This is a genomic window from Burkholderia sp. Bp9143, assembly GCF_003853645.1.
Lineage (GTDB): Bacteria > Pseudomonadota > Gammaproteobacteria > Burkholderiales > Burkholderiaceae > Burkholderia.
The window spans coordinates 171,677-228,746 of sequence record NZ_QTPO01000004.1 but is presented as its reverse complement, the minus strand read 5'-3'; the positions used below and the strand labels follow the sequence as shown (position 1 = coordinate 228,746).

The window sequence follows — 57,070 nt, the reverse complement described above, 5'->3', positions numbered from 1 at the left end:
CCATCGTGATTGGCGCGCGTGGCTCGATCATGCGGGCGAGCGCACCGTTGACGCGGAGCGGGGGCCCACCTTCGACACGCTCGATCTCGCGACGAACGCGGCGATGCAGGGCTTCGGCGTCGCGATCGGCGACGTGACGCTCGTCGACGACGACGTCAGCGCGCGCCGGCTCGAACGGCCGTTCGACATCGTGCTCGAGACCGGCGCCCGCTATTTCTTCGTCTATCCCGAGAACATCGGCAGCCAGCAGAAGATCCGCGCGTTCAGCGACTGGATCGCCAGCCATCGCGACTGACGCGCGAGGCCGGCGGCGGGCCTTACTGATACGTCACGACGGCGATCATCGGTGCACGTGCGTTGCCCGGACGGTCAGGTAAAACGATTGCGCGCGAGGCCTGCGTAAAGGTCGTGGTCTTGAGCGTGCGCAGGCTGGCCGCGTCGACGAACGCGACTTGCCCGTTCGCCGGGCGCGGGCAGTCGGGGCGCACGCGCGCATGTGCGGCGTCGGCCGTGTCGAGCGCGAACGAGCACGGCGGCTCGACGATCATGCCGGTGAAGTGGATGATGCCGGACGTGCCGGCGGCAAAGGAAGAGGACGAGGCCAGAAGCGAGGCAGCCAGGGCAAACGAGGTGGCAAACAGGCGATGCTTCATGACAGGCTCCAGGGAGGAAGCGCATCGCAGCGAGGCCGCTCGAATGGCAGTCCGTCAACGCTGCGGTGCTGTATGCGTAAACGGCAAATCCATCGAATCCCTTGAATGGAAAATCGTAAATATTGGATATAAGAAAATAACGCGGCCTTTCCAGAATCAATTTAGGCTGGATTTGCGAGATAGCAAGTCAGGGTAATGCCGGTGTGGTAGGTCCAACGGACATGCAGTCGTCGGGCACCGGTCGTTCGGAATGTCGTTGTGAAGTCAACGAATTGACGAGTCGATGATGCGGTGCGCAGGTGAAAGGCCGTGCACAAAAGAAAACGGCCGCTCGGTGTGACGAGCGGCCGTTTGCCGTGGAGCGGTGTGGCGGCGGATCAACCCGCGCGCTTGCGCACCGCGCCGACGATCACGAGCAGCACGATCGCGCCGATGATCGACGCGATCCAGCCCGCGCCCTGGCCCGGTGCATACCAGCCGGCCGCGCGGCCGACGTAGCCTGCGACGAGCGAGCCGACGACGCCGAGTACGACGGTCATCAGGATGCCCATCTTGTCGTCGCCGGGCTTCAATGCGCGGGCGAGGAGGCCGACGATGAGCCCGACGACCAGGGTTTCGATGAATTGCAGCATGAACGCCTCCCTATTGCTGTTGAGCTGTTGACGAAAGGAAATGGACTCGCGCGGTGCGCCAGGGTTCCCCTTGGCGGCGAACCGGCGTGCGGCGCGCCGAGTATCGCACGCCGCCGCGTCGCGCTGATGTCAGGTTGCTGCAGGGGGGCGCGCCGTCTTCATTCATTGATAGTCGAGCAGGACCTGCGCCGCGGCATGAACCGAGCCGCCGCCGACTTTCGCGCCCGTTTGCAGGTAGGACGCGCGGAGCCGAATCGACGACGATCCGCCGGTGGCCCGGTTGTAGCCCGTCACGGTGTGCGATTTTCCGAGTGGCAGCGGCTGGCCGGTCGCGGCGTCGGCGATCTGGATGCCGACGCCGGTGGCCGTGGCATCCGGGCGCAACTGCATCCCGCCGGGCGTGCCGGCGACCACGTCGTCCAGCGGGGCCAACTGGTAGCCGATCCGGTTATAGCCGGCCGGGCAGTTGTTCAACTGCACCTGGAAATCCGTCGCGCCGGCGGTCGAACCCACGCCGTTGAACACGTGGTGCTGCACGGGCGGCAGCGTGACGGTCTGGTCGGGAATCGAGCACGTTCCGTTGATGAAGCTGACCTTTGCATTGAGGTAGACCGACGTCGAGTCGCCGAGGATGCCCGATTTGTAATTGACGATGTAATACGCGTTGAAGGCGCCCGCATTGAGCGACCCGTCCCGCGGCTGACGGCTGTCGCGAAACAACTGCACCTCGAGTGTATTGCGCAATGTTTCCTTCGTCGTCGAGACGGCCACCTTGCCGTCGATCACCACCCGAGTCGACAGGCCGGATACGTTGGTCTCGATGTCGGGGCCGTCTGTGCCACCCCAAACGCTTCCCTTTGCGTACATCAGAATGCGCGTAATCTGGCACGTGCTCGCGCCGCAAACGTCCTGCGGTGTGAAGTAATGACGCGCGACGACCGTGCCCGGCGCGGCGTTTCCGGGGCTGGAAACGGTTGCCTGCCCGAATGCATAGAGGGCGGCGGCGGCCGCCGCGTCGGTCGCGAATGCCGCGCATGCAAGGAGAAGCGTCGCGGCGGCCGCGACCATGCGGGATGCGCGTCGGGCAATGCCGGCGCGCGCGTCGCGCGTGCGCACCATGCCTGCCGGGATCGTGGCTCGGGTCAACGCGGACGCTTGGCGAAAGTGGGACATAGGGATTCCTTACTGAGTGTCGGCGGTCGTCGAATCGGGCTGGCAAATACTCTTCACGGTCTGGATGCCCGACGCTTGCCGGCGCTGTTCCGCGACGGGCAGGTCATAGGCGATGCGGCAGATCGAGCGGGAGTCGTCGCCCCACCGCACGATCAGCGAGCCGTTGTCGTTGAGCCCGCGCGCGAAGATCTTGCTCGCCTGGCCGACGACGCCGACTTCCTTGTCGTTCTCGTCATGCACGGCGGCGCCGAACGGCAGTGGCGTGCCGTCGGCCTGGCGTGCCTGGACCAGTGCCGCGCGGCCGGTGTCGGTCGCGAACCGGATCAGCGGCACGGCACCGGCGCGCGGCGCGATCTGCCGGCTGGTTTCCTTCAGTTCGACGTCCATCGAGATGCCCTTCGGATCGAGCGCGATCGTATTGAGGCTGTATGGCGTCAGGTACGGCACGACCGCATAGCCGTTGCCGTCGACCTTGGCGCCGGCCGCGTTCGTGATGCGCGCGCCGGCCGCGCCCGGCGCCTCGACGATCGCGAACGTCTCGGATACCGGCTGCGAGAACGTGATGCCGCCGCGGTGCGCGACCAGCGCGCCGCGCACGCCGAGCGAGCCCTGCTGGAAGTCCGCGCTCGCACCCGCGCTGGCGCTGACTTCCGCCAGGCGCGTGCGGTACATGACGTTGGCGCTGCCGTCCGTGGACGAATTCGGTCCGGACGCGTGGTTCGCGCTGACGCTGTACGACAGCGCGTGGTCTTCGCCGAGCGATCCGGACAGCGTCGACTGCACGCGGGTGCGGCCGAGCGTATCGCGCGACACGTTGCTCGAGACGGTCATCGGGCGCTCGCGGCCGAACGGGATCGTGACGCTGGCGTAATAGAGCGTGCTCATGTCGCCGCCGGCATTGCGCTGCCGCGTGGCCGTCAGGCTGTATGACACGTTGCGGAACTGGTTCGTGTAGCCGACCGAGTAGTTGACGTCCGAGCCAGGGCGGTTCCAGTAGTTGACGGCGGATGCCGTGGCATTGATGCGCCCGCCGGTCGCGCCGAGGCGCTGCGTCAGCGCCAGCGACGCGCGATGCCGCTGCCGCCAGAGCGCATGGGTCGAGCGGCCGTCGCGCGCGGCATCGCGCGCCTGCATCGCGTCGTCGAGGCCGAAATAGCCGTCCGTCGAATAACGATACGCGGCGAGCGCGATGTCGGTGCCGGTCGCTTCGACCGCCTTCGCATAGCTGACGCGCACGCTCGAACCGCTGTAGCGCTTTGCGCCCGGGATCGTGGTCAGCGCATGCGTGACGTCCGCGCCGAACGCGCCGAACGACGTATTGAACGCGCCGCCCAGCATCGCCGACACGTAGCCGCCGGCGAGCGTGACACCGCCATAGCCCGTCAGCAGGTTGGTCAGGCCGCGCTGGTAGGTGGCCTGCGTGAACAGCGGCTGGCTCGAGCCATGGGGATTGCGCAGCGTGCCCGCGACGAAGCTGTAGCGGCCGATGCCCGGCCGCAGCGACATCGGCACGGCGGCGTAGGGCACCGAGAACGTGTGCACGGCGCCGTCGGCCTCTTCGACCGACACCTGCAGGTCGCCGCCATATCCGGTCGGGTACAGGTCGTCGATTTCGAAATTGCCGGGCGCGACCGTCGTCTCGTAGATCGTGACGTCGTTCTGGCGGACCGTAACCTTCGCGTTGCTGTTCGCGATGCCGCGCACCACCGGCGCATAGCCGCGCAGCGAGTCGGGCAGCATCCGGTCGTCGGTCGACAGGCGCACGCCGCGGAATTGCGTCGAATCGAACAATTCGCCCGACGTGTAGCTTTCGCCGATCACGAGCTGCGACGACAGCGACGGCAGGTCGCGCTGCAGATAGGTCGCGAGGCCCTGGTACCGGCTCTGGCCTCGCGACGACCATGAATAGGAGCCTTCGTGGCGAAAGCGCCAGTTGCCGACGTTCACGCCGCCGTTCAGGCCGAGATAGCCTTGCGTTTGCGCGGTGTGGCCGCTGGCCTTCGACGTATAGAGGTTGAAGTTGTACCCGAGCAGGCCGACGGTCTCGCCGGAAGTCCATTGATCGGGGCTCACGTAGCCGCGTGCCTTGCGCGCGAGCGACGCCTGCGGGATCGACAGCCTCAGCGTCTGTCGCGTGAAGTCGAATGCCGCAATGGCGCCCGGCACGACTTCGTCGAGCCGCAGGCATGCGTCGTCGCCGTCCAGTCGCGCGACGACGTCCGGCGCGAGCTTGCCGAAATCGACGCCGACGCGCTCGAGCAGCGTGCGGTCGAAGCACGGACGTGCGTCGCCCGAATCCGGCGCGGCCACGAAGCGCACGTCGTAGCGGCCGATCCAGTCGGGACCGACATGCACGTCGGTGGTATACACCCCGGGGGCCGTCACGTTGCGCCGGGCGAAGCGCGACACGTCGAAATCCCTGCCCAGGCGATTCTGCATGAACGCGCCGTCGAACTCGACTTGCGCGAGCGCGCCTTCGGCGGCAGCCGGTGTCGTCGCGCGGCCATCGGCGGACCACGCGGCGACGCAGGCCACCACCAGCAGGCGGATCGGCTTGACGCGCGGCACGTCGGCCGCGCCGCGTTGCGGCAGTCGAGTCGGGGTCATGCGCAATACTCCAGAAAGTTTCGGGGCGAGCGGGCGCGTTGCGCCGGCGCAGGCGTGCGGACGCGCTGCGCTGCGGCGGTGAGTGGCACATCCAAGGGTGTCCGTGCCGGCCGGTCGGGACGGCCGACGTGGCGTAGGACGAAAGAGGGGGCGCGCTCGGCGCGCGCCGTGGAGGCGTGCTGCGGGCGTCGGTCGCGTTACGGTTCGACGCTGACCGGACGTTCGATGTCGGTCGCACGCCCCCAGTCGTTGATGCTGCCGAATTCGACGGTTGCACCCGCGGCGGGCGCGCCGGCGAGATCCTTGATCGGGAACCGTTGCGTGCTTCGAGGCAGCACGTAACCCATGCCGGCGTCATGCTTGCGGCCGACCGACTTCAGCAGCACGTTGCCGAAATTGACGACGAATGGCGTCGGATTGCTGGCCTCGAGCGCGTAGCCGCCGTCGACGCGAACCACGCGCCAGTCGAGCTGCGTGGGCGCGTCGTCGACATTGCCGGCCAGCCCGGCGGGGCGATACATGATCTTGATGCGCGAACGGAACGCCAGCTGGATGCGGTTGCGGTCTTCTGCCGCGGACGCCTTCGGCGGTACTTCGAGGACGTTCAGCCAGAACAGCGATTCGCGGTCGGCAGGAAGCGGCTCGCCGGTATGCACGAGACGCAGCGTCTGGCCGTTGCCGGCTTCCATCCGGAAGATCGACGGCGTCAGCGTGAACGGCACGTCGATGTTCTCGGGCAGCGCGCGGACATCGCCATCGTCGAGCCAGGCCTGCACCAGCGCCGGACGCTTGCTGTCGTTCGTGAGCTGGATCGTGACTTCGCGCTCGCTGGACGGGAAGATCACGCGCGTGCCGGCGATCACGACACTCGCGTCGGCCTGCGACGCGAATGCGGCGACGGCGAGGGTCAGCGTACGGAAGAGCTTCAACAGTTTCATGGGCGTTCGGACTCGGATCGTTGGGGCAGGGAGCGGGCGGATACGGCGGTTTCCGCGCCGCGCGGCGTGACGCGTGGAGATCGCCGGGGCGGCGACCTCCATGTCTCGTCCTTACTGGTAGATCAGCGAGTACTCGACACGCGAGTGGACGTCGCCGGCCTTCACGGCGCCCGAGGCGTAGTATTCGGCGAAGTAGTTCAGCTTCGCCTTGCCTTCGTCATCGATGGCGACCAGCTCGGTGCTCGCGCCGGTTTGCGCGCCGACCGGAATCAGGTTCTGCTGCGAATCCAGCACGTTGATCTGGACGCCTTCGGCGGCCTTGGCGCCCGAGTCGATCGTCAAGCGCCCGCTCGACTGATCGACGTTCGTGCCGTTCTCGAACATGACGCCGACCTTCACCGGATTGCCATCGCCGACCGTGCAGCCCGTGAGCGCCAGCGAGAACGCGCTGCGACCGGCGACGGAGCCGACATCGGTGAGCGCGGTGGTGCTGACCGGCGGCAGCGGGACGCTGAGATCCGATCCGCCGTCGACGCTGCACGTCGACGCGATGACGTTGCCATAGAAGTCGATGGAGCCGTCCGCCGCGTAGGCCGCGGACGAAACGGCTGCGCTCGCGGCGACGAGCAGGAAGGGAATTGCGCTGCGCTTGATGATGTTCATATTTAAATCTCCAGATAAACGTCGGTTTTAGAAAGCGCGAATTGAGTTTAAATATTCGAATGGCGCGTTTCGGTTGAAATTATGGATGTCGCGTAATGAATTTGTAATGCGATGAGTACGAAGTGGTATTTGTTTCTAATAGGACAAGTACTAAATCGGTTCTTTGCCGGGATCGGCATTCAGGCGGGCAGCGGCGAGGAGGGCGGCGGATGAACGGTGTGCGCTCCGGCCCCATTATCGAAAATCGATCGGGGGCGGGCGGTATCGGTCGCGCTATTCGAAGCGGACTGGAATTGAAATGACGGGCGGGTGGCGGGCGAGGACGTGCGGTGCGCCGTGCCGCGCAATCACGTCATGCCGGGAAGGCTCGCGCGAGCGCGCGGCCTCGATATCGTTGCGCGCCGCGCGTCAGGCCGCGGGCGCGTCGATTGCCGGATCGAGTCGGCGATAGCCTTCGGTTGCGCGCAGCAGCGTGCGCGTGTAGTCGCGTGCGACCTGTCCGGCGCGCACGTCCTCGATCCGCAGCTGCTCGACGATCTCGCCATGCTGCATCACCGCGATGCGCTGGCACAGGAAGCCGATCACCGCGAGGTTGTGGCTCACGAGGATCATCGTCAGGTTGCGCTCGCGATGCAGGCGGCGCAGCAGGTTCAGGATCTCGGCCTGCACCGACACGTCGAGCGCGGAGGTTGGCTCGTCGAGCAGCAGCACGCGCGGCTCGACGATCAGCGCGCGCGCGATCGCGACACGCTGGCGCTGGCCGCCGGACAGCTGGTGCGGGTAGCGGAAGCGGAATGCCGGGCCGAGCCCGACTTCGGACAGTGCGCGGGCGATGCGCGCGTCGGCGTCGTCGATCCTGTGGATCGCCAGCGGCTCGCGCAGCGTCTGGTCGACCGTGAAGCGCGGATGCAACGACGCGTACGGATCCTGGAACACCATCTGTACCTGGCGGCGGAATGCGCGATCAGGCGTGCCGCCGACTGGCCGGCCGTCGATCGACAGGCTGCCGCCCGCAAGCGGCACGAGGCCGGTCAGTGCACGCAGCAGCGTCGACTTGCCAGAGCCAGATTCGCCGACGAGCCCGAAGACTTCGCCGTCGCGCACCGCGAAGCTCGCATCGCGCACGGCGTCGACATGACCCGTGCGGGTCGGAAAACGGATCGAGGCGTGATCGACGTCGATCATCGTGCGGACTCCTGTTGTTCCATCGGTGCGCCTGTCGGCGATACGGCGTCGAGCCACGCCGGATCGCGCCGCAGCACCGGCAGTTCGTCGGGCGGGTTCGCGAGCGGCGGATTCGCCGCGAGCAGCCCGCGCGTGTACGGATGCGTGGCATTGCGCAGGTCGCGCGCGGCGCAGGTTTCGACGACGCGGCCCGCATACATCACCGCGACGCGATCGCAGAACGACATCACGAGCGGCAGGTCGTGGCTGATGAACATCAGCCCCGTGCCGTGCCGCGCGATCATCGCGTCGAGCACCGCGAGCACCTGCATCGATACCGCGACGTCGAGCGCGGAGGTCGGCTCGTCGGCGATCAGCAGGCGCGGGCCGGTCGACACCATCATCGCGATCATCACGCGCTGGCCCATGCCGCCCGACAGCTCGTGCGGATACGCATCGGCGACGCGCGCCGGATCGCGGATCTGCACGGCCGCGAGCGCATCGACGATCCGCTCGCGCAGCGCGCGGCCGCGCAGCCCCGGCTCGTGCAGCCGGAATGCCTCGCCCATCTGCTTCGCGACGGTCATCACCGGGTTCAGCGAATATTTCGGATCCTGCAGGATCATCCCCATCTGGCTGCCGCACAGGCGCCGGCGTTCGCGCGCCGACATCGCGAGCAGGTCGTGGCCCGCGAAGCGCATCGTGCGGGCCGACCAGCGTGCGGCCTCCGGCAGCAGGCCGAGCAGCGCGCGGCCCGTCAGCGATTTGCCGGAGCCCGATTCGCCGACGATGCCGAGCCGTTCGCCGGGCGCGAGCGTCAGCGACAGGTCGCGCACCGCGTCGGACACGACGCCGTCGTGGCCGCGAAACCCGATCTTCAGGCCGTCGATCTCGCAGAGCGGCGTGGGGGCGTTGACGGAATTCAGTGACATGTCACGCTCCATGACGCGGATCGAAGACGTCGCGCAGCCCGTCGCCGAGCAGGTTGAACGCGAGGCTGACGAGCAGGATCGCCGCGCCGGGCAGCGTCGCGACCCACCACGCGTCGAGCAGCACGTTGCGACCCGACGCGACCATGAAGCCCCATTCGGGGCTCGGCGGCTGCGCGCCGAGGCCGAGGAAGCCGAGGCCCGCGACGGTCAGGATGATGCCGGCCATGTCGAGCGTCGCGCGCACGATCACCGACGACATGCACAGCGGCACGATGTAGCGCAGCAGGATCCGCGGGCCCGATGCGCCTTGCAGCCGCGCCGCATGGATGTAGTCGGCCTGCGCGATGCGGATCGTCTCCGCGCGCGCGAGCCGTGCATAGGCGGGCCACGCGGTGATCGAGATCGCGACGACCGCGTTGATCACGCCGGGCCCGAGCGCGGCCGCGAACGCGAGCGCGAGCACGATCTTCGGGAACGCGAGCGCGATGTCGGTGATGCGCATCAGCACGCTGTCGACGAAGCCGCCGCAATAGCCGGCCGTCGTGCCGATCAGGAGGCCGATCGGCACGACGATCACGACCACGAGCAGCGCGATGCCGAGCGTGAGGCGTGAGCCGCCGATCAGCCGCGAGAGGATGTCGCGGCCGAGCTGGTCGGTGCCGAGCCAGTGCGACGGCGAGCCGGGCGGAAGCAGGCGATCGGACAGCACCTGGCGCAGCGGATCGTGCGGCATGATCAGCGGGCCGACGATCGCGACGACGATCAGCGCGACCAGGATCGCGAGCCCGAACAGGTTGAGCGGGTTGGCGGCGAAGCGGCGCCAGCGGCGGTACGCGAGGCCGAACGCGGCCTGCGCGCGCGACGCGGGCGCATCGGAAAGCAGCCACGCGCGCAGCGTGAGACGCTCGGCATTCATGATCGGACGGCCTTCGGCATGGATGGGTAATGAAGCAGGGTGGAAGCGGTCATGTCGCAGCGGCCCTCAGCGCGCACGCGGATCGAACACGCGATACAGCGCGTCGGTCAGCAGGTTGACGGTGATGAACATCGCGCCGATCACGAGCGTCGCACCGAGCACCGCGTTCATGTCGGCGTTCAGCAGCGCGCCCGTCAGGTACGAGCCGAGCCCCGGCCACGCGAACACGATCTCGGTCAGCACCGAACCTTCGAGCAGGTTGCTGTACGTGAGCGCGATCACGGTCAGCAGCGGCACCGCGATGTTGCCGAACGCATGCCGCCAGATCACGCGGCGCTCGGACAGGCCCTTCGCGCGCGCGGTGACGATGTATTCCTGGCTCAACTGGTCGAGCATGAACGAGCGCGTCATCCGGCTCAGGTACGCGACCGAGTAGTAGCCGAGGATCGCGGCCGGCAGCGCGATGTGCGACACCGCGTTGCGGAACACGTCCCACTCGCCCGCGAGCGCCGAATCGATCAGCAGGCTGCCTGTGTGCGGGTCGACCATCCCGTCGTACACGGGATCGAGCCGGCCGGGGCCGCCGACCCAGTGCAGCCGTGCATAGAACAGCAGCAGCCCCATCAGCCCGAGCCAGAACACCGGCACCGAATTGCCGATCAGGCCGACGAAGCGCGCGATGTGGTCGATCGGCCGGTTGTGCTTCACCGCGGCCGCGACGCCGAGCGGCACGCCGATCGCGATGCCGATCACCGTCGCGATCGTCGCGAGTTCGAGCGTGGCGGGGAACACGCGCTTGATGTCGTCGAGCACCGGGTTCGACGTCAGCAGCGACATGCCGAGATTGCCGTGCAGCACGTCGCGCGCGTAGATCAGGAATTGCGTGACGAGCGGTTTGTCGAGGCCGAGCGCGATGCGCTCGGCCGCGTACGCCTCGGCCGACGCGCGATCGCCGAGGATCGCGAGCACGGGATCGATCGGCACCTTGCGGCCGATCACGAACGTCAGCGCGAGCAGCCCCGCGAACGTGACGGCGAGCGTGAGCGCCCAGCGCAGCACGCGCAATGCCCAGCGTACGGCCGGGCGCCGCGCGGGCAGCGTGCGCAGTGCTTCGAGGGAGGAGGCGGGAGTCGACATGCGGCGAATCTTATTGCTTCTTCAGGTTACGGTACGACACGAGATCGTTGATCGGCCCGACTTCGAGCCCGCTCACGCCGGGCCGCGTCGCGACCTGTGCGACTTTCTCGAACATGATCACGAATGGCGAGCGCGCGAGCATCTCCTTCTGCATCGCCTGATACCGTTGCGCGCGCTGCGCGGCGGTCGGCTCGGCGAGCGCGACGTCGGTTTCCTTCGTCAGTTGCGGAATGTCCCAGCTGTTGCGCCAGGCCAGCATTTTATAGCTTGACTTGTCGGTGTTGTCGGGGTTCCATGCATAACCCTGCGCGTTGCTGTGCGGGTCGATGTAATCGGCCGACCATTCGCCGATGTAGATGTCGTGCTGGCGCGCACGGTATTTCGCGAGCGTCTGCTTGTTGTCGCCGGGGATCAGCTGCACCTTGACGCCCGCCTGCGCGAAGTTCGCCTGCACGGCCTGCGCGATCTCCGTGTACGGATAGTCGTTGCGCACGTCCATCGTCACCGAGAAGCCGTTCGGCACGCCGGCCTTCGCGAGCAGCGCCTTCGCCTTCGCGACGTCGAGCTTGTACGGGTTCGCATTCAGCGTGCCGAGGAAGCCTTCGGGCAGGAAGGTCTGGTGCACCTTGTAGGTCGTCTTCACGACGTTGGCCTGGATGCCCGAATAGTCGACCAGCGATTTCAGCGCTTCCTGCACGTCGGGCTTCGCGAGCGTCGGGTTCTTCGTGTTCAGCCCGAGATACAGCAGCGTCGCCTGCGGCGAGGCCGCGACCTTCGCCTTGCCGGATTTCACGACCGACGCAAGATCGTCGGGGCTCAGGTCGCGTGCGGCATCGACGTCGCCGTTTTCCAGCAGCAGGCGCTGGCTCGCGGCTTCGGGCACGTGGCGCAGCACGATGCGCTTCATCGCGAGCGGCAGCCGGTAGCCGTCGAAGCGCTGCAGCACGATGCTGTCGCCGGCCGCCCACTTGACCAGCTTGTACGCGCCGGAGCCGGCCTCGTTGGTCTTCAGCCACGCGTTGCCGAAGTCGTTGCCCTGCTGGTGCGACAGCAGCAGCTTCTGGTCGACCACCGACGCGGGCCACGAGCCGAGCACGTTCAGCACGAAGGTCGGCGCGTACTTGTGGTCGGTCGTGATCGACACCGTCTGGTCGTCGAGCTTCTTCACGTTCGCGACGACGTTCGCCTTCGTGAGGCCGATGCCCGTCAGCACGGCGGCCGGGCCCTTGTCGAGCAGCACCGCGCGCTGGATCGACCACGCGACGTCGTCGGCCGTCAACGGGTTGCCCGAGTGGAACTTGAGGCCCGGGCGCAGCTTGAACGTATAGGTCAGTCCGTCGGGGCTCACCGTCCACGACTGCGCGACGTCGCCGTTGAATTTCGACGGATCGCGCAGGTCGACGCGCACGAGCCGGTCGTACGTGTTCGCGACGTATTCCTCCGGCACCAGCTCGTAGATCTCGCCGGGATCGAGCGTCGTGAATTCGTCGAGCAGCGTGGCCATCACGAACATGTCCTTCGGCGTTTCCGCGCGTGCGGCGGAAAGCGGAACGGCGGCGAGAACGGACGCGGCCGCCAGCGCCGCGACGAGCCGGGAGATCATGGGTTTCATGTGCGTTTCTCCATGTGTCGTTGAAGTCGTTGAACGTGAACGGTGAAGGGAACGTGCATCGTCGTTACATCAGGCGCCACGGGCCGCTCGCCGCGTTGTCGATCTGCGGCAGCGCGCGCGAACCGGGTAGCTCGTAGTGCCACCACTCGCTGTCGATATGCGCGAAGCCGGCCGCACGCATCACGCCGAGCAGCAGCAGCCGGTTGCGTTGCACGGCCTCGGGCAGCCCTGCATGGAAGTGGCCCGACGCGGCCACCATCTCGTCGAAGCCTGTGCCCATGTCGAGCGGCTCGCCGTTCGCGCCGACGAGCGTCAGGTCGAGCGCGGTGCCGCGGCTGTGGTTCGAGCCGCGGCCGAGATCGGCGACGAAGTTCGGATCGGGCAGGAAATCCCACAGCACCTGCTGCGCCTGCGGCGGCCGGTATGCGTCGTAGATGCGCAGCGTGAAGCCGGCCTGCGCGGCGACGTCGACCGCGCGGCGCAGCGCGGCTTCGGCCGGCTCGAGCAGCAGGCAGTGCGCGCGGCGGTAGATCGGCTTGCCGGTCAGGTTGCGCTCGGTCGCGTAGACGAGATCGATCTCGACGCGATGCGTGGCGGGCGTGATTTCGACGAGACGGTGACGGTTCATCGGCGGTCCGGGTTCGCTCAGGATTCGAATTGGTCGAACGTGCGCTGCAGTTCGCGGTTGCGCGCGACGCGCCGGTCGATCGCGGGACCGAGGCGGTCGACCACGGCGGTGATCAGCAGGTTGAACAGGCAGGTGAGCGGCGCGAGCGAATCCCAGAACTGGCCGACGTCGGTCTTCACCTGCAGCAGGTCGGCCGGCCATTCGCGCGCCCACGGGCAATAGAGATCGGTGACCAGCGCGAACGGCTGGCCGCGCTCGGCGGCCGCCTGGCAATAGCGGCGCGCGCTGCGCGAATAGGCGCGTGTATCGGTGACGATGCAGTACGGCCGCTCGAACTCGGAATTCAGCGAATCGACGTACGAGCCCGACTGGCCATCGGAATAGAACACGCGCGGGCGCAGGTATTCGAGATAACTGCTGAACGCATTGCTGATGCCGCGGGTCGACTGGATGCCGAGGATGAACACGGCGTCGGCATGCGCGATCCGGTCCGCGACCTGCGCGAACACCGGCTCTTCGGCGAGCCGGTAGACGTGGCGGATCGCGTCGAGCTCGCAATCGAGCGACGATGCCGGCGTGGCGTCGCTGCGATTGTTGTCGCCGGCGGTCGCGTGCGTGCCCGTCGTGCGGCGGTATTCGTCGAGGCGATCGGTGATCATCCACGGGCGGTCGCTGCCGCCGCGCAACTCGCGTTTCAGGTCGTCGAGATTCCGGTAGCCGACGCTGCGCAGGAAGCGTCCGACCGAGATGCCGCTGGTGCCGGCCTGCTGCGCGATCTGGTCGGCCGTCTCGAGCCCGAGCCGGTCGAGGTTCGCGAGCATGTAGCTCGCGATGCGCTTTGCGGTCGGCGTCAGTTCGGCAAAGCGGGATTCGACGGTGTGGGCGAACGCGCAGGTCATCGGACTGTTAGATATTTGTCATCGGATGATTCGGTGTCATCCATCTAACAAAACCAAAATCATTCGCGCCAGCGGATAAAAACTATGGTTTGAAGGAGGGTGATAGGTAGATTCGGGGCGCACGGGCTGCGAAATGACGATGCGTGGCGGGCCGCTTTATTCCGGTCAGGCATATTTTGCGTTTATCCGCCATTGGCGACGGCGATGACGTGGATCGCCGATCCAGATTCGCCGCCCAGCGCCTCGCCGCAATGCTCCGCATCGGGCGTCGGGCGGCCAGCCCCCGACGCGGCGTCCACTTCCTATTGCTGCATGTCCGGCGCCTCGCGCAGCCGCCAGATTGCATTGCACTGCTGGCCGCCGAGGCTCGTCGAGCGCAGCGTGATGACGGTGCCGGCCGCGATCTGATACCAGAAATGCGCCATCAGTTCGGTGCCCTTGCGTTGTGCCTGCCCATCGATCAGCACCTCGCATCGCAGCGGCGACGGCGAGCCGGACGGGTGCGTGATGTACACGTTCAGCCGCGCGATGTCGCGGGTCGCGGTGAATTCGATCTCATGATTCCCGCTGCCGACGAGCATCGTGCCGCCTGGTTCGTCGATCGCCTGCAGGTACGCGCCCGCGCTCCCCTCGATCGCGGCGGAGGTGACGGTCAGTCCGGCCGAGCGCACGTACTCGGTCGCCGCGATGCGTGCGGAGATCGTGTCGGACGGTGCCGGCGTGCCGTCCGACAGCGCAAACGGCGCACCGTCGCGCAACGCCGAGTCGACGTGGTTCGCGTAGTAGCGCCACCGGTCGAAGAACCGGATGTCGCCGGTCATGTGCAGCGCGCGAATCGGTTCATCGTGATAGCGCAGCGTCGTGGTGCCGTTGCTCGCGTCGAACGATTCGTGAATGCCGTTCTTGCTGACGAAGTTCTGGACCGGGTCGAGCAGTGCGGTTTCGCCGCGTGCGCCCCACAGGTGCAGGAACGTCGTATCGATCCCGAAGCACTCCTGGAAGTCGGTGCCGATGCGGGCGACGCAGTCGCGCAGGTGCGCGGCGTAGCGCGCCCACGCCGTGGCCGTGCCGGCGACGAGCCCGGCCTGCAGCGCACCGCCGTGACGCGCCTATTCCAGGCGCAGTTCTTGTAATGAGCGCATTGCGTGGTCCCCGAGCGAAGCGTATTGGATGGTTGCCGCACCCGCGCGCCGGCATCGCCGGCCGCGCGGGCAAACTGCATTATTTTGCCAGCGTCCGGTACGACACGAGGTCGTTGATCGGCCCGATCTCCGGCCCGGTCGTGCCGGGGCGCGTCGCGACCTGCACGACCTTCTCGAACATGATGATGAACGGCGAGTTCGCGAGCACGGACTTCTGCAGTGCCTCGTAGCGCTGCGCGCGCTTCGCGGGCGACGGCTCGACGAGCGCGGCCTCGGTGTCCTTCGTCAACTGCGGGATGTCCCAGCTGTTGCGCCACGCGAGCATCTTCGTCTTCGACTGGTCTGAATTGTCAGGATTCCATGCGAAGCCGCGCGCGTTGCTGTTCGGGTCCATGTAGTCGGGCGACCATTCGCCGATGAAGATGTCGTGCTGGCGCGCGCGGTATTTGCCGATCGCCTGCTTCGCATCGCCCGGGATCAGCTTCACGCGGATGCCGCCCTGCGCGAAGTTCGCCTGCAGCGCCTGCGCGATCTCGATATATGGATAGTCGTTCGGCATGTCCATCGTCACGTCGAAGCCGTTCGCCAAGCCGGCCTTCGCGAGCAGCACCTTGGCCTTCGCGACGTTGAGCTTGTACGGGTTCGAGTTCAGCGTGCCGAGAAAGCCTTCGGGCAGGAAGGTCTCGTGCACCTTGTAGGTGGTGCTGACGATGTTGCGCTGGATGCCGTCGTAGTCGACGAGCCACTTCATCGCCTGCTGCACGTCGGGTTTCGCGAGATTCGGGTTCTTCGTGTTCAGGCTCAGGTACAGCAGCGCGGACACGGGCCACGACGCGACCTTGATCTTGCCGGCCTTGGTCAGCGCGGCGAGGCTGTCGGGGCTCAGGTTGCGCGCGGCGTCGACATCGCCGTTTTCCAGCAACAGCCGCTGTGCGGATGCCTCGGGCACGTGACGCAGCACGACGCGTTTCATCGGGTACGGCGCGCGGTACTTGTCGAAACGCTGCAGCACGATGCTTTCGTTCGGCGTCCACTTGACGAGCTGGTACGGGCCCGAGCCCGCGTCGTTGGTCTTCAGCCAGCCGCTGCCGAAATCGTTGCCCTGCTGGTGCGACATCAGCAGCTTCTTGTCGAGCACCGACGCCGGGCATGCGCTCAGCACGTTGAGCACGAAGCTCGGCGCGTACTTGCGGTCGGTTTCGAGCACGAAGGTCTGCGGATCGACCGCGCGCACCTTCTGCATCACGTTCGCCTTCGTGAGGCCGAGATCGGCGAGCACGCCGGCCGGGCCCTTGTCGAGCAGGATGGTGCGCTGCAGCGACCATGCGACGTCGTCGGCGGTGACCGGGGTGCCGGAATGGAAGGAAAGACCGGGGCGCAGCTTGAACGTGTAGGTGAGCCCGTCGGCGCCGACCGTCCAGGATTGCGCGATCTGCCCGTCGAAGCGCGTCGGGTCCTTCAGGTCGACCCGCACGAGCCGTTCGTAGGTGTTCGCGACGTACTCGGACGGCACGAGCTCGTAGATTTCGCTCGGATCGAGGGTCGTGAATTCGCCGAGCTGGGTGGCGACGACGAAAATGCCGGGCGGTGTCGCGGCCTGCGCCGGCAGCGCCGGAACAAGCGCGACGAGCGCGGCGCTGACGAACAGCCGGGACAGCAGGTGCTTCATGCGGGCTCCGTGGAAAGGGAATCGTGGTGCGATTCTCTCATCGACGGCGACCCGGATGAAAAAATTCGACGGGCGCGCATGACGGCGCCCGGGAGAAGCGGCTTGCGGGCCGGGCAGGGCGCCCGGCACCGGCGGCGATCAGATCACGCAGCGCGCGATCGCGAAGCGCATCGCTTCCTCGGCCGGCTCGCTGCCCGAGCCGCGCACGACCTTGACGACCGAACCGTGGCCCGACGGCGTGAGCGTGACGAAGTACGCGCGCGACCCGACGGTGATGTCGGTCACGCCGTTGTGCTGCGACTGCTCGGTGCCGGACAGGCGGCTGTCGAGGCAATTGGCGATCGCGTGGGCCGGACGCGCCGACGACACGTAGATCATCGGCGCCGAACCGGACGCGGCCGAGTCGGACGAGGGCGCGGAACCGCAGGCGGCGAGCAGGGCGGCGGGAAGGAGCAGCAGGAATCGTTTCATGATCGGAATCGTCGTGTGTCTCGTGTCGAGGCTGGGGCGCGGGGTACGCGAAACGCGGAGCTTCGCGACGAAATCGCCGGAATCGTGCCGTTCTTGACGGTCGATGCGGGAGGCGGCTGACGTCGGAGTATACCCGCGGCACTTGACACGCAAGGCCTGCTGAAACGATTCGATACAACAACAAGCGCCCGCTGTCGCGCGGCGGCAGCGGGCGTTTCAAGCGATGGCGAATCGACGTTGGCCGGCGTTACTGGCCGATCTTGTGGCTGACCGCGTTTTCCTGCTGGTTCAGCACGTGCTTTTCGCTCTGCGTAATGTGGCCGCGATCCTGCGCGGCCATGTCCCGCTCTTCCTGGCGGATCTTACGGTCGTCACGGTGCAGGCGCGCGGCCTGGGCGTGCGACATCTCGCCTTCCTTCACTTCGTGATGGATCCGGCGATTCTGGTTGGCGAGGCGCTGGTTGACCTCTTCGCGGCGCGGATGCGCTTGCTGCCACGACGTTTCGGCGAACGCGGTGCCGCTGAGCACCGACATCAAGGTGGCGGCGATCGCGAGGTGGCGGGTAAGGGCTCGCATGACGTTTTCTCCTGTCGTTGTGCGCCACGAATCGTGGGCGCTTGTCGAAAAAACGCTGTGCGGGCCCAGGCTGTTGACGTTTCCGGCTGTATCGATTGCAAGTCTTTATTACGTCGGTGCCGGGTGTGTCAGGTGAGTCGATACGCCGGGCCCGGCGTCACTTCCGCCGGCAGCGGCTCGCGATTCAGTTCGAGCAGCGTGCGCTCGATTGTCCGCGTCATCGCATCGAGTGCGAGGTGGTTCGGCCCGTCGCCGAACGGCTCGGCGATCGCATGCGCGATCGCATCGAGGGCAATCAGCGTATAGGCGACGAACACGGTGACGAACGGCGTCGCCGCGCCGATCGAATCGACGAGGCCGAACGGCAGCAGCACGCAGTACGCGTAGATGGTCCGGTGCAGCAGCACGTCGTACGAGAACGGGATCGGCGTCGATGCGATGCGCTCGCAGCCGCTCACCATCGACACGAGATCGTCGAGGCGCGCGTCGAGCATCCATAGCCGCGTATCGGCGAGTTGGCCCGCATCGGCGCGTGCGGCGAAGGCTTCGCGCAGTTCATGGACGATCGCGATCGGCGCGAACCGGGCGGGGACGATGCGCGTGTACGTCCCGCCGTCGAGCAGCGGGCGCAGGTCCGCCGCCGCATCGGTGCCGCGCAGCTGATGCTTCAGCGCATGGACGAACGCGACGACCTTGCGCACGAACGCCCGCCGCGCGGCGTCGTCGTCGTCGATCGCGCCGTAGCAGAGCGCCTGCGACACCAGCGTGCGCGTGGCGGTCAGCACGCCGCCCCACAGTTGGCGTCCCTCGCGGTAGCGTTCGTAGCTCGCGTTGTTGCGAAACCCCGCGAAGATCGCGAGCGTGAGGCCGATCAGCGTGAACGGCGTCGGATTCAGCGGCACCTTCTCGCCGAGCACGCGGCCGCCGCCCCACACCGCGACGAGGCTGATCGCGAGCGTCAGCACGAGCTGCGGCAGGATGGTCGGCAGCACCGACCCGTTCCAGACGAGCAGCATCCGCAGCCAGTGCTCGCGCGGCCGAACGATCATCGCGGCGCTCCGTCAGGCAGCAGCCGACGCCGGCGCGGCCGCGCGGTGCAGCAGCACGGGCACCGACTTCGACGTCGGCGTGTTGCACACGTCGCCGACGCTGTCGAGCGGCACCAGCGGGTTGGTTTCCGGGTAGTACGCGCCGATGCAGCCGCGCGGGATGTCGTATTCGACGAGCAGGAAGCCGTCCGCGCGCCGCTCGATGCCGTCGTGCCATACGGTTTCCATGTCGACCCAGTCGCCGGCCTGCAGGCCGAGCATCGCGAGGTCGTCGCGATTGACGAACACCACGCGGCGCTGGCCGAACACGCCGCGATAGCGGTCGTCGAGCCCGTAGACAGTCGTGTTGTACTGGTCGTGCGAGCGCGTCGTCATCAGCGTCATCAGGCGCTCGCCGTGCAGCGCGCGGGCGCGCTGGATCGGCGTGTCGGTCGGCAGCGCGTGCGCGATGAAGTTCGCCTTGCCCGTCGGCGTCAGCCATTCGCGGTCGCGCGACGCGACACGCAGGTGGAAGCCGCCCGGCCGCGCGATGCGCGTGTTGTAGTCGTCGAAGCCGTCGAGGGTCGCCTCGATCGCGTCGCGGATCTTCGCGTAGTCGTCCTTGTACGCGAGCCAGTCGATCTTGCCGCTGCCGAACAGCGCGTGGCCGATGTGCGCGACGATCGCGGGCTCCGACATCAGGTTCGGCGACGCCGGCTTGTTCATCCCGTACGACACGTGGACCATGCTCATCGAATCCTCGACCGTCACGCCCTGCGCGACGTTGTCCTGCAGGTCGATCTCGGTGCGGCCGAGCGTCGGCAGGATCAGCGCGTCACGGCCGTGGATCAGGTGGCTGCGGTTCAGCTTGGTCGTGATGTGCACGGAGAGATCGCAGCGGCGCATGCCTTCCCACGTGCGCGGCGTGTCGGGCGTCGCCATCGCGAAGTTGCCGCCGAGGCCGATCAGCACCTTCACGTGGCCTTCGCGCATCGCTTCGATCGTTTCGACGACGTCGTAGCCGTGGTGACGCGGCGGCTCGAAGTCGAACACGTGGCCGAGCCGGTCGAGGAACGCCTGCGACGGCTTTTCCTCGATGCCGACCGTGCGGTTGCCCTGCACGTTCGAGTGGCCGCGCACCGGGCACAGGCCCGCGCCGGGGCGGCCGATGTTGCCGCGCATCAGCATCAGGTTCGTCAGCATCTGCACGGTCGCGACCGAATGCTTGTGCTGCGTGATGCCCATCCCCCACGTCGCGATCACGCGCTCGCTGCGCGCATAAAGCTGCGCGAGGCCGTCGATCTGCTCGTACGGCACGCCGCTTTCGGCCGTCAGCGCGGACCAGCTTTCGTTGCGCAGGTCGTCGGCGAACGCGTCGAAGCCGGCCGTGTGCTCGCCGATGAACGCGGTGTCGAGCACGCGCGGCGCACCGGCGGCGCGCGCGGCATCGTCGAGTTCGAGCACGCGCTTCGCCATTCCCTTGATCAGCGCGAAATCGCCGCCGATCGTCGGCTGGATGAAGGTCGACGCGATCGTGGTGCCCGACATCGTCAGCATTTCGAGCGGGCTTTGCGGATCGGCGAAGCGTTCGAGCCCGCGTTCCTTCAGCGGGTTGATCGACACGATCGTCGCGCCGCGCTTCGCGCATTCGCGCAGCTCGCCCATCATCCGCGGATGGTTGGTCGCCGGGTTCTGGCCGAAGATCAGCAGCGTGTCTGCGTGCTCGAAATCGTCGAGCGTGACGGTGCCCTTGCCGACGCCGACCGATACGGGCAGCCCGCGGCTCGTCGCCTCGTGGCACATGTTCGAGCAGTCGGGGAAGTTGTTCGTGCCATACCGCCGCACCAGCAGCTGGTACAGGAACGCCGCCTCGTTGCTCGCGCGGCCGGACGTGTAGAACGCGGCCTGGTTCGGGTCCGGCAGCGCGCGCAGGTGGCGCGCGATCAGCTCGAACGCGTCGTCCCACGCGATCGGCACGTAGCGATCGGTCCGCGCGTCGTACACCATCGGGTCGGTCAGGCGGCCGTGCTGTTCGAGCTCGAAATCCGTCTGCTCGAGCAACGCCGTGACCGTGTGCGCGGCGAAGAATTCGGGCGTCACGCGCTTGCTCGTCGCTTCGGCGGCCACGGCCTTCACGCCGTTCTCGCAGAATTCGAACGTCGATGCGTGCTGGCGGTCCGGCCACGCGCAGCCCGGGCAGTCGAAGCCGTCCGGCTGGTTCTGGCGCAGCAGCGTGCGGTAGTTGCCGCCGGCGACCTTTTCCTTGATCAGGTTGATCGTGACGGCTTTCAGCGCGCCCCAGCCGGCAGCCGGGTGGGTGTACGGTTCGATGCGCGCGGCGGCGGATTTCTTTTTCATGATGGGTGTGTCGGGGTCGATGCACGGAGAGTACGCGCGGCGCTCCGGTCACTGTGTGTACACCTTTCGGCTTCAAAAAAGAGTACAGTTGCGGCCATTCGGGCAGTGCGGGCCACAACTGTGTTGTTGAAGGGAAGTTGAAAGGGAGGCGCGTGAAGCGTTACGAACAACTGGCCGACGATCTGCAGGCGCAGATCGAGCGCGGCGTGTACCGGCCGGGCGAGCGGATACCGTCGGTGCGCCAGGCGGGCCGGCAGCAGCAGCTCAGCGTCACGACCGTGCTGCGCGCGTATCTCGTGCTGGAGAGCCGCGGCTTGATCGAGAGCCGGCCGCAGTCGGGCTACTTCGTGCGGGCGCGCGCCACGGCGCCGGCCGAGGCCGAGCTGCACGTGTCGGCGCCGGCCGCCGAGCCGTCGGCGGTGGACGTGAGCCGGCTCGTGCTGTCGACGCTGCGCTCGATCTCGCGCGACGACGCGGTGCCGCTCGGCTCGCCGTATCCCGACGCGTCGCAGTTTCCGGTGCAGCGTCTTGCGCGCTACGCGCAGGCGATCGGGCGGCGCCGCACGCGCTGGGGCGTGATCGACGACCTGCCGCCCGGCAACCAGGAGCTGATCCGCCAGATCGCGCGGCGCTACGCGGAGCGCGGGATCCCGGTCGAGCCGGGCGAGATCGTGGTGACGATCGGCGCGACCGAGGCGATCAACCTGTGCCTGCAGGCGGTCGCCAGGCCCGGCGACACGATCGCGGTGGAGTCGCCGACGTTCTACGCGATGCTGCACGCGATCGAGCGGATGGGCATGCGCGCGCTGGAGGTGGCGACCCATCCGGGCGACGGCATCGATCTCGATGCGCTCGAACGGATCCTCGCGCGCGAGCGCATCGCCGCGTGCATGGTGATGCCGAATTTCCAGAATCCGCTCGGCTTCCAGATGCCCGATGCGCGCAAGCGCGCGCTCGTCGAGCTGCTCGCGAAGCACGGCGTGCCCGCGATCGAGAACGACGTCTATCACGAGCTGAATTTCGGCGACACGACGCCGAGCGCGCTGAAGTCGTACGACCGCGACGGGCTCGTGCTGCATTGCGCGTCGTTCACGAAAAGCCTGTCGCCGCGCTACCGGATCGGCTGGGCGATGCCGGGCCGCTACCGCGACCAGGTCGAGAAGCTGAAATTCCTGAACACGCTCGCGACGCCCGCGATCGAGCAGCTCGCGATCGCCGAATATTTGAAGCACGACGGCTACGATTTCCACCTGCGGCGGATGCGCAAGCAGTATGCGCAGCAGGCGAGCCTGATGAGCGCGATGGTGCGGCGTTTCTTCCCGGCGGGCACGCGGCTGTCGCAGCCGCAGGGCGGGTACGTGCTGTGGATCGAGCTGCCGCCGCGGGTCGACGCGATGAAGCTGTATGCGCTCGCGCTCGCGCAGGGGATCACGATCGGGCCCGGCCACATGTTCTCGGCGACCGCCGATTACCGGCACTTCATCCGGCTCAACTACAGCTATCCGTGGTCGCGGCAGATCGAGGACGCGCTGAAGGTGGTGGGGCGGCTCGCGTCCGAGTGCGCGGGGCGGTGAGCGCCACAATGTGGTGATGCACGCGGCGGCCCGTTGCAGGCCGCCGCGGCAAGCATTACCGCGCGGGCGGCGCCTGCAGTTCGGCTTGCGCCGCGCCGGCCATCCGGCGCATGTCGAAGCCCGACGGGTGCTGGTACACGCGCAGCCCGAACTCCGGCAGCACCGCGATCAGGTGATCGAACAGGTCGGACTGGATTGCCTCGTAATCGACCCAGGTCGTCGTGTCGGTGAAGCAGTACAGTTCGAGCGGAATGCCTTCGGCCGTCAGCGGCAGCTGGCGCGCCATGCTCGTCATGTCGCGGCGAATCCGCGGATGGCCCTTCAGGTAGTTCGCGACGTACGCGCGGAACGTGCCGAGATTCGTCAGCTGACGGCGGTTCGCCGGGCATTCGCCGGCCGCGCCGAGCGTGCCGTTCCATTGTTCGATCGCGTCGACCTTGTCTTCCAGGTAGTCCTTCAACAGCGTCAGGCGTTCGAGCCGTTCGATCTCGTCGTTGCCGAGAAAGCGCACGCTCGTCGCGTCGATGAACAGCGCGCGCTTGATGCGGCGCCCGCCGGCCTCGGTCATCCCGCGCCAGTTCTGGTAGCTCTCGGTGATCAGCTTCCACGTCGGCACCGTGATGATCGTGTGATCGAAGTTCGCGACCTTGACCGTGTTCAGCGTGATGTCGATGACGGTGCCGTCCGCGCCGGCCGACGGCATCGTGATCCAGTCGCCGATCCGCAGCATGTCGTTCGACGACAGCTGCACGCCGGCGACGAGGCCGAGCAGCGTGTCCTTGAAGATCAGCATCAGCACCGCCGACATCGCGCCGATGCCCGACAGCAGCAGGCCGATCTGCTTGCCGGTCGCGTCGCCGATCACGACGAGCGCGGCCGTGATGAACATCACGAGCTTGACGAGCTGCATCGCGCCTTTCAGCGACAGGCGCGGCTGGTCGCGCCGGCTCGTGCGATGCGCGTGTTCGAGCGCGGACAGCGTCGCGCTGATCGTCATCGACACCAGGAACACGATCAGCGCGAACAGCACCTTGTCGGCGGCGCGTGCGGCCACGGCCGGGATGTCGGGCACGGCGCCGAGCCCGAGCTTGATCACGACGAACGGCACGATGCGGGTCAGCCACTTGAATGCGCCGAACTCGAACAGCGCGTCGTCGATGCGGGTGGCCGACAGCCGCGCGAGGCGCGCGACCACGCGAAACAGCAGGAAATGGACGGCGGCCGCGATCGCGCCGGCGGCGGCGAGCAGGATGAGGATGCCGACGAGCGGCGCAAACCAGGATTCGTTCAGGGTCATAAGGGCAGGCAGGGTCCTTCTCGTGCGTTGAATCTGCGCCGCGATGCGGCGCGCGCCCGGTGAAGGGCACATGAAAGGGACCGTGATTGTGCCATCGGGCTCCGGCCGGATGCCGCGAATGCATGACATAGGGATCCCGAACATTCTCACCGTTGCGCGGATGTTCCTTGTGTCCTCGTGTTCACGCCGCGCAACACACTGTGCACTTGCCACGCGATACCCGCTCGGGGCACGATGAGCGAACGGCTTCGCGAACCCCGCTTCCACGTCATTCACGCATGCAAGATTCCAACGAAACCCGGCCGTCGCGCATGAGGCTGCTGAAGGGCATTCTGCCGATTCGCCGCGCGTCAGCCGTCCGCGACGTGTTCGCGGGCATCTCGCTCGCGTCGATGGATATCCCGCAGGTGCTCGGCTATGCGCGCATCGCCGGCATGCCGGCCGTGACGGGCCTCTATACCGTGTTCCTGCCGCTGATCGCGTTCGCGTGCTTCGGCGCGTCGCGCCATCTGGTGGTGGCCGCCGACTCCGCGACCGCGACCATTTTCGCGAGCCGCCTGTCGTCGATGGCGCCGGCGGGCAGCGCCGAGTACGTGGCGCTGGCCGGCATGGTCGCGCTGCTGACCGCAGCGATGCTGTTGCTCGCGCGCATCTTCAAGCTGGGCTTTCTCGCCGATTTCCTGTCGCGCACGGTGCTGGTCGGCTTCCTCGCGGGCGTCGGCGTGCAGGTGTCGATCGCGATGCTCGGCGACATGCTTGGCTTGTCCGTGCCGTATCCGGCATCGCGCAGCGTCGCCCAGCTCGATTACGTCGTCACGCATGCCGTGCACGCGCACCGGCCGACGCTCGCGCTCGCGGTGCTCGTCGTCGTCGCGATCCTCGCGTGCAAGCGCTTCCTGCCGCGCGTGCCGATGCCGATGATCGCCGTGGCGGGCAGTATTGCCGCGAGCCATTCGTTCGGCTTCGCCGCGCAGGGCATCGCGGTGCTCGGGCCCGTCGCGGGCGGCTTGCCGCCGCTGCGCTGGCCTTCCGTCACGTGGCAGCAGTTCCTCGATCTCGTGCCGGTCGCCGCGTCGTGCTTCGTGATGATCATCGCGCAGAGCGCGGCGGCGGCCCGCGTGTTCGCGCAGCAGTACGGCGAGGACGTCGACACCAATGCCGACATCCTCGGGCTCGCGGCCGCGAACGCGGCGGCGGCGGTGGGCGGCGCGTTCGTCGTCAACGGCAGCCCGACGCAGACCGCGATGGCCGACGGCGCGGGCGTGCGCAGCCAGATCGGGCATCTGGCGTTCGCCGCGGTCGTCGCGGTGGTGCTGCTGTTCCTGAGTTCGACGCTGCAGTACCTGCCGCATGCGGTGCTGGCCGGCATCGTGTTCACGATCGCACTCGGGCTGATCAACGTGCGCAGCCTCGCGGCGATCCGCAAGGAAAGCCCCGGCGAATTCACGCTGGCGCTCGTCACCGCCGCGGCCGTCGTGACGGTCGGCGTCGAGCACGGGATCCTGCTGGCCGTTGCGTTGTCGCTGATGCGGCACGTGCGCCACAGCTACCAGCCGCACACGATGGTGCTCGAAGCCGGCGAAGGCAACGGGCGGTGGCTGCCGGTGCCGGCCCGACCGGGCGCGATCACGGCGCCGGGGCTGATCGTCTACCGGTTCGGCTCCGACCTGTTCTTCGCGAACGACAATCTGTTCGCCGCCGAAGTAACCGAGCTCGTCGATGCATCGCCGGTTCCGCTGCGCTGGTTCATCGTGGACGCGGGCGCGATCACCGATCTCGATTACTCGGCCGCGCGGACCCTCACCGATCTCGTCAAGGCGCTGCACGCGCGCCGGATCGGCGTGCTGTTCGGGCGCGTGAACCGTTATCTGCACGCGGACATGGAGCGCCACCGGATCACGGAGATCGTCGGCGCGTCGTGCATCTTCCCGACGCTGCACCAGGCGCTGGAAGCGGCGGGCGTGACGCCGGCGCAGCAGGAGCCGGGTGTCACGTAGCGGGAGCGCGCTATTAGCGTGAACAGGTCCTAGGCGGCCGCGCGCCCGCGCGCGAAGCCGTTGCGCAGGTGGCGGGCCAGTTCCGCCGCGGCCGGCGCGTGCTGGCCGCGCGGCAGATGGAGATTGATCGCGAAGTTCGGCAGGGCGGGCAGGCCGCTGTCGGCCGGCAGGATGTCGAGATCGGCCGGCACGGTGGACGCGAGCCAGACGGTCACCGCGAGATCGGAGCGCACGGTCGCGACCGTTGCGTCGATGCTGCCGTTCTCGAACACGGTGCGCCACGCGCGATCGCATGCATGCAGCGCGTCGAGCACGGTCGGGCGGAACGCACAGGTCCGGTCGACCATCGACACGGGCAGCGGCGTCTGCAGATGGGCGGTGCCGCCTTTCGCGCCGACCCAGACGAGACGGTCGACGGCGACGCATTCGCCGCGCGACGGCCCGACCGGCGCCTCGATCAATGCGACGTCGATCTCGCCCTGCCTGAGCGCCTTGCGCAGTTCCGGCGACGCTGCGCACACGAGCGACAGCGCGACGTGCGGATGCGCGTGCGCATAGCCTTTCAGGATCGGTGCGAGACAGCTGCCGACGAGATCCTGCGGCGCGCCGATGCGCACGGCGCCTTCCATCGCACCGGCCGTCATGTCGGTCAGCAGCGCGTCGTGCGCGGCGAGCAGCCGGCGTGCCTGCCCGAGCAGACGCTCGCCGTCCGCCGTGAGCAGCAGGTTGCGATGCTCGCGCACGAACAGCGGGCCGGACAGCGTTTCGAGCCGCGCGACCTGCTGGCTGACCGCGCCTTGCGTCAGGTGCAGTGCGCGGCTCGCCGCCGTCATGCTGCCGTGATCGGCGACCGTGACGAAGGCGCGAAGCAGGGCGATGTCGAGGTTGCGTGTCATGGTTCGCATTATGAATGCTAATGGCAGGAATCAAGACCTTTCGCTGTCGTAATGCATGGATCGCGGGTAAAACGGGGTTTCGACGACACGAAACGGGAGCCCGCGTGCCGCTTCAAGACTATTTGCCGCTGATGCTGTTCGTGATCGTGTCCACGGTGACGCCGGGTGGCGCGACGACGCTCGCAACTGCATCGGGCGCGCATTTCGGCTATCGGCGTTCGTTGCCGATGATGACGGGCATCGCGGCCGGCCTGGCGTCGATGGCGGCCGCCGCTGCGGCCGGGCTGGGCAGTGTGTTGCTGGCGCTGCCCGCGCTGCAGTTCGCGATGAAGGTGCTCGGCTCGCTGTATCTGCTGTGGCTGGCCACGCGCATCGCGCGCGGCGGCAAGCCCGGCGTCGACGCGGCCGTGCAGCGTCCGCAAGGGTTCGTGAGCGGCGTATGGATGCTGTGGCACAACCCGAAGGGCTGGGCGATGACACTCGGCGCGGCTGCATCGTTCGCCGCGCTTGCGTCCGGCCCCGTGAGACTCGGCGCCTTGCTCGGGCTGGCGTTCGGCGTGGCGGCGATGGCGTCGCTGTCGCTCTGGTGTTGTGCCGGGCTGCTGTTCGCGCGCGTGCTTCGCACGGAGCGGCAGTGGCGTTGCGTGAATGCCGGGTTGGGCATCCTGCTCGCGGCGTCGATCCTGCCGATGTGGTTGCAATAGCGGGGCTGCGTGCGCGACGCAGCCCCGGCACTCAGCGCGAACCGGCCCGCGCGGCCCCCGCCGGCCGTCCGCCAGCACCGCTCGACCATCGCGGCAGTCGCAGCGTCGTCGCGAAGCTCGCCGCATGCAGCGCGCAAAGCAGCCCGAACGCCCACGCGTAGGCGGCCCCGTGCGTGCCGCCCGTCGTTGCCGATTCGACTTGCAGCCGCCATGCGAGAAACAGCGTGCACATCGTCGTGAACGTCGGGCCGCCGAGGCGCTGGACGATATTGAGCGACGTCGTCGCCATCGGCAGGTTGCGCCGTTCGACCGACGCATACGCGGCGGAAATCGACGGTGCACCGATCGCGCTCTGGCCCATCCCGCGCAGAAACAGCGCGGGCATCAGCACGTAGGGATCGTAGCCGGCCAGCGCGAGATACACGAACGGCAGCGTCGCGGCGAGCGCGAGCACCGCGCCGGCGGCGGCCAGCCGGCGCACGCCTAACCGGCTGGTCAGCGCGCCCATCGACGGATAGGTGACGAGCATGCCGAGCCCGAGCGGCGCCAGCAGCCAGCCCATCTCGCCGGGCGAGCGGCCGCACGCTTCGATCAGGAATACCGGAATCAGCATCTGGCCCGCGTAGATCGCCCCGTTCGACAGGAACTGCGTGGCGGCGGCCGCGCCGAACACGCGCGAGCGAAACAGCGCGAGGTCGATCAGCGCCTGCTCGCCTTTGCGCCGCTCGACGCGCAGGAACGCGGCGAGCAGCAGTACCGAACCCGCGATCGCGGCGAGGCCAGACACGGCGTCGATCCGCTCGGCGCCGTACAGGAACAGCACGAGCGCCGGCGACAGCAGCGCGAGGCCGACCCAGTCGAGCTCGCGCCGCTGCGCGTCCTCGCGGTCGCCGGGCAGGAACCACACGGCCAGCGCAAGCGCCAGCGCGCCGACCGGCAGGTTGACGAGAAACAGCCAGCGCCACGATGCGTGCTGCAGGATCGCGCCGGCGACGACCGGCCCGAGGATCGGTGCGATGAGCACGGGCACGGCCGCATAGCCGATCACGCGTGCCATCTGCTGGCCGGCCACGCGCGCGATCATCATCTGCGCCATCGGCGCAAGCAGCCCGCCGCTGACGCCTTGCAGCACGCGGAACGCGATCAGCGACGGCGCGGACCATGCGAGCCCGCACAGCGCCGACGTCAGCGTGAACGCGGAGAAACACCACAGGTACAGCGCTTTCGCGCCGATGCGGTCGACCAGCCAGCCGTTCAGCGGCAACACGAGCGTGAGCGCGAGCAGATAGCCGCTCGTCACCCACTGGATCGTCGACAGGCTCGCGTGCAGGTCGGTCGCGAGGCTCGACAGCGAGACGTTGACGATCGTCGCATCGAGCTGCGACAGCAGCGAGCCGAGCGTCGCGACCGCGCTGACTTTCCAGATGGACGGGTCGAGCCGGCCGGCCGCATGGCCCGGCGCCGGCTGCGCGCGTTGGTCGCTCACGCGCCGCGCCGGTCGAGCAGCGCGAGGATCTCGTGCGTCGAACCCGTCTCGCCGAGACGCGGGAACAGCCGTTCGACGCTGTTCGTGTGCGCGTCCGCGTTGAGGTCGGTCATCGCGTCGACCGCGAGCGTCACGTTGTAGCCGAGTTCGTGCGCCTGGCGGGCCGTCGATTCGACGCCGATGCTGGTCGCGATGCCGGTCAGCACGATCTGCGTGACACCGGCCCCTTTCAGGTGCGCGTCGAGATCGGTGCCGGTAAACGCGCCCCAGGTTTTCTTCGTCACGATGTGGTCGCCCGGCTGGCGGTTCAGTTCGGGCACGAGTTCGGCCCAGTCGGCGGGGAACGGATCCTTGCGCGGCGGCAGTTGCGTCCGGCCCGGCGCGCCGCCGTCGACGTTGACGAGCACGACCGGCAGGCCGCGGCTGCGGAATGCGTCGAGCAGTTCGCGCGTGCGCTCGATCACCGGGCCGGCCGGGTGGGAGGTGGGCAGCGTGACGATGCCCTTTTGCAGGTCGATGACGACGAGTGCCGTATGCGTGTCGAGACGGGTTGTGCTCATGAGGCGAATGCTCCGTGAATCGGGCGAAGGGGTGCGTGCGCGCGGATGCCGCGCGGCACGCAGGCGGGGTCACTGGTCGCCGATGCGCCGGATCAGCGGAATCGCGGCGGCGAGCGTGCGGATGTCGTCGGGGTCGAGCTTCTCGATCGCGGCGCCGAGCCACTTGTGCTTCGCGGTGTCGCGCTTGCGCCGTGCTGCCAGGCCGGCCGCGGTCAGCAGGAACAGGATCTGGCGGCCGTCGGTCGGATGCGGCTCGCGTTCGACGAGCCCGTCTTCCTCGAGGCTCGCGAGAATCGCTTTCATCGACTGCGGCTTCATCGCCTCGGCGCGGGCGAGATCGGCGGTCGTCATCGGGCCCTGTCGTTCGAGCCGCGCGAGCGCGCTCGTCTGCGACATGCCGAGCCCTTCGGACTCGATCTCGGAGCGCAGCCGGCGGATCAACTGGCCGACCGCGAGGGTCAGATCGGCGGCGACCGTGTCGGCGGAAACGCCGGGTGTGCGTGGTGGTGTCATGCGGCGGATCATAGAACACGACAGTTAAACTTGCAAGTTTAACTGTCGAATTGAGCGGGGATTCGCGATGTACGATGCGTCGGTGCGACCGGGTGGAACAGCGGGCGATGGCGCCGCACGCGCCGGTTTGCGGGTTGCCGGCGGTATGCGGCGGGGTGTTACGTGCGGTGCGGCAATGGAATCGCCACGACGTCGTTGTACTTCGGCGACGCATCCTCGTGCAGCAGGTCGCCGAGATATTGCGCGAGTTCGTCCGCGGGGAGCGCGGACGGAATCTGCAGGTTGGCCGGCCGCCGCTTGCCTTCGGTGCCGAGATCGAACACGGCCCAGCGGCCGTTCGTCCGCACGACGGCGAGCAGGCGTCCGAACGCGTTGAAACGGTATTCGTCCTGCATGGCATCGCTCCTTCTTCGATGAGCGCGCCGGCCGCGCGCGTCGTGTTTACTGGATCGAGCAGGTCAGCCAGCGATGGATCTTCAGCGCATCGCTCGACACGCCGGCGCGCGTCGGTGCGCCGAGCAGCACGACCGTTTCGCGGCGGCCGTTCACGCGCATGCGCATCACGACCCCGTGCCCCGATTCGTTGATGAAGCCGGTCTTCTGCAGTCGGATCGGCAGGCGGCCGTAGCGCACGAGCGGATCGGAGTTCACGTACAGCAGCTCGCCGTCGCCGGCCTGCACGGTGGTCGACGTGTCCGTCGAGAAATAGCGGATCAGCGGATCCTGCGCGGCCGCGCCGACGAGCCGCGCGAGATCCTCGGCGGTCGACACGTTGCGCGGCGACAGGCCGGTCGGTTCGTGGAAACGGGTATGGCGCATCCCGAGCCGGCGCGCCTCGCGGTTCATCGCCTTCACGAACGCGGCGCGACCGCCCGGATAGTCGCGGCTCAGCGCGGCGGCCGCGCGATTTTCCGACGACATCAGCGCGATATGGAACATCTGGCGGCGCGACAGTTCGGCACCGATCGGCAGCCGCGAACCGGTGAACTTGATCGTGTCGCGATCGCGTGAAGTGACGCGCAGCACGCCGTTCAGCGGCCGGTCCGCGTCGCGCGCGACGACGGCGGTCATCAGCTTCGAGATCGACGCGATCGGCCGCACCGTGCGTGCGTTGCGGGCCAGCAGCGGCGTGCCGGAGTCGACGTCGAGCACATAGGCCGCGCGTGCGTGCAGCGAGCGCACCGCGCGCGGGCTGTAGCCGCAGCTCGCGAGCAGGCGCGGCTTCGCGGCGGGGCGCGGGCGAACCGCGTTCGTGCGTTTCGCGCGCCGGTGTTGCGGCGCGGGCGCCACGTGATGCCTGATCGCATGGTGCTTCGCACGCGGGCGGTGGTGCTTGACGGCCTTGTTCTTGCGGTGGGCGGGTTTCTTCTTGACGACTTTCGCATGTGCATGCGGCGGCGCGATGCGATGCGGCTGTGCGCGCTGCGCGGACGCGTTCGTCGCGAACGCGAGTGTCAGGAACGAGAGGGCGATGATCAGGGTGGTCCGGGCGCGAGGCAGGCGCGCGATGAGGCCGGTCAAGCGAAAGTCTCCTTTTCACGCGCGTTGCGGCAGCGCGAAATGCGTGGGCGGTCAGCGGGTGCGGGAAATTATACGGTCGATCGCGTGGCGATGACGATGGATGTGCGCGCAACGATGCGTGATGCGGGCGGATTCCTGCTGTTTCTTGCGGAGGGGCGAGCGCGTGCGTTCGACGGAGGGCGCCTGGTGCGTCGATTCAGCGCGGCCAGTTCCGCCGCGACACGACCGCGAAGCTGATCGCGATCGATCCGGTGGCCGCACGCGGCGGCGCGTCGTCCAGCGCTTCGCCGAAGCGGAAGCGGCGGCTGCGTCCGTCGGCGCGCACGGCACGACGCTCGGGCGCCGGTGCGTCGGGCGCGGCACGGTTTTCGCCGGCGACGACCGGGTCGCAAGGCATATCGGTCAGGCACGCGGTCGCATGATCAAGAGGCATGACAGTGAATTCCGGGAGGGGCATGCCCGTATTGAACGTCACACCATTCGATCAGTAAAATGAATGTTTCGATCGATACGATTCCTTTAAAGAATGGAATTGAAACTGCTGCGCACCTTCCTGACGGTCACCGAGCTCAGCCATTTCAGCCGCGCGGCCGACACGCTGCACATGAGCCAGCCGGCGCTGAGCAAGCAGATCGGCGCGCTCGAGGCGAGCCTCGGCGGCAAGCTGTTCGAGCGCGGGCGGCACGGCGCGGAGCTGACGCCGTTCGGTGAACGCTTCCTGCCCGACGCGCAGGCGCTCGTGCGCGATGCCGACGAGATTCTCGCGCGTGCACGGGAGGCGACCAGCGGGCAACGCGGACATCTGCGGCTCGGCATCTGCCTGTCCGTGCTGACGCTCGTGCCGAAACTCGTCGCGGAATTCCGTCGGCGCAATCCGGGTATCGCGGTCACGCTGAGCGACCTGTCGTCGTCCGAGCAAACCCGGCGGCTGCGCGCGGGCAAGCTCGACGCCGGGTTCCTGCGTTTGCCGGCGGATGAAGGGTTGTCGTCGTTCAAGGTGATCGACGAGGGGCTCGCGCTCGCGGTGCCGCCGCACCTCGGCTTCAAGCGCGTGCCGGCCGATCTCGATGTGCTCAACGAGATCGGTTTCATCGCGCTGCAGCGCGCACGCGGCCCCGGGCTCGCCGCGCAGATCGACCGGTGGTGCGTCGAGCGGCGTTTCGTGCCGCAGGTCACGCAGCAGGCGGAGGACGTGCAATCGGTGCTCACGTCGGTCGCGGCCGGGGTCGGCGTCGCGTTCATTCCGTCGCGCGCGCAGTACCTGCTGCGCGACGCGACCGTGCTGCCGCTCGACGGCAGGGACGCGAAATGGCGCGTCGGGCTCGCGTGGCTGTCCGGCCGCGACGATCCCGTGACCACGCGTTTCGTGTCGTTCATGCGCGCCGCGATCAAGGGCGCGTGACCGGGCGTATAGTGTCCGCGATTGCCTTCCGCCTGAGTGCCGGCCCGGCGCCGGCGCTGGCTCCCGAACCCGAACCCGAACCGATGACTTCAGAATCCGACGACGCCCCGCTCGATCCCGCACTCGTTGCGACGCTCGCGACGCTGCACGAAGCCGCGACCGATCCGTCCGGCAAGACGTGGTCGCTGCCGAAGATCGCGAAGCGCGCGCAATTGCCGATGAGCACGCTGCGCCGCGTGCTGACGCAACTCGACGCCGCCGGCCTGAGCGCGACGACGCTGAACGACGACGGCACCGGCAGCGCCGCATTGACCGAAGAGGGGCGCGCCGTGTGCACGCAACTGTTCGGCGCGAGCGACGGCAGTTGACGTTCTCCTCCGCCTAAAGGCGGAGGATTCCCACACCTGGCGATGCACGTCCGCATCGGAGAATGTTCACAGCAGCGTTGGTATCTCGATCATGCTCGACACCACAGTCACTGCAGGCCCACTCTCTTATTCGCAGTCCCGCGATACCTTTCGGCCGCGTCGTGCTGTCTTTCGACCCGCACGCCGAACAGGACTGGGTGGAACCGCTTTCGTCGACTTCCTCGAACGTAGCTCCGTGCGCGATCGCCTTGTAACGGAGCTTGTTTCGGGAGGACGACCAGGATGCGTCGTAGATGCTTTTCGCCATCCTGGTCTTGGCGAGCTTCGCGGCCGGCACATTGCCGACCGCGATGTAATCGAAACGCCGCACTAGATCGAGCGCGAGCTTGTGTTGGAAATCGGCACGGGCATTCGCAACCTTGGCGTGCAACTTCGCGATATGTCGCTTGTGCTTGCGCGCCCGCTGGGCTTTCGCGAGCTTGTCCGCTGCACGACGCCCGAATTGGTCGTTGGGCAGCTTCTCGCCCGTCGAAAGTGTGGCGAAGTCTTTCAGGCCGAGATCAATGCCGACACCGGAACGGATCTGGCGAGCCTGAACATCGGGCATTTCGATCACGATGTTGAGAAACCAGTTGCCCCGCGCATCCTGCGCAAAGTTGGTTCCGTCCTTGATCTTGCCTTCGGGAAGCGGCCGGCTGTTGAACACCCGGAAGGTATTGCCGGCAAAGCGAAACGCATCGCCGTCACGCTTCAGGTCGCGGCCCTTGAGCGGCACCCAGCCAAGCGATCTCTTGCCGCGATAACGCAGGTAACGTCGCCGGTGCTGGCTGCGCGACTTCGCGTATTGCTCGCACGTCGCGTTAATCGTGCCGGAGTGGATGCCGAGTTCCTTGCTGCTCCCCGTCGTCAGCACGTTCAGATCGAAACCCGTCGGCCACTTCTTGCTCCACTTGAGCGCGTGCTTCTGCGTATCGTTGCAGAAGTTCCAGACGTAGTTCACCGCACGACTCTGCTTGTTAAGCAGTCCGTTGAGCGACTTCACGCGGTAGCGGTAGACAAGAATCATGCCGGTGATCCTAACCCGTGGAAGAAGCTGCCTGTCAACAGCATTCCTTTCCTTCCCGCCATCCGCCCCGAAGGAAGTCCCCTTGGGGGAAATGGCGGGGTCTCTCGGGGCAAATTCTGATGAAATAACGGGCCGCCCGAAGGCGACCCGTCGTATCGTGGTTCGATATGCGGCATCGGCCGCGTCACCCCGGCATCACCACCGCACCGTCGCCCCACCCATGACGGAATGACGGTAGGTCTGGTCGTTCAGGCCATGCCGGTAGCCGACGTCGAGATCGAGCCAGCGCTTCGGCGAGTAGATCGCGCCCACGATCACGAACGCCGGATTCGCGCCGGCCGTGCTTTCGGTGTTGCGCGACAGGCCGATGTCCGCCACGAGCTGCACCTTGTCGGTCGCCTTGTAGAGCGCCGCGGCCGATACGGCCCAGACCGAGCGCGGATCGCCCTGGCGATTCGGCTGGTAGGCGACGCCCGCATTCGCGAGCAGCGAGAAGCGCGCGACGTCGGCTTGCGCGAGCAGCGTCGCGCCGGTGCCGACGCGACCGGTGCCGAGCCCGCGACTGTCGTTGCCGGTCGGCATCGTCACCTTCGGTTTCAGCGCAAGCGACAGCGGCCCGCGTTCGACGAAGCGCCATTTCATGCCGATCTCGACATCGCCGATGCCCGCGCCGTTGTCGTCGGTCCGCGTTTGCAGATGCGTATAAGGCGCGTTCACGTAGAGATCGGCGTGCTCGCCGAACCCGCGCGTGAGCGTCGCGTTCCACAACTGATGGCGGCCGTTTTCGTCCTGTTTCGAGGTTTCCTCGCCGTTGAACTCGAACTGCCAGTTCGCGTTGCCCTGCGTACCCGTGTCGTCGCTGACGAGCGGATGGGCCGCGTAAGCGTCCAGCGGCGCGAGAAGGGCGCTCGCGGCCGCGAGCGGAAGCATTCTTTTCATCAAGTCACCCATGATGCGTCGTGGGCGGCCGGCCCGCGCGGGCCGGCGCGCCACCGTTCGGAAGAAATCAGAACCACTGCTTGTAGCGGCGCACATAGATCGTCTTGACGATCTGCGCGAGCAGGATGTAGCCGACCATCGTCGCCGCGAGCCACAGCCAGTAGGTGCCCGGCAGGTGCATGAAGCCGAGCGAATCCGCGAACGGCGAGAACGGCAGCCAGCAGCCGATCGCGATCGCGGTGAACGTCGACAGCAGCACCGGCAGCGCGGCCGTGCTCTGCAGGAACGGAATCTTCTGCGTGCGCAGCAGGTGCACGACGAGCGTCTGCGACACGAGGCTCTCGATGAACCAGCCCGAGTTCATCACGATCTGGCCGCTCGAACCGCCATGCAGGTGATACATCGCACCCGCGCCGAACACGGTCCACATCAGCACGTAGGTCGTGATGTCGAACACCGACGACGTCGGCCCGACCCACAGCATGAAGCGGCTGATGTTGCCGGCTTCCCACTTGCGCGGCTTCTTCAGGAACTCCGGATCCATCTTGTCCCACGGCAGCAGCATCTGCGACGTGTCGTAGATCAGGTTCAGCACGAGCAACTGGGTCGCGAGCATCGGCTCCCACGGCAGGAACGCGCTGGCGACGAGCACCGAGAACACGTTGCCGAAGTTCGAGCTGGCGGTCATGTTCAGGTACTTCAGGATGTTGCCGAACGTCTCGCGGCCCTTGATCACGCCTTCCTCGAGCACCATCAGGCTCTTTTCGAGCAGGATGATGTCGGCGGTTTCCTTCGCGATGTCGGCGCCGCTGTCGACCGAGATGCCGACGTCGGCATCGCGCAGCGCGGGTGCGTCGTTGATGCCGTCGCCGAGGAAGCCGACCGTGTGGCCGTTCGCCTGCAGCGCCTTCACGATGCGCGCCTTCTGCAGCGGCGTGAGCTTCGCGAACACCGTCGTGCGTTCGACGACCTGCGCGAGCGTCGCGTCGTCGAGCGCCTCGATTTCGGCGCCGAGCATCGGCTTGCCCGGCTCGAGGCCGACCTGGCGGCACACCTTCATCGTGACGGTCGGGTTGTCGCCCGTCAGCACCTTCACCGACACGCCGTTCTCGCGCAGCGCGGCGAGTGCCGGCGCGGCCGATTCCTTCGGCGGATCGAGGAAGGTCAGGAAGCCGCGCACGACGAGATCGCGCTCGTCGGCGGTGCGGTACTGTTTGCGTTCGTCGCCGCGCGGGATCGTGCGCGTCGCGAGCACCAGCACGCGGAAGCCGTCCTCGTTGTACGCGTTCGCCTGTTCGAGCAGCCGCTTGCGCGCGACGAAGTCGAGCGGACGCACGCCGTCCTCGTCCTGCACATGGGTCGACACCGCGAGCATTTCCTCGACCGCGCCCTTGCAGATCAGCAGGTTCGTGCCGTGCGTGTCCTCGACGACGACCGACAGGCGGCGGCGCACGAAGTCGAACGGCAGCTCGTCGATCTTCTTGCAGCCCTGCGGCTTCACGCGCTCGCCGATCTCGTCGGCGCGCGCGACCACCGCGATGTCGATCAGGTTCTTCTGGCCGCTCTGATGGAAGCTGTTCAGCCAGCCGAGCCGCAGGATGTCCTCGTTCTTGTGGCCGGACAGGTCGAGATGGTGTTCGAGGATGATCTTGTCCTGCGTGAGCGTGCCGGTCTTGTCGGTGCACAGCACGTCCATCGCGCCGAAGTTCTGCACGGAGTTCAGCCGCTTCACGACGACCTTGCGGCGCGCCATCGCGATCGCGCCGCGCGCGAGGTTCGCGCTGACGATCATCGGCAGCATCTCGGGCGTGAGGCCGACGGCCACCGCCAGCGCGAACGTGAGCGCGCTCAGCCAGTCGCCCTTGGTGAGGCCGTTGATCATGAACACGATCGGCACCATCACGAACATGAACTTGATCAGCAGCCAGCTCACGCTCGCGACGCCACGGTCGAAGCTCGTCTCGATGCGCTTGTGGCTCACGACGTTGCGTGCGAGCGAACCGAAATAGGTGTCTTCGCCGGTCGCGACGACCACGGCCGTCGCGGTGCCGCTGACCACGTTGGTGCCCATGAAGCACACGTTCTCGAGATCGAGCGGCGACGTCGACGCGTCGTTCGCCGCGCCGGGCGTGCCTGCCATGCCCGCGTGGGCCGACTTGCCGGCGACGGCGCCGAGCGTGTCGTACTTCTCGACCGGCAGCGCTTCGCCGGTCAGCACGGCCTGGCTGATGAACAGGTCGCGCGATGCAAGCAGGCGCACGTCGGCCGGGATCATGTCGCCGGCCGACAGGTGCACGATGTCGCCAACCACCACTTCGCGCATCGGCACCTCGCGGCGCGCCGGCTCGGACGTGTCGGTCACCGCGCGCTGCACGGTCGCCGTCGTGCGGACCATCGCCTTGAGCTTTTCGGCCGCGCGCAGCGACCGGAATTCCTGCACGAAGCGCAGCAGCGCGCTGATCGTGACCATTGCCAGCAGGATCGTCATGCCGACGTAGTCGCGATCGTCGGGCGCCGCGAAGTAGACGTCGGTGCAGAAGCTGATCGCGGCCAGCACCAGCAGCACGTAGACGAACGGATTGTGGAACGCGTGCAGCAGCTGGCGCGTCCAGTGCGGCGGCTTGTCGTGCGCGATTTCGTTCGGGCCGTTGAGCTGCAGGCGATCGGCGGCCTGCTCGTAGGTGAGGCCGCGCGTGCTGGTGCGCAGCGACTTGAAGGTCTCTTCGAGCGGGCGGGCGGCTTCCTGCGCGGCGCGCATGATGCGCGGTTCGTTCTGCTGACCGGGGCCGGCGTTGATGAAGCCGCGCTGTTTCTTTTGCGAGGTATTGCGTTGTGTCATGAGTCGCTCCTTGCGCACGAGGCGGCGGGCGGAGAGCGACCGTGTCATTATCGACGCACGAGCGCTCCCCGCCGAGTCGCATCGGGCGCGATCGGCTGTGGATCGGTGAAGGGGGGAACGCTCGCCGGCGCGCGGAGTGCGGTCGGGGGAACGATGCGCAGCGTCGCACCGGCGAGCGGTAATCGACTACTGTCGTCTGAGTTCATCTGCACTCCTGTCGGTTGTGGGTAGGCGACACGGGCGATCGGCAGACGAGCGCGCACGAGGGCGCGCGGCCGGACGGCACGCGAACGGAACACGCACGCGGCTCGCGCCGCGCACAGCACGAACGCACGCGGCAACGCACGGTTGCGCAGCGCGGACATTCGGCGATATCGAAAAAATTCGGCGGGGGATTCTGGCCGGTCAGGCCGGAAGGGCGCCGCATCCTGCTTCCCGGGATGCGGCAGAAGACGAGGCTCTGCGCGGTTTCCTCAGGCAGCAGTCAAGTTGGTCGAGGACCAACTACAACTCGCATCGGTGTTCACAGAACACTCCATGTAATCAGACGGGGGCGATGGTAATGGGTCGTCGTGCGAAGCGTCAACCCTTTTTCCGCCCTTTTTTCAGGCAATGCTTGCAGAACGTTAGCGCGAGGATGTCGTCTCCGTGAATAAAAAACCGCGCGCATGTCAGGCAGCCATGCGCGCGGTTGTGTCGAGACGACGTGCGGGTTACTGCGTTGACGCCGTGACGGCAGCGCCTGCATCGGCGATGCCGGAGCCGGCCGGCAGCGCGGTGCACGACGTGCTGGCCGGCAGCATCGCCGCACGCGCGGCGCCTTGCAGCTTCTGCTGGATCTGCGTGGGCGTGAGGTTGCCGTTCACCGACAGCATCAGCCCGACGATGCCCGTCACCTGCGGCGTCGCGAGGCTCGTGCCGCTCGCCGTTCCGTACGTGTCCGTGCCCGGCGTTGTCGTGCCGCTGTTGGCTGTCGACAGGATGCTGACGCCCGGCGCGCTCAGCGCGACATCGGCGCCGAAGTTGCTGAACGATGCGCGGCGACCGGTCGCATCGGTCGCGCCGACGCTGATCACGCCGCGGCAGTTCGCGGGTTGGTCGAGCCCGGTCGACAGGCCGTCGTTGCCGGCGGCGACGACGACGGTCACGCCCTTCGCGTTCACATCGTCGATCGCCTGCTGGAACGTCGCGCTGCACGCGCCGACGCCGCCCAGGCTCAAGTTGATGACCTTCGCGGGATTCGGGTTCGCCGGCACGCCGGCGACCGGAATGCCGGCCGCCCAGCGCATCGCGTCGGCGATGTCGCTCGTCGTGCCGCCGCACTTGCCGAGCACGCGCACCGGCAGGATCCGGCCGAGCCACGACACGCCGGCGACGCCGATGCCGTTGTTGGCGGTGGCGCCGATCACACCCATCACGCGCGTGCCGTGCCAGCTGCTGTCGTTCGGTTCGCTCGCGCAGTGATAGTACGGGCCGCTGGCGTTGTCGAGTTCCTGTTGCGTGACCCAGTCGCCCGGATCGGTTGCATCGGCGCCGCGCGTCTGGCCGTTGTTGCTGGTGTTGGCGTTCGAGATGAAGCTGTAGCCGGGCAGCAGGTTGCCGACGAGGTCGGGGTGCGGCCGGTAGCCGGTATCGAGCACGGCCGTGACGACGGTCGGCGACCCCTTGGTTCGTGTCCACGCAGGCGGGGCGTTGATGCCGACGCTCGCATCGGACAGATACCACTGCTGGCCGTATGCGGGGTCGCTCGGCGTGTCGCGGATCTGCATCGGGTGATCCGGTTCCGCGTAGTCGACGTCGCCGTCGGCCGCGAATGCCTGCGCGAGCGCCGCCGCGTCGCCGGACGCGATGCGCTGGCCGATCGACAGCACGGCCGCGCCGTCCGACAGGGTTCGCTCGACCTGCACGTTCAGCGGTGCCTGCGACGTCGTCACGGCGGCATACGCCCGCGCGGCGCTGGTCGTCGTCGGCGCCGACCAGCGCGTCATCGAGCGCTGGATCACGGCGTCGAGTCGCGTACCGGTGTCGAGGGCAGCCATCGCGCGCGTGGCCGTCGGGGTCTTCAGCCTGACGATCAGGTGATCGACCGGCGGCTCGGCCAGCGTGATCTGGGCGGCCATCTGCGCCGCGGCCTGCTGGGACGTGCACGCGTTGCTGCCGGAGTTGGTGGGCGGGGTCGTCGGGGCCGGTGCTGGAGCCGGCGTCGGGGCGGGTGCCGCGTTGGTCGGCGACGAGTTGTTGCCGTCGCCGCCTCCGCCGCAGCCGGCGATCGGTAGCAGGGTCGCGGCGGACAACATGCCGGCGAGCATGCGCGCATGGGTGGAATGGGCCAGCGCGAAATTGAAACGTTTGGCTTTCATGTTGAAAGTCGATCCTCGAAGATAACCGTCGTGCCGGCGGTGGTGCCTGGCCCGGGGGTAAACCGGACCTTGTTTTTTCTCAGGCGCGCGCAGGGTTTCTGCGACGCGACATGCCTTGGGTAACGGCTGCTGTGGCGACTTCTTGAATATGTTTTGTATGAAAGAACAGCAGGAAGCAAACGATTGCGTTGCGGCATCGCAGCACGAACGTGCGTTTGGAACGAGTGACCGAACCCGCGGGGACGAGCCCCCCGGCGATCCGTCGGGTGCGATACCTGGCCTAGGCGCTTTTGCGCGCCACGGAAAGCGACCGCGCGCGCCTGACGCTATTCCCGATACGGTGCAAATTTTGTCGGGCGTACGATCGCGATTCGATCAACGTTTCGTCAGGAGAAAAGCATGGATCGCCGCTTCCGTTGGCTGGCCGTCGCGCTGACCTGCGCGCTGGCGGGCACCGCGCACGCGCAGGCCCTCACCGGCACGCTGAAGAAGATCAAGGACACGGGCATCGTGTCGCTGGGCATTCGCGAATCGTCGGTGCCGTTCTCGTATTCGGACAACCAGCAGAAGAACATCGGTTACTCGCGCGACATCGCGGCGCGCATCATCGACGCGCTCAAGGCGGAGCTGAAGGCGCCGAACCTGACGGTGAAGGAAATCCCGATCACGTCGCAGAACCGGATTCCGCTGCTGCAGAACGGCACGATCGACTTGGAGTGCGGGTCGACCACCAACACGCTGGAGCGGCAGAAGCAGGCCGCGTTCTCGAACAGCATCTTCCTGTATGGAATCCGCTTCAGCACGCGCAAGGAATCGGGCGTGAAGGACTTCCCGGACCTGGCCGGCAAGACGGTCGCGACAACGGCCGGCACGTCGGACGAGCGCCTGCTGCGCAAGCTCAACGAGGAGAAGGGAATGAACATGACGATCATCAGCGCGAAGGACCACGCCGAGGCATTCATGAACGTCACGACCGGGCGCGCGGTCGCGTTCGTGATGGACGAGCCGCTGCTGTACGGCGAGATCGCGAAGGACCGCAACCCGGGCGCGTATACGGTTGCGGGCACGCCGCTCGTCCATGAAAACTACGCGTGCATGATGCGCAGGGACGATCCGGCGTTCAAGCACGTGGTCGATGGCGTCATCGCAAAGATGCAGACTTCGGGCGCGGCCGAGAAGCTCTACGAGCAGTGGTTCATGCAACCGATTCCGCCGAAGGGCGTGAGCCTCAACTATCCGCTGTCGCCGGAGATGAAGCAGCTGTTCAGGAATCCGACGGATCAGGCACAGTACTGAGCGCATTCGACGTGAGGCGGTGCGGGCCAACATGGCTTGGCCCGACCTTCGATGCGTGTTGCACACGCCGGCGTTGGGGGCAACTGCTCATCCAGCCCCACGCCGGCCCGTTCATGAAATCACGGAACGTGCGCCCGGTGCGCATCTGCGGTCGAAGTTCCGTCGAGCTTGCCGTCATTCCATCATCATCATCCGGGCACGCATCAGCTGTACGGCGACGCGTGCATATACCCGCACACGAATTGCGACCCGACGCGGCACCGTCGCAACCGACCAGAAAGTGAGTGTCGAGGTCGTCGCACGCGTCGCCCGGTACGGTCCAGGCGGATGGTTGCCGGGTGCAACCGTGCCGCGCCGCCAACCTGGCCGCCTTTAACCGTTCGCCGGACGGTCAGTCTCTTCCCGTGGACCGGGTGCGCGAGGCAGGCCCGGTGCCGTCGCCGGACCGACGACATTCTCAATTCAGATTGTCCGAGCTTGACGATTCACTTCATGTATGCGATAAATTATCCGATCGGATAATTAAATTCGTGCGGCGCATCGCTCCTGCGCGAACCCGTATCGAGAACGACGCGTCGTCGATCGAATGCGGCCGGCAGGCCGTGCCGCACTTCGACGTCGGCGCGGCAGCGAGCACGTTGAAATGACGGAGACATCATGAAAGCAATCGTCGTAATGTATGACAGCCTCAACCGGCGCATGCTGCCGCCGTATGGCTGCGACTGGATCAAAGCCCCCAACTTTCAGCGCCTTGCGATGCGGAGCGCGACGTTCGACAACTGTTACGTCGGCAGCATGGCCTGCATCCCGGCACGCAGGGAGTTGCACACCGGGCGCCATAACTTCCTGCATCGCAGCTGGGGGCCGCTCGAACCGTTCGACGATTCGATGCCCGACATGCTCAGCCGGAGTGGAATCTACACCCATCTCGCCAGCGACCATCCGCATTATTGGGAAGATGGCGGGTCGACCTACCATACGCGCTACGACAGCTGGGAATTCTTCCGCGGACAGGAGGGCGATCCGTGGAAGGGGGAAGTACGCGACCCACAGCGCCCGTTTCCGATGAAGGGGGCGTCGAAGCCGAAGGCGGCGCGGCAGGACTGGGTCAACCGCCAGTACTTCCCGACGGAGGATCTTCATCCTCAGACGCTGACGTTCGATGCGGGCGAACAATTCATCCGCAAGAACCACGACGCCGGCTCCTGGTTCCTCCAGATCGAAACGTTCGATCCTCACGAACCTTTCGTGAGCTACCCGCGCTACAGGGATCTCTATGCGCATGAGTATGGTGGGCCCCATTTCGACTGGCCCTCATACGGCCCCGTCTGCGACGACGACACCGACGACGAAATACGCCATGTCCGCGCGGAATATGCGGCGCTCGTCTCGATGTGCGATCACTCGCTCGGCAGGGTGCTCGATCTGATGGACGAATTCGATCTGTGGAAGGACACGATGCTGATCGTGTGCACCGACCACGGATTCATGCTTGGCGAGCATGGCTGGTGGGCAAAGACGGCCCAGCCGTGGTTCAACGAACTGGCGAATACACCGCTGTTCATCTGGGATCCGCGCAGCGCCCGCGCGGGCGTGCGCCGCAATGCGCTGGTGCAGACCATCGATCTGGCGCCGACGATCCTCGATTTCTTCGGCATTCCCGCGACGCCGGATATGCAGGGCGTATCGCTTCGGAACACGATCAGGGATGATGCGTCGGTCCGCACGGCCGCGCTGTTCGGCATGCACGGCGAACATGTCAACGTCACCGATGGTCGATACGTCTACATGCGCTCCGGGCCCGATCCGGACACCACGGCGCCGATATATGAGTACACGCTGATGCCGATGCACATGAGACAGATGTTCGGCGTAGACGAATTGACGGACATTCAGCTGGCCGAGCCGTTCTCGTTCACGAAGGACGTGCGCACGATGAAGATCGCGGCTCGGCCACTGGGTTATTCGTACCGTGCCGGGACGTTGCTGTTCGATCTCGCGTCGGATCCGGCGCAGGCGCACCCGATCGCCGATGCCGAAGTCGAGCGTCGCATGGCCGTCCTGCTTCGCGATCTCATGGTGCAAAGCGATGCGCCACCGGAACAATATGTGCGCATCGGCTTGCCGGTTGACGGCGCGATTACCGACGGCCATCTGCTCGCGCATGCCCATACGGGGCGTGCCGAGGCCTTGCGGCGTACCCTTGCCAGGCAGGCAAAGGCGATGCGCGTCATGGCGGGCGGCGCCACGCCGCGCCCGCAAGCCGATCAACCCGGCGCAGGCGGCTGACTGTCATGTACGGACCGATCGAGGTACGAGAAACCGCCGCGGGGGCGGGCGAGGCGACGAAGGCCGCGCCGGCGGTGAAGAACCGCTGGCGCCACATGGGCATCCTGACCGCCGCTCAAGCGCTGGACAACAGCGAGGCGAGTGTTCTCCCGGCGCTTTTCCCGGTCATCAAGGCGAGCCTTGCATTATCGTTGTCGAGCCTGGGTGTGATGCTGGTTTGCAGCAAAATCGCCGCGGCACTCTTCAGCCCGTTCTGGCTTTGGCTCGCGAGGCGCTGGAATCGCAAGGGCGTGCTCGTCGTCTGTACCGGCGTGTGGGGCGCGTGGGGTGTCGCGGCGGGGTTCTCGCACAACTTCACGATGCTGCTCGTATGCACGTCGATTCTCGCGGTGGGTACCGCGGGAGCGAGTGCGCTGATTACCTCCATTTTCGCGGACCTGTTCGACGACGCAATGCGCGGTCGGGCCATCGGCTACATGTTTGGCGCCACGGCACTCGTCAGTGCGCTGGTCGGGCCGATGCTGGGCCATCTCGCGGACATCGACGGCGGCTGGCGCATCGGATTCTGGCTGCTCGGTGGCGTCAGCATGCTTGCCGGGACGGCAGTGCTCATCTGGTTTCGGGATCCGGGAGTCGGTGCGTCTCAAGCGTCGATCGTACGTCCGTCGAACGTCGAAGCGGCACCGGCCTGGCGGGACGTGCTTGCATTGTTTCGCATTCCGACGTTCAGCGTCATGCTCGTGTCGAGGCTGCTTGCCGGCCAGTTGCTGATCATGTCGTTCGGGGTCGTTTACCTGACGCAAGTCTTCGGGTTTCCAAACCGGATGGCCGCGATCGTCATCGCACCGACCGGCATCGGCTATCTTTTCGGCACGATTGGCGGGGCGGTGGTCTTCGACCGGATGCACAAGGCATGGCCCGAGTTCGGACGCGTGGCGTTCCTTCAGATCATGCAGATCGCCTTCGGCGTGCTGGCGTTCCTCGGCACGCAGTTCAACTGGGGCAGCATCTATGTGTTCTGCGGCTTCTTCTTCATGATGGGAGGTGCGCTGGGTGCGCTTCCGAGCGCCAACAGACCGATCGTGATGGCGGTCGTGCCGCCTCGCTTGCGAAGCCTGGCGTTCGTGATCCTGATCGCGATCGTCGAGTCGCTGGCGTGGGCGGCATACAATGCCGGCGCGGGCTGGTTCGGCGACCGCTACGGCCTGAAGAGCGTATTCATCGTCGCGGTGGTCGGCCTTGTGCTCGTCAACGGCGCACTCATCACGGTGCTGTACCGTACCTATCCGCGCGACGTTGCGCGCATGCAGGGCAGCCTGCGGGAGAACGAGCCTGGACAAGTTCGATAAGCCCGGACGGGCATGCTGTTCGCCGCGTCGGGACAACGCGCATGCGCCCGGCGACGCGGCGTGCGTACCTGTGCCGATCACGCCTGCCGCAGCGCTGGATCACGGACATGCGCGCCGCCCCGGCGTCGTGTGGTTCGACGGTGGCGCCACCTGGCTCGGTACCGATGCGCCGGTGATCAAGGCGGATGGAGAGGGGCCGAGGCGGACGATTCGTCTGAAGCCCTTCGGCATCGAGTGCCATGCGGTAACGAACCAGAGATTCGCCGAGTTTGTCGCGGCAACGGGTTATCGCACCGATGCGGAGCGGTTCGGCTGGAGCTACGTATTTCACGCGTTTGTCGCCCCCGGCCTCGCTACCGAGACGCCGGAAAGCGTGCCCTGGTGGCGGTCGGTTCCGGGCGCGTGCTGGGCGGCACCCGAGGGACCGTCGTCATCGCTGGCCGGGCGCGAATTGCATCCGGTCGTGCACATTTCCCGGAACGATGCCGTTGCATTCGCGAAATGGTGCGGCGGACGACTGCCGACGGAAGCGGAATGGGAGCACGCGGCACGGGGCGGCGCGGACGATCGCCGCTTTCCATGGGGAAATGAAGAGCCGGCCGAGGACGCGATGGTCTACTGCAACATCTGGCACGGCCGCTTCCCCGATCTGTATATCGGTGGCGACAGGCGCTTCGGCACGGTCCGCGTGGACGATTTCGCGCCTAATCCGGCCGGCCTCTACAACTGCAGCGGCAATGTGTGGGAGTGGTGCGGCGATCCGTTCCGGGTCAAGTCGCTGTCGAGCGCCGGCAGGGCGCGGGACCGGCAAGCGGTCTTGGACAAGGAGTACACGCTGAAGGGCGGCTCGTATTTGTGCCATCGAAGCTACTGCTATCGCTACCGTATCGCGGCCCGGACGGGACGTCCGAGCGATACGTCCGCCGGCCACACCGGCTTCCGCGTCGCGTACGACCTGTCATCGACGTGATGGTGGGCTTGCCGCTGGTCCGCCTGTTCCCGAATGAGCGACGATGCGGGATCTCAGCGGAAGATGAACGTCAGGACCGCGTCGCAATGGGCGTCGATGGCCTTTTCCCGTAGTGCGTCGATGCCGTGAACGTATTTCATCTCGGCGGTCAGCAGGTACGGAATCTGTGCGATCGCCGTGACCATGTACAACAGCAGGATCGGGTCGATTTTTTCCAGACCTTTTGTCTGCGCACAGACTCGCTTGATGAGCGGAATCGTCATGTCGTGCCGCGGGCGAATGAACTTCTGCGCCATCCACTTCAGCCGCTCGGAATCGCGATTGGCTTCCTGCATCATCAGGCGCGCGTGCTCAGGATACTCGGCGCAGTACCGCACGTAGTTCCGGATGTAGTCCTTGACCGCGTCGAGAGAAAGCTTGCCGCCGTCCGACTCCGGCGGCGCGGCTTTTTCCATGAAGCGTTCGAATAGATAAGCCACGCTTTCGCGCCACAGGTTTTCCTTGTTCCCGAAGTAGTAGCGAATCATCGCGTGGTTGACACCGGCTTGATCGGCGATGTCGCGGACGCTTACCGCGTCGAAGCCGCCGGTGGAAAACTGGTGGAGCGCGATGCCCAGAATTTCCGCGCGAGTCTGCTCGCTTCGTTCCTGTTGCGCTTGTCTGGCAATCGTCATCGCTGCTTCCGGAAAATGGACTACCCGGATTGTGCCTTCGCTCTGATAACGCCGCAACGTCCGGTATCGCGTCCGGCAATTCACCGGCGGAAAGAGGTCGTGAAGCGCATTGATCCGCTGATTCTCGGGGAAAGTCCCGACATCGATTCGTCGGCATCCTGCTTGACCGTCGCACCGGAGTCCAATTAAATTATCCGAGTGGATAATTACTGGAAAGAAGGAGTCGTATCAACATGAAATTCCCCCACGGCAGCGTCGACACCGAAGAGACGAATCCTGCCGCTTTTGCGCCGTCATCGGGCTCCGGTGCGCCGGTCTCCGATCCCGACGAGCGCGCCAGGGAAACCGAAGCCCGCATGACGGACGACGAGCGGTTCTCGATGCTGTACAGCTTGATGGTGCGCATCTTCGGCACGCACGCGCGCGAGCCGCGTGTACCGTCGAACGTGCCTGCAATCGCGGGATATGTGCGCGGCGTGGCGCGGCTGGGCATCCCGCCGTTGATGCTCGCCGACACGAGCCTCGGTGTGCGCGCGACGGACGATCCGCATGCCGGCGCCACGGCGTTCCCGGCCGCGCTCGCGCTGGGTGCGACGTTTGATCCGGAACTGGCGAAAGCGCAGGGGGCGGCGATCGGCAGGGAGGTACGCGCGGCCGGTTTCAACGTCGCACTGGGCGGCGGGATCAATCTCGTGCGCGAAGTGCGCAATGGCAGAAATTTCGAATACGTGTCCGAAGACCCGCTCGTGTCGGGAAAACTCGGTGCCGCTGTCGTGTCGGGTACGCAGGCGGAAGGGGTGATCGCGCTGGTGAAGCATGTGTCGCTCAATGCCAGCGAGACCAACAAATTCTTTCTCGACGCGATCATCGATCCAGCCGCGCATCGCGAAAGCGACCTGCTTGCGTTTCAGATCGCGATCGAGGACGGAGCGCCCGGTGCGTTGATGGGCGCGTACAACCTGGTCAACGGCGAATACGCATGCGGCAACAGGCACATCCTGCAGGACATCGTGAAAGACGCGATGCGTTTCAAGGGCTGGGTCATGTCGGACTGGCGCGCGGTCAACCACTGGGACTTCGCGCTGAAAGGCCTCGACCAGCAGTCCGGTGCCCAACTCGACGAATGCGAGTGGTTCAACGAACCGCTGCGGCGCGCTTATGACGAAGGCAGGATTCCGAAGGAGCGTATCAGCGAGATGGTGCGGCGCATGCTGCGCTCGTATTACGCGATCGGCATCGATCGGCCGCGCGCGGCCGAAGCCGTCGATTGGGACGCGCATCACGGCGTCGCGCTGGAGATCGCCCGGAAGGGAATCGTGCTGTTGAAAAACGACCGCGAGACGCTGCCGCTTGCGCGCGACCTGAAACGGATCGCGATGATCGGAGGCTTCGCGCAGGCCGGGGTGTTGTCGGGATCGGGGTCGAGCCAGGTCCGGCCGCGCGGCGGGTTCGCCGCCGAGGTGCCGCTCAGGAGCCATCCGCTGCTGGGTCCGACGTCAATGTGCTTCTTCGGACCATCGCCGCTTGCCGAGCTGCGCACACGCATGCCGCAAACGGCGATCGATTTCGACAGCGGTGCGCATGTTGCCGATGCCGTTGCGTTGGCCGAGAAGGCGGATGTCGTGATCGTGAATGCGATCCGGCACGAGGGTGAACGCTTCGATTGCCCGGACATGACGCTCCCGTTCGGGCAGGACGAGCTGATCGAAGCCGTTGCGCGCGTGAATTCGAACGTCATCGTCGTGTTGCAGACGGGCAACCCGATCGAAATGCGATGGCGAGACAAGGTGCGCGCGGTGGTTCAAGCCTGGTTTCCCGGGCAGGCTGGCGCCCAGGCGATCGCCGAAATCCTGACGGGCGAGATCAATCCTTCCGGACGCCTGCCCCTGACCTTTCCGGTCAACATCGAACAAACGCCGCATCCGCATTTGCCGGGAGCGGACGTCGAGCTTGGGACGCGGATCAAGGTGCATTACCACGAAGGTGCCGAGATCGGCTATCGCTGGTTCGCGCAGCGTGGTGAAGCGCCGGTGTTTTCGTTCGGTCATGGGTTGGGCTACACGCAATTCGAATACGGCAACTTTTCGGCATGCGGAGGCGAAACCGTGACGGTCCGCTTTACCGTCACCAATACGGGAGCACGGGACGGCGATGACGTTCCGCAGGTGTACCTGACTGACGCCCACAGGGAGCAGCGCGTGCGTCTGCTCGGCTTCAAGCGCGTGACGCTGCGCGCCGGCGCGTCGATTGACGTCAGCCTGCATGCCGACCCGCGCCTGCTGGCGCGTTTCGACGAAGCGTCCGGGAACTGGCATATCAGGCAAGGCGACTACCGGATCGTGCTGGCACGCTCCGCGGTGGATCACGTCGCGGATGCAGTGGTGCAGTTGGAAGAGCGTCGATTCGGTACCTGAAGTCGTACCGCGGAAGTCTTGCACGGGTAATACGGGAGCAACCGATCTTCCGGGCCGGCGTTTACCAGCGTTCGCTTGGCGGCCCGTGATCGATCGGAAAAAGAAAGAGGGAATTTTCCGGAGCAATCTAATAAGCAGTGCAAAACAGGAGGAGACGCGTGAGGAAAGAGATCATTCTGGCCACGGCGGTGGCAATGATGGCCGGTGGAGCGAAAGCGCAGTCGAGCGTGACGTTGTTCGGGACGGTTGGCGGAGGTATTCGGTGGGTCGACGGGGTGAAAGGGGGGCACCAGATCGGGTTCGACAGCAACATCATATCCGGCAATAGTTTCGGGCTGAAAGGCGTGGAGGATCTCGGGCAGGGCCTGAGGGCGATCTTCACCCTTCAAAGCGGATTCGTCACGGGGACGGGGGGACTGGCGAGCACGTCGGGGCCGCTCTTTTCGAAGGCAGCCTATGTCGGACTCGGCACCGATGCGTGGCGTGTCACGCTGGGCCGGCAACTCAGCGCCGCCGAAGACGTCGGCGTTGCGCTCGATCCGGACGCAGCGCAGGGAACGTCGCTCGCCGTTGTCCCGGGTGTGATCTGGGGGGGGAACTTCTTTACGCTCGACTCCCGGTTCAACAACGTAGTGAAGGTCGTGGGTAAGGCTGGCGGTCTGACGCTCCGCGGAAGCTACTCGGCTGGCGGTGTGGCCGGCAACATACACGTGGGATCGAACCTCGCCATTGGCACAACCTACCAGTATCAAACCGTGATGATCGGTGCCGCGTATCAGAAGACCTATAACGCCGCGGCGTCTCAATGGGCGCAGGCGGCGATTGGCGGTGCAACGTGGCAACTGGGGCCGGCGAAACTGTACCTGAGCTACAGCGGGCTCTGGGTGAGTTCGCCGACGTCCGCCGGCGTCGAACGCCGGGACGACATCCCGGCAATCGGTCTCGTCTATCGGGTCACGCCGTTCCTTCAGTTCAGCACGGCGACCTATTACGACATCGGAAAGAACCTGAAATACGCGCGCGGATCGGACGGGCGAAAATTGACCACCTACGCGATGCTCGATTATTTCCTGTCCAAGCGTACCGAGTTGTACCTGGAGTACGACAGAAACGGATTCTCGGGCGCGTACAAGCGGGATCCGGCCAACGTGTCAGGCTTGAACCTGCGGCCGGACGGCAAGGCGGTGACCGGCATATCGGTCGGGATGATCACGCAGTTTTAATCGCGGTGCGGCACACCAGGATTTGACGAGAGAGAAAGGAATGGAAATTCGAAAGCATGTCGTTCGCGCGGCACTCGCGTGGCTGTGCGTGGCTGGCGCGACGAGCACGTTCGCGCAGGATCCGATTCCGGGCAATACCCCTCGGACCGACTCGGCGGCGTCGCAAACGAGTAGCGCTGCCGGAACGGGCGCCACGAAAAAAGCGAACAGAAAGGCGAATCGGCAATTGGTCAAGCGCGTCAGCCAGGCGATTGCCCATGCCAAGGGGCTCGACTCGACGCGCATTTCGGTGAGTGCAAAAGGCGGCGTGGTGACGCTGTCGGGCACGATTGCCGACAATGTTCAAGCAGGGATCGCCGTCGACGCGGCGCAAAAGGTTCCCGGTGTGCAGGCGGTCAAGAATCAACTGCGCATCAGCACACAAAACTGGTAAGCACGGAGCGTGCGGTCGACCGTCGTTCCATGACGTGGGCCGTCATCGGCCTGGCTGCAAAACAATTTTCGAACCGGCCGTCCAAGGCTGGATGAAGGGAAACGACAAATGAGACTGATTTACTTCGACATCGATACACTGCGTCCGGACCACCTCGGCTGCTACGGGTACCACCGCCGTACCAGCCCGAACATCGACAGGCTGGCGGCCGACTGCGTGCTGTTCCGGAACGTGCATGCGTCCGACACGCCATGCCTGCCCAGCCGCACGGCCTTGCTGACCGGCCGCTTCGGCATTCACAACGGCGTTGTCAACCACGGCGGCGTCGATGCCGACCCGGTGATCGGCGGCCCCGATCGCAAGTTCTGGTCGCAGCTGCATTTCGACAGTTTTCCGTTTCGCCTGCAGCAGGCGGGTCTAAGGACCGTCAGCGTCAGCTCCTTTGCGCATCGCCATTCGGCCTTTCACTGGTATGCCGGTTTCGACGAGGCTTACAACGTCGGCAAGTTCGGGCGCGAGACCGCGGACGAAGTGTTCGCGATCGCGTCGGACTGGCTGACCCGGCATGGCAGCGACGACAACTGGTTCCTGCATGTTCATATGTGGGACCCTCATACCCCATACAGAGCGCCGGCGAGCTATGGCGAACCTTTCGCCGACGATCCGCTGCCGCCGTGGCTGACCGAGGCGGTGCGTGCAAACCACTGGCAAGGGTGCGGCCCGCATAGCGCTCAGGAATGCACGGGGTTCGCACCGAACGATGCGGCGTTACGGCGATATCCGCGCCAACCCCAGCAGGTTCCGGACATGGCGGCGGTGCGAGCCATGTTCGACGGCTACGACACGGGCGTCCTCATGGCCGACGAATATGTCGGGAAACTGCTCGGACAACTCGCGGAACTCGGCGTGATGGACGACACGGCCGTGCTGCTGTCGTCGGATCATGGCGAGACGCTCGGCGAGCTGGGCATCTACGGTGACCACCAGACGGCCGATCAGTTCACGACGAACGTCCCGCTGCTGCTCAAATGGCCGGGCCTGGAACCGGGGCGCGAATACCACGCGTTCCATTATCAGATCGATGTCACCGCAACCATTCTGGAGTTGCTTGGTCAGCCTGTTCCCGATTCGTGGGACGGCGCTTCGTTCGCGAAAGACTTGCGGGACGGGGTGGACGAAGGTCGCGACTACCTTGTCGTGTCGCAGGGCGCGTGGACGTGCCAGCGTGGCGTTCGGTTCGGGAACTGGCTGATGATCGCCACGTTGCACGACGGATATCACCTCTTCGACGACGTCATGCTGTTCGACCTCGATCGCGATCCGCACGAATTGCTAAATCTGGCGGCCGAGCGTGCGGATGTCGTCGCCGAAGGGACCGCGCTGCTCAAGGAATGGGAAGCGCAGGTGCTTCCCGACGCGGCGCGTGGCCGGGACCCGCTGGTCAACGTCGTCGAGGAGGGCGGCCCTTATCACGTGCGCGGCAAGTTGCGGGCTTACCTGGAGCGGTTGAGGGAAACCGGGCGAGCGGAGAAGGGCGCCGCGCTGCTCCGGAAGCATGAAGCCGAGTTGCAGAATGCGGAAGCGCCGAGTCAACCCCCGATTCCGATCCGGAACTTCGCGGGGTGAAGCTGAAGGTTCGTTTTTCGAGCAGGCGAGACGGAACTGAACTGCGGGACGATGATGGCGGAAATTTCACAATCCATCCCGGCGCCGGGAGTCTCCGGCGCCGGCGATGAGGCGAGCGTCAGGCTGCCGTTTGTACGCAAGATCGGCTTTGGTATCGGCGATTTCGCGTTCAATCTGTACTGGCAGAGTACGACGCTCTATCTGCTGTATTACTACACGGATGTGGTCGGGCTTTCCCCCGGGATCGCCGGTGCGATATTCGGCGGCGCAATGCTGTGGGACGCCGTTTTCGATCCGGTCATGGGATATGTCGCCAACCGCACGAGAACGCGCTGGGGGCGCTACCGGCCTTACCTGCTGTTCGGATGCGTTCCGCTCGCCGTCAGCTTCGTGTCGATGTTCGTGCCGAACCGCCTCGAGGGTGTCGCCCAACTGGCGTTCGTCGTGAGCACCCATGTGCTGTTCAGGACGACGTACACCGTGTTGTCGATGCCGTACAACGCGCTGATGGCGACGCTGACGGTCGACAGCCGCGAGCGAGGAAGTCTGGCCGCCTATCGGATGGTATGCGCGGCCACGGCCGGCGTGCTGGTGGCCTTGTCGACGCTGCGGCTCGTGCAGGTGCTCGGCGGCGGCGACGCGAAAACGGGGTTTCTGTTCGTGAACCTGGCGTACGCAACGGTGGCGGTCTGCGTATTCGTGGCGACGTTCCTGTCGACGAAGGAGGCGGTCGTGCCGGACCGTCACGGCGTCTCGATACGTGAGGCGTTTCTCGTGATCGTCGGCAACCGCGCGTTTGTCATCGTGTTCGGCTTCGCGATCCTGCACATGACGTCGTCGACCCTGCTGTCGAAGACGCTTCCGTACGTGCTGAAATACGGCATGCATCGAGAGGACCTGATCGGTTGGGCACTGGGCGCCGTCGCGCTGCAGGTATTCGTCTCGATTCCGTTCTGGGCGTGGGTGATGCGGAGGACGTCGAAACGTCGGGTCGCGCTGATCGGCGCCTGCATCACGGCGGTCTGCTACGGTTTGCTCGGGGCCGCGGGGCTCCCCGGCCTGGGTGCGTTGCTGGCGATTCTCGTTGCGATCGGGTTCGGCAACGCCGCGATGTTGCTTGCGCAGTGGGCGATGATTCCCGATACCGTCGAATACGGCGAGTGGCGTACCGGCATCCGGGGCGAGGGCGTGATTTTCGGCGTCGTGGCGCTGGCTCAGAAGGCCGCGCTCGCGCTGGCGGTCGGTGCTGTCGGCCAGATACTGGAGGCGATCGGATTCGTCGCCAATCGCGTGCAGTCGCCGCGCACGCTCGATGGTTTGTGGGCCATGTTGTGGAAGGGGCCGCTCGTGTTCACGGCGATGGCGATCGGGTTGGTGTTGCTCTATCCGGTCTCGTCCGACGTGCATGCGCGGATACTGGGCATTCTCCGTCTGAGGCGGTCCGCCGTCAGGTGAGTGCCGGGTCGGCTGGCGTCGATCCGGAGCCCGGACCGGCCTCACGACCCTGCGAGCACCGGCTCAAATCCGGACTGGAACCGGCGCACGGCCCGCGGGACGGGGCTGCGCCGGGTTGTCGGCGGCTGCACGCCGCGGCTGGCGACGGTCTCCCAGGCGCGTTTTCGAATGTGCTGCATTCGGCATTCAACCTCGCCCACGCCATGGGATTCCTGTCGCGTCGCGCAACAACAGGCACAATATGCGCTCTGCCACGCACCGCTGTTCGTCATTCGAACACGCTGGCGCGTGTTGCCGCTGCCCGAATCCTTCCCGGTTGTCATGAACGCCTCGCTCACTTCCGCGCGCGAATCGAACTCGCCGCGCTTCCTGTTGTTCCTCATTTGCCTGTTCGCCTCCGCCGGCCAGCTCGCGATCGACATCTATGTGCCCGCGCTGCCCGACATGGCGCGTTCGTTCGCGACCACGCCGCAGGCGATCCAGTCGAGCGTCTCCGGCTACATGGCCGCCTACGCGCTCGGCCAGCTGATCTTCGGCCCGGTCGCCGATGCATACGGGCGCAAGCGCGTGCTCGCGTTCGGGCTCGTCATCTATACGATCGGCTGCCTGCTGTCGCTCGGCGCGCCGAACCTGGAGACGTTCGTGCTGGCGCGCTGCCTGCAGGGCTTCGGGATCGCGACCACGAACCTGCTCGCGAAGGCGATCATCACCGACTCGTTCTCGGGCCAGGCGCTGATGCATGCTTTTACCTACATGTCGATTGCGTGGGGGCTCGCGCCGATCATCGCGCCGGTGATCGGCGCGCACCTGCAGGAATGGTTCGGCTGGCGCGCATGCCTCGTGTTCCTGCTGGTGTATTCGCTGGTGATGTGGGCGCTGCTGTGGCACTACCGGGAGACCTTGCCGAAACCGGTCCATCTCGAGCCGCGCACGCTGATGGCGAACGCAGGCAAGGTGCTCGCGAGCCCGGTGTTCCAGAGCTGCTTCCTCGCGCAGGGGCTGTGCTACAGCATCCTGCTGGTGTTCAACATCGTTGGACCGTTCATGGTGCAGACCACGCTGCACAAGCCGCCGACCTTCTTCGGCTATCTCGCGCTCGGGATCGGGCTGATGTATTTCCTCGGCGGGCTGTCGAACCGGATTCATGGGCGCGGGCTGCCGAGCGCCGAGCAGCGGCTGCGCATCGGCGCGCGCGTGATGGCGGTCGCGGCGGTCGTGATGCTCGTGCTGGCGCTGACCGTCGGTCTGCGCGTATGGACGCTCGCGACGCCGGTGCTCGTGATGGGCTTCTGCGCGGGCGCGATGTATCCGACGCTGATGGCCAAGGGCAATTCGCTGTTTCCGCATATCGCGGGGCTGACGAGCGCGATCCTCGGGTGCGCGCTGCTGCTCGTGTCGTCCGCGATGATGGGCCTGGCCGGCTTCGTGTCCGTGCAGGTGCTGACGCCGCTCGCGGTGTTCTTCGTCGCGCTGTCGTTCATCGTCGTGTGGATGGTGACGAAGCTGCTGCGCTACCTGACGCAGCAGCAGGCCGCGCGCGTGGCTTGCGGGAGCGGGGAAGCGGCGTAAGCCGAGTCAACGGGTGCCGCAACGGCACGCCGGTCGCTCACAGCGGCTGCGCCGCGCCCGCCTGCGCCAGCAGCGCAACCGCGGCCGGGTCCGGCATCCCGTTCGAATCGATCGCGCCAGCCTTGGCCAGTGCGCCGAGATCGCTGTCGACGCCCGGTTGGCCGACCACGAACGGCGTCGTCAGGAAGGCCGGTGTCGACAGCGTGACCGAATAGCGCTGCTGCAGATTCGTCACCACCGCCGATTGCGCGGCCTGCACCGCACCCGGGCTGCCCATCACCCTCTGGAAGTGCGCATTCCCCTGAAAATTGCCGATCAGCCCGGCCGTGTTGGTGCCGAGCTGCGCGGCGAGATAGACGAGCATCAGCTCGGTCTCGGGCGTCGTGTTGAAGGTGCCGCTCGCGTAGGCGAGCGAATGCAGGCTCGTGCCGCCCGACGCGACGGTGATCACGCACGGCAGCGCGGCGTTGACCGTCACGCGGTAGTTGCCGCCGCCGTCGGTCAGCGTCGTCGCCGAGCCTTGCGCGCAACTGACCGTCACCGATGCGCTCGCGAGCGCGGCGCCCGTGGCGGCCGTGCCGGACAGCGCGACGGTCTGCGTATTGGTGTTGTTGAAGCAGACATCGACGCCGAAGCAGGCGTCGCCGTTGCAGCCTGCAAGTGCCGCGACGGCGGCGACGCAGGCGGTGCCCAGCGCGGGGCGGAGGAAGCGCGGGTGGTGAAGGTTCATGGTCGCGGGCCTTTGGGCGAGTGGAGCAACCGGTGGCCGCCGGCGGGGCGGTGCCGCTCATATTTTATGTCTCGAATCCGGGCGGTGCTTGCCCGTTTTCCTGCCGGGACGCGGCGGCCGCGCCCGAACTTCAGCGTCGCGAACGAAGCCGCGATCTCGACCGCGCCCGTCATCGACTTCTCCACCCAGCCGACGAAGGCGAACGCAGCCGGCCAGTAAGCGTCCGGCTCAGTCGCTCAGGGCTTGCGCGCGGCGGGCTTCGCGAACGCGCCGCGCACCTCGAAGCCGATCGCATCCGCCACGTTGCCGCGCGCGTCGACG

General features: G+C 66.5%; 53 protein-coding genes (2 of these 53 cut by a window edge). 19 read left to right on the top strand and 34 right to left on the bottom strand.

The window, feature by feature from the left end:
- Positions 1-295: the 3' portion of a LysR substrate-binding domain-containing protein gene (locus DIE23_RS04730; protein WP_124611049.1), read on the top strand. The gene continues 578 nt to the left of window position 1, outside the view; the window shows 295 of its 873 coding nt (coding positions 579-873); its start codon lies beyond the left edge, outside the window; the stop codon is at positions 293-295.
- 22 nt (positions 296-317) lie between these two features.
- On the opposite strand, the gene DIE23_RS04725 is transcribed toward DIE23_RS04730, so the two are convergent.
- The 14 genes from DIE23_RS04725 to DIE23_RS40005 all read right to left on the bottom strand — a co-directional run bounded on the left by DIE23_RS04725 (position 318) and on the right by DIE23_RS40005 (position 14,775).
- Positions 318-653, bottom strand: a complete 336-nt coding sequence (locus DIE23_RS04725; protein WP_124611035.1) for a type 1 fimbrial protein — start codon at positions 651-653, stop codon at positions 318-320.
- Between the two features lie 377 nt (positions 654-1,030).
- Positions 1,031-1,285, bottom strand: coding sequence for a GlsB/YeaQ/YmgE family stress response membrane protein (locus DIE23_RS04720; protein WP_057924918.1), 255 nt, complete (start codon positions 1,283-1,285; stop codon positions 1,031-1,033).
- Positions 1,286-1,447: 162 nt separating this feature from the next.
- Positions 1,448-2,458: a fimbrial protein gene (locus DIE23_RS04715; protein ID WP_124611034.1), complete on the bottom strand. Its 1,011-nt coding sequence runs from the start codon at positions 2,456-2,458 to the stop codon at positions 1,448-1,450.
- Positions 2,459-2,467: 9 nt separating this feature from the next.
- Positions 2,468-5,065, bottom strand: coding sequence for a fimbria/pilus outer membrane usher protein (locus DIE23_RS04710; RefSeq protein WP_124611033.1), 2,598 nt, complete (start codon positions 5,063-5,065; stop codon positions 2,468-2,470).
- A gap of 197 nt (positions 5,066-5,262) precedes the next feature.
- A complete protein-coding gene (locus DIE23_RS04705; protein WP_124611032.1) occupies positions 5,263-6,003 on the bottom strand; it encodes a molecular chaperone in 741 nt (246 codons plus the stop codon).
- Between the two features lie 111 nt (positions 6,004-6,114).
- Entirely contained in the window at positions 6,115-6,666 is a 552-nt protein-coding gene (locus DIE23_RS04700; protein WP_124611031.1) for a fimbrial protein, read from the bottom strand.
- Between the two features lie 408 nt (positions 6,667-7,074).
- Positions 7,075-7,851, bottom strand: coding sequence for an ABC transporter ATP-binding protein (locus DIE23_RS04695; protein WP_124611030.1), 777 nt, complete (start codon positions 7,849-7,851; stop codon positions 7,075-7,077).
- The gene (locus tag DIE23_RS04690; RefSeq protein ID WP_124611029.1) at positions 7,848-8,762 is read right to left on the bottom strand and encodes an ABC transporter ATP-binding protein; all 915 of its coding nucleotides are present in this window, start codon (positions 8,760-8,762) and stop codon (positions 7,848-7,850) included. Before DIE23_RS04690 ends, DIE23_RS04695 begins: the two co-directional genes overlap by 4 nt.
- Before the next feature lies 1 nt (position 8,763).
- Positions 8,764-9,678 carry a nickel transporter permease gene (nikC, locus tag DIE23_RS04685; RefSeq protein ID WP_124611028.1) on the bottom strand — a complete coding sequence of 305 codons (915 nt, stop codon included), beginning with the start codon at positions 9,676-9,678 and terminating at the stop codon, positions 8,764-8,766.
- Between the two features lie 66 nt (positions 9,679-9,744).
- Positions 9,745-10,815, bottom strand: a complete 1,071-nt coding sequence (locus DIE23_RS04680; RefSeq protein ID WP_124611027.1) for an ABC transporter permease — start codon at positions 10,813-10,815, stop codon at positions 9,745-9,747.
- Positions 10,816-10,825: 10 nt separating this feature from the next.
- Positions 10,826-12,427 (bottom strand): ABC transporter substrate-binding protein, encoded by a 1,602-nt coding sequence (locus DIE23_RS04675; protein WP_124611026.1) that lies wholly within the window; start codon positions 12,425-12,427, stop codon positions 10,826-10,828.
- A gap of 64 nt (positions 12,428-12,491) precedes the next feature.
- Positions 12,492-13,055 carry a D-alanyl-D-alanine dipeptidase gene (gene ddpX, locus DIE23_RS04670; protein WP_124611025.1) on the bottom strand — a complete coding sequence of 188 codons (564 nt, stop codon included), beginning with the start codon at positions 13,053-13,055 and terminating at the stop codon, positions 12,492-12,494.
- Between the two features lie 17 nt (positions 13,056-13,072).
- Entirely contained in the window at positions 13,073-13,954 is an 882-nt protein-coding gene (gene sapR / locus DIE23_RS04665) for a sap1 transcriptional regulator SapR (protein WP_124611024.1), read from the bottom strand.
- Positions 13,955-14,256: 302 nt separating this feature from the next.
- Entirely contained in the window at positions 14,257-14,775 is a 519-nt protein-coding gene (locus DIE23_RS40005; RefSeq protein WP_260435969.1) for a hypothetical protein, read from the bottom strand.
- Between the two features lie 69 nt (positions 14,776-14,844).
- Here DIE23_RS40005 and DIE23_RS40000 point away from each other — a divergent pair, with 69 nt between their 5' ends.
- A complete protein-coding gene (locus DIE23_RS40000) occupies positions 14,845-15,087 on the top strand; it encodes a hypothetical protein (protein ID WP_260435968.1) in 243 nt (80 codons plus the stop codon).
- An 88-nt stretch (positions 15,088-15,175) separates the two neighbouring features.
- On the opposite strand, the gene DIE23_RS04655 is transcribed toward DIE23_RS40000, so the two are convergent.
- From DIE23_RS04655 to DIE23_RS04635, 5 genes are all read right to left on the bottom strand, one after another.
- Positions 15,176-16,765 (bottom strand): ABC transporter substrate-binding protein, encoded by a 1,590-nt coding sequence (locus tag DIE23_RS04655; protein WP_124611023.1) that lies wholly within the window; start codon positions 16,763-16,765, stop codon positions 15,176-15,178.
- A gap of 138 nt (positions 16,766-16,903) precedes the next feature.
- Entirely contained in the window at positions 16,904-17,236 is a 333-nt protein-coding gene (locus DIE23_RS04650) for a sugar ABC transporter ATPase (protein WP_124611048.1), read from the bottom strand.
- A gap of 247 nt (positions 17,237-17,483) precedes the next feature.
- Positions 17,484-17,813 (bottom strand): hypothetical protein, encoded by a 330-nt coding sequence (locus DIE23_RS04645; RefSeq protein WP_124611022.1) that lies wholly within the window; start codon positions 17,811-17,813, stop codon positions 17,484-17,486.
- A gap of 128 nt (positions 17,814-17,941) precedes the next feature.
- Positions 17,942-18,862 carry a bestrophin family protein gene (locus DIE23_RS04640; RefSeq protein ID WP_124611021.1) on the bottom strand — a complete coding sequence of 307 codons (921 nt, stop codon included), beginning with the start codon at positions 18,860-18,862 and terminating at the stop codon, positions 17,942-17,944.
- A 12-nt stretch (positions 18,863-18,874) separates the two neighbouring features.
- Positions 18,875-21,199 carry an FdhF/YdeP family oxidoreductase gene (locus tag DIE23_RS04635; RefSeq protein WP_124611020.1) on the bottom strand — a complete coding sequence of 775 codons (2,325 nt, stop codon included), beginning with the start codon at positions 21,197-21,199 and terminating at the stop codon, positions 18,875-18,877.
- A gap of 152 nt (positions 21,200-21,351) precedes the next feature.
- Here DIE23_RS04635 and DIE23_RS04625 point away from each other — a divergent pair, with 152 nt between their 5' ends.
- Positions 21,352-22,773: a PLP-dependent aminotransferase family protein gene (locus tag DIE23_RS04625; RefSeq protein WP_124611018.1), complete on the top strand. Its 1,422-nt coding sequence runs from the start codon at positions 21,352-21,354 to the stop codon at positions 22,771-22,773.
- A 55-nt stretch (positions 22,774-22,828) separates the two neighbouring features.
- Here the strand turns inward: DIE23_RS04625 and DIE23_RS04620 are convergent, their stop codons facing one another.
- Entirely contained in the window at positions 22,829-24,070 is a 1,242-nt protein-coding gene (locus DIE23_RS04620) for a mechanosensitive ion channel family protein (RefSeq protein ID WP_124611017.1), read from the bottom strand.
- Positions 24,071-24,348: 278 nt separating this feature from the next.
- Here DIE23_RS04620 and DIE23_RS04615 point away from each other — a divergent pair, with 278 nt between their 5' ends.
- Positions 24,349-26,067 (top strand): SulP family inorganic anion transporter, encoded by a 1,719-nt coding sequence (locus tag DIE23_RS04615; protein WP_124611016.1) that lies wholly within the window; start codon positions 24,349-24,351, stop codon positions 26,065-26,067.
- 29 nt (positions 26,068-26,096) lie between these two features.
- Here the strand turns inward: DIE23_RS04615 and DIE23_RS04610 are convergent, their stop codons facing one another.
- A complete protein-coding gene (locus DIE23_RS04610) occupies positions 26,097-26,972 on the bottom strand; it encodes a LysR substrate-binding domain-containing protein (protein ID WP_124611015.1) in 876 nt (291 codons plus the stop codon).
- 95 nt (positions 26,973-27,067) lie between these two features.
- Here DIE23_RS04610 and DIE23_RS04605 point away from each other — a divergent pair, with 95 nt between their 5' ends.
- Positions 27,068-27,667 (top strand): LysE family translocator, encoded by a 600-nt coding sequence (locus DIE23_RS04605; RefSeq protein WP_124611014.1) that lies wholly within the window; start codon positions 27,068-27,070, stop codon positions 27,665-27,667.
- A gap of 31 nt (positions 27,668-27,698) precedes the next feature.
- On the opposite strand, the gene DIE23_RS04600 is transcribed toward DIE23_RS04605, so the two are convergent.
- From DIE23_RS04600 to DIE23_RS04575, 6 genes are all read right to left on the bottom strand, one after another.
- The gene (locus DIE23_RS04600; RefSeq protein WP_124611013.1) at positions 27,699-29,153 is read right to left on the bottom strand and encodes a DHA2 family efflux MFS transporter permease subunit; all 1,455 of its coding nucleotides are present in this window, start codon (positions 29,151-29,153) and stop codon (positions 27,699-27,701) included.
- Positions 29,150-29,713: an isochorismatase family protein gene (locus DIE23_RS04595; protein WP_124611012.1), complete on the bottom strand. Its 564-nt coding sequence runs from the start codon at positions 29,711-29,713 to the stop codon at positions 29,150-29,152. Before DIE23_RS04595 ends, DIE23_RS04600 begins: the two co-directional genes overlap by 4 nt.
- A gap of 69 nt (positions 29,714-29,782) precedes the next feature.
- Positions 29,783-30,238 carry a MarR family winged helix-turn-helix transcriptional regulator gene (locus DIE23_RS04590; protein WP_124611011.1) on the bottom strand — a complete coding sequence of 152 codons (456 nt, stop codon included), beginning with the start codon at positions 30,236-30,238 and terminating at the stop codon, positions 29,783-29,785.
- A 146-nt stretch (positions 30,239-30,384) separates the two neighbouring features.
- Positions 30,385-30,621 carry a hypothetical protein gene (locus DIE23_RS04585; protein WP_124611010.1) on the bottom strand — a complete coding sequence of 79 codons (237 nt, stop codon included), beginning with the start codon at positions 30,619-30,621 and terminating at the stop codon, positions 30,385-30,387.
- Positions 30,622-30,667: 46 nt separating this feature from the next.
- The gene (locus DIE23_RS04580) at positions 30,668-31,747 is read right to left on the bottom strand and encodes a serine hydrolase (protein WP_124611009.1); all 1,080 of its coding nucleotides are present in this window, start codon (positions 31,745-31,747) and stop codon (positions 30,668-30,670) included.
- Positions 31,748-31,943: 196 nt separating this feature from the next.
- Positions 31,944-32,180: a hypothetical protein gene (locus tag DIE23_RS04575; RefSeq protein ID WP_260435967.1), complete on the bottom strand. Its 237-nt coding sequence runs from the start codon at positions 32,178-32,180 to the stop codon at positions 31,944-31,946.
- A 93-nt stretch (positions 32,181-32,273) separates the two neighbouring features.
- Here DIE23_RS04575 and DIE23_RS04570 point away from each other — a divergent pair, with 93 nt between their 5' ends.
- Together DIE23_RS04570 and DIE23_RS04565 are read left to right on the top strand one after the other, a co-directional pair.
- Positions 32,274-33,149, top strand: coding sequence for a LysR family transcriptional regulator (locus DIE23_RS04570; RefSeq protein ID WP_124611007.1), 876 nt, complete (start codon positions 32,274-32,276; stop codon positions 33,147-33,149).
- An 83-nt stretch (positions 33,150-33,232) separates the two neighbouring features.
- Positions 33,233-33,517, top strand: coding sequence for a transcriptional regulator (locus DIE23_RS04565; RefSeq protein ID WP_124611006.1), 285 nt, complete (start codon positions 33,233-33,235; stop codon positions 33,515-33,517).
- A gap of 13 nt (positions 33,518-33,530) precedes the next feature.
- Here the strand turns inward: DIE23_RS04565 and DIE23_RS04560 are convergent, their stop codons facing one another.
- The 4 genes from DIE23_RS04560 to DIE23_RS04540 form a co-directional block, all read right to left on the bottom strand.
- Positions 33,531-34,583: an RNA-guided endonuclease TnpB family protein gene (locus DIE23_RS04560; RefSeq protein WP_124611005.1), complete on the bottom strand. Its 1,053-nt coding sequence runs from the start codon at positions 34,581-34,583 to the stop codon at positions 33,531-33,533.
- A gap of 195 nt (positions 34,584-34,778) precedes the next feature.
- The gene (locus tag DIE23_RS04555; protein WP_124611004.1) at positions 34,779-35,522 is read right to left on the bottom strand and encodes a transporter; all 744 of its coding nucleotides are present in this window, start codon (positions 35,520-35,522) and stop codon (positions 34,779-34,781) included.
- A 67-nt stretch (positions 35,523-35,589) separates the two neighbouring features.
- Complete coding sequence (gene mgtA / locus DIE23_RS04550) at positions 35,590-38,361, bottom strand: magnesium-translocating P-type ATPase (RefSeq protein WP_260435963.1); 2,772 nt, start codon at positions 38,359-38,361, stop codon at positions 35,590-35,592.
- Positions 38,362-39,074: 713 nt separating this feature from the next.
- Positions 39,075-40,721 (bottom strand): S8 family peptidase, encoded by a 1,647-nt coding sequence (locus DIE23_RS04540; protein ID WP_124611001.1) that lies wholly within the window; start codon positions 40,719-40,721, stop codon positions 39,075-39,077.
- 399 nt (positions 40,722-41,120) lie between these two features.
- Between DIE23_RS04540 and DIE23_RS04535 the strand changes: the two genes are divergently transcribed.
- The 5 genes from DIE23_RS04535 (at position 41,121) to DIE23_RS04515 (ending at position 46,625) form a co-directional block, all read left to right on the top strand.
- Entirely contained in the window at positions 41,121-42,017 is an 897-nt protein-coding gene (locus DIE23_RS04535) for a glutamate/aspartate ABC transporter substrate-binding protein (protein WP_124611000.1), read from the top strand.
- Positions 42,018-42,301: 284 nt separating this feature from the next.
- On the top strand, positions 42,302-42,664 hold the full coding sequence (locus DIE23_RS04530; RefSeq protein WP_124610999.1) for a hypothetical protein: 363 nt from the start codon (positions 42,302-42,304) through the stop codon (positions 42,662-42,664).
- Positions 42,665-42,674: 10 nt separating this feature from the next.
- Positions 42,675-44,306 (top strand): sulfatase, encoded by a 1,632-nt coding sequence (locus DIE23_RS04525; protein WP_124610998.1) that lies wholly within the window; start codon positions 42,675-42,677, stop codon positions 44,304-44,306.
- A gap of 5 nt (positions 44,307-44,311) precedes the next feature.
- Entirely contained in the window at positions 44,312-45,655 is a 1,344-nt protein-coding gene (locus DIE23_RS04520) for an MFS transporter (RefSeq protein ID WP_124610997.1), read from the top strand.
- The gene (locus tag DIE23_RS04515) at positions 45,603-46,625 is read left to right on the top strand and encodes a formylglycine-generating enzyme family protein (protein WP_409364219.1); all 1,023 of its coding nucleotides are present in this window, start codon (positions 45,603-45,605) and stop codon (positions 46,623-46,625) included. Before DIE23_RS04520 ends, DIE23_RS04515 begins: the two co-directional genes overlap by 53 nt.
- Before the next feature lie 53 nt (positions 46,626-46,678).
- Here DIE23_RS04515 and DIE23_RS04510 read toward each other — a convergent pair whose 3' ends face one another.
- Positions 46,679-47,356 carry a TetR/AcrR family transcriptional regulator gene (locus DIE23_RS04510; protein WP_260435962.1) on the bottom strand — a complete coding sequence of 226 codons (678 nt, stop codon included), beginning with the start codon at positions 47,354-47,356 and terminating at the stop codon, positions 46,679-46,681.
- A 176-nt stretch (positions 47,357-47,532) separates the two neighbouring features.
- Between DIE23_RS04510 and DIE23_RS04505 the strand changes: the two genes are divergently transcribed.
- The 6 genes from DIE23_RS04505 (at position 47,533) to DIE23_RS04480 (ending at position 56,019) form a co-directional block, all read left to right on the top strand.
- Positions 47,533-49,713 (top strand): beta-glucosidase, encoded by a 2,181-nt coding sequence (locus DIE23_RS04505; protein ID WP_185646385.1) that lies wholly within the window; start codon positions 47,533-47,535, stop codon positions 49,711-49,713.
- Between the two features lie 158 nt (positions 49,714-49,871).
- Complete coding sequence (locus tag DIE23_RS04500; protein ID WP_260435961.1) at positions 49,872-50,936, top strand: porin; 1,065 nt, start codon at positions 49,872-49,874, stop codon at positions 50,934-50,936.
- A 40-nt stretch (positions 50,937-50,976) separates the two neighbouring features.
- Positions 50,977-51,369, top strand: coding sequence for a BON domain-containing protein (locus DIE23_RS04495; protein WP_124610996.1), 393 nt, complete (start codon positions 50,977-50,979; stop codon positions 51,367-51,369).
- A 108-nt stretch (positions 51,370-51,477) separates the two neighbouring features.
- Positions 51,478-52,995 carry a sulfatase gene (locus DIE23_RS04490; RefSeq protein WP_124610995.1) on the top strand — a complete coding sequence of 506 codons (1,518 nt, stop codon included), beginning with the start codon at positions 51,478-51,480 and terminating at the stop codon, positions 52,993-52,995.
- 54 nt (positions 52,996-53,049) lie between these two features.
- Positions 53,050-54,450, top strand: a complete 1,401-nt coding sequence (locus DIE23_RS04485) for an MFS transporter (RefSeq protein WP_185646384.1) — start codon at positions 53,050-53,052, stop codon at positions 54,448-54,450.
- Between the two features lie 321 nt (positions 54,451-54,771).
- Positions 54,772-56,019 carry a multidrug effflux MFS transporter gene (locus tag DIE23_RS04480; protein ID WP_124610993.1) on the top strand — a complete coding sequence of 416 codons (1,248 nt, stop codon included), beginning with the start codon at positions 54,772-54,774 and terminating at the stop codon, positions 56,017-56,019.
- Positions 56,020-56,056: 37 nt separating this feature from the next.
- Here the strand turns inward: DIE23_RS04480 and DIE23_RS04475 are convergent, their stop codons facing one another.
- Positions 56,057-56,749, bottom strand: a complete 693-nt coding sequence (locus DIE23_RS04475; protein WP_124610992.1) for a hypothetical protein — start codon at positions 56,747-56,749, stop codon at positions 56,057-56,059.
- 84 nt (positions 56,750-56,833) lie between these two features.
- Here DIE23_RS04475 and DIE23_RS39995 point away from each other — a divergent pair, with 84 nt between their 5' ends.
- Positions 56,834-56,968, top strand: a complete 135-nt coding sequence (locus DIE23_RS39995) for a hypothetical protein (RefSeq protein WP_260435960.1) — start codon at positions 56,834-56,836, stop codon at positions 56,966-56,968.
- Positions 56,969-56,985: 17 nt separating this feature from the next.
- Here the strand turns inward: DIE23_RS39995 and pbpC are convergent, their stop codons facing one another.
- Positions 56,986-57,070: the end of a penicillin-binding protein 1C gene (gene pbpC, locus DIE23_RS04465; protein ID WP_124610991.1), read on the bottom strand. 2,153 nt of this gene lie beyond the right edge of the window; the window shows 85 of its 2,238 coding nt (coding positions 2,154-2,238); its start codon lies off the right edge, out of view; the stop codon is at positions 56,986-56,988.

Excerpts from the sequence above, each read along its gene's own strand:
- DIE23_RS04700 (WP_124611031.1), bottom strand. The coding sequence starts at position 6,666 with ATGAACATCATCAAGCGCAGCGCAATTCCCTTCCTGCTCGTCGCCGCG.
- DIE23_RS04675 (WP_124611026.1), bottom strand. The coding sequence starts at position 12,427 with ATGAAACCCATGATCTCCCGGCTCGTCGCGGCGCTGGCGGCCGCGTCC.
- DIE23_RS04705 (WP_124611032.1), bottom strand. The coding sequence starts at position 6,003 with ATGAAACTGTTGAAGCTCTTCCGTACGCTGACCCTCGCCGTCGCCGCA.
- DIE23_RS04570 (WP_124611007.1), top strand. The coding sequence starts at position 32,274 with ATGGAATTGAAACTGCTGCGCACCTTCCTGACGGTCACCGAGCTCAGC.
- mgtA (WP_260435963.1), bottom strand. The coding sequence starts at position 38,361 with ATGACACAACGCAATACCTCGCAAAAGAAACAGCGCGGCTTCATCAAC.
- DIE23_RS04695 (WP_124611030.1), bottom strand. The coding sequence starts at position 7,851 with ATGATCGACGTCGATCACGCCTCGATCCGTTTTCCGACCCGCACGGGT.
- DIE23_RS04485 (WP_185646384.1), top strand. The coding sequence starts at position 53,050 with ATGGCGGAAATTTCACAATCCATCCCGGCGCCGGGAGTCTCCGGCGCC.
- DIE23_RS04540 (WP_124611001.1), bottom strand. The coding sequence starts at position 40,721 with ATGAAAGCCAAACGTTTCAATTTCGCGCTGGCCCATTCCACCCATGCG.
- DIE23_RS04655 (WP_124611023.1), bottom strand. The coding sequence starts at position 16,765 with ATGAAGCACCTGCTGTCCCGGCTGTTCGTCAGCGCCGCGCTCGTCGCG.
- DIE23_RS04505 (WP_185646385.1), top strand. The coding sequence starts at position 47,533 with ATGAAATTCCCCCACGGCAGCGTCGACACCGAAGAGACGAATCCTGCC.
- DIE23_RS04555 (WP_124611004.1), bottom strand. The coding sequence starts at position 35,522 with ATGAAAAGAATGCTTCCGCTCGCGGCCGCGAGCGCCCTTCTCGCGCCG.
- DIE23_RS04495 (WP_124610996.1), top strand. The coding sequence starts at position 50,977 with ATGGAAATTCGAAAGCATGTCGTTCGCGCGGCACTCGCGTGGCTGTGC.
- DIE23_RS40005 (WP_260435969.1), bottom strand. The coding sequence starts at position 14,775 with ATGACCGGCGACATCCGGTTCTTCGACCGGTGGCGCTACTACGCGAAC.
- DIE23_RS04645 (WP_124611022.1), bottom strand. The coding sequence starts at position 17,813 with ATGCGAGCCCTTACCCGCCACCTCGCGATCGCCGCCACCTTGATGTCG.
- DIE23_RS04520 (WP_124610997.1), top strand. The coding sequence starts at position 44,312 with ATGTACGGACCGATCGAGGTACGAGAAACCGCCGCGGGGGCGGGCGAG.
- DIE23_RS04595 (WP_124611012.1), bottom strand. The coding sequence starts at position 29,713 with ATGAGCACAACCCGTCTCGACACGCATACGGCACTCGTCGTCATCGAC.
- DIE23_RS04640 (WP_124611021.1), bottom strand. The coding sequence starts at position 18,862 with ATGATCGTTCGGCCGCGCGAGCACTGGCTGCGGATGCTGCTCGTCTGG.
- DIE23_RS04560 (WP_124611005.1), bottom strand. The coding sequence starts at position 34,583 with ATGATTCTTGTCTACCGCTACCGCGTGAAGTCGCTCAACGGACTGCTT.
- DIE23_RS04480 (WP_124610993.1), top strand. The coding sequence starts at position 54,772 with ATGAACGCCTCGCTCACTTCCGCGCGCGAATCGAACTCGCCGCGCTTC.
- DIE23_RS04715 (WP_124611034.1), bottom strand. The coding sequence starts at position 2,458 with ATGTCCCACTTTCGCCAAGCGTCCGCGTTGACCCGAGCCACGATCCCG.
- nikC (WP_124611028.1), bottom strand. The coding sequence starts at position 9,678 with ATGAATGCCGAGCGTCTCACGCTGCGCGCGTGGCTGCTTTCCGATGCG.
- DIE23_RS04535 (WP_124611000.1), top strand. The coding sequence starts at position 41,121 with ATGGATCGCCGCTTCCGTTGGCTGGCCGTCGCGCTGACCTGCGCGCTG.
- DIE23_RS04690 (WP_124611029.1), bottom strand. The coding sequence starts at position 8,762 with ATGTCACTGAATTCCGTCAACGCCCCCACGCCGCTCTGCGAGATCGAC.
- DIE23_RS04680 (WP_124611027.1), bottom strand. The coding sequence starts at position 10,815 with ATGTCGACTCCCGCCTCCTCCCTCGAAGCACTGCGCACGCTGCCCGCG.
- DIE23_RS04590 (WP_124611011.1), bottom strand. The coding sequence starts at position 30,238 with ATGATCCGCCGCATGACACCACCACGCACACCCGGCGTTTCCGCCGAC.
- DIE23_RS04475 (WP_124610992.1), bottom strand. The coding sequence starts at position 56,749 with ATGAACCTTCACCACCCGCGCTTCCTCCGCCCCGCGCTGGGCACCGCC.
- DIE23_RS04615 (WP_124611016.1), top strand. The coding sequence starts at position 24,349 with ATGCAAGATTCCAACGAAACCCGGCCGTCGCGCATGAGGCTGCTGAAG.
- DIE23_RS04565 (WP_124611006.1), top strand. The coding sequence starts at position 33,233 with ATGACTTCAGAATCCGACGACGCCCCGCTCGATCCCGCACTCGTTGCG.
- DIE23_RS04610 (WP_124611015.1), bottom strand. The coding sequence starts at position 26,972 with ATGCGAACCATGACACGCAACCTCGACATCGCCCTGCTTCGCGCCTTC.
- DIE23_RS04725 (WP_124611035.1), bottom strand. The coding sequence starts at position 653 with ATGAAGCATCGCCTGTTTGCCACCTCGTTTGCCCTGGCTGCCTCGCTT.
- DIE23_RS04490 (WP_124610995.1), top strand. The coding sequence starts at position 51,478 with ATGAGACTGATTTACTTCGACATCGATACACTGCGTCCGGACCACCTC.
- DIE23_RS04720 (WP_057924918.1), bottom strand. The coding sequence starts at position 1,285 with ATGCTGCAATTCATCGAAACCCTGGTCGTCGGGCTCATCGTCGGCCTC.
- DIE23_RS04620 (WP_124611017.1), bottom strand. The coding sequence starts at position 24,070 with ATGACCCTGAACGAATCCTGGTTTGCGCCGCTCGTCGGCATCCTCATC.
- DIE23_RS04585 (WP_124611010.1), bottom strand. The coding sequence starts at position 30,621 with ATGCAGGACGAATACCGTTTCAACGCGTTCGGACGCCTGCTCGCCGTC.
- DIE23_RS04525 (WP_124610998.1), top strand. The coding sequence starts at position 42,675 with ATGAAAGCAATCGTCGTAATGTATGACAGCCTCAACCGGCGCATGCTG.
- DIE23_RS04635 (WP_124611020.1), bottom strand. The coding sequence starts at position 21,199 with ATGAAAAAGAAATCCGCCGCCGCGCGCATCGAACCGTACACCCACCCG.
- DIE23_RS04575 (WP_260435967.1), bottom strand. The coding sequence starts at position 32,180 with ATGCCTCTTGATCATGCGACCGCGTGCCTGACCGATATGCCTTGCGAC.
- DIE23_RS04710 (WP_124611033.1), bottom strand. The coding sequence starts at position 5,065 with ATGACCCCGACTCGACTGCCGCAACGCGGCGCGGCCGACGTGCCGCGC.
- sapR (WP_124611024.1), bottom strand. The coding sequence starts at position 13,954 with ATGACCTGCGCGTTCGCCCACACCGTCGAATCCCGCTTTGCCGAACTG.
- DIE23_RS04650 (WP_124611048.1), bottom strand. The coding sequence starts at position 17,236 with ATGAAACGATTCCTGCTGCTCCTTCCCGCCGCCCTGCTCGCCGCCTGC.
- ddpX (WP_124611025.1), bottom strand. The coding sequence starts at position 13,055 with ATGAACCGTCACCGTCTCGTCGAAATCACGCCCGCCACGCATCGCGTC.